This is a genomic window from Klebsiella sp. 141162 (genome assembly GCF_050600755.1).
GTDB lineage: Bacteria > Pseudomonadota > Gammaproteobacteria > Enterobacterales > Enterobacteriaceae > Klebsiella > Klebsiella aerogenes.
In genome coordinates, this window is the sequence record NZ_JAQIRI010000006.1 from 172,328 (window position 1) to 229,573 (window position 57,246).

Genomic DNA, 57,246 nt, shown 5'->3' on the forward strand with positions numbered 1-57,246 from the left:
GTGATGTAATAACTTTATCCTCAGAACGCTGTTCGCTTCCGGGAGTTGATGTCATGAAACCGATAACCATCATCAGGAGTATGGTCGTGAGCAGACCATGTAACCATTTAATAGCCGTTCTCAATCGCATATTTAATGCCCTCTCTTATCCAGTATTGATCAGTAGGATCATCACCATAAGGTGCATCTTTATACCATATTCCCCATTCAGGTCTGGAAGTTCCTGCGCGCTTTTGTGCCCATCCTGCACCAACCAAGAGGATTCTGGAAAGGATACCAGCTGCATACCCTGCTGCACCAAAGTTAAAATTGCCAAACTCTGCCCAATATGGGTCAAACTGTTTATAATCCCAAGGCCCTTTATTTCTAACTTTTTGATAGAACCAGTAATAAGTTTTAGGAAGTGCCATTCCTCTTGACTGCCCATAATTCCGTGCATCCTTCATATTATTTCTCACCACTCCAATTCCTGGCCCAGCCACAGGTATTGATGCCATGCAAGGGGTTCCTTATTTCAATTCACTAAAGAGATACGCACTTCATGTTCTCAATGAAGAAGATATCAAGCGCAGCCGTTATAAATTAATGATATTATTTAATAAACAATATAACAAAGAATAAATAAAACCCTCAGCATCAATGCTTACATTAGTAATATAAATCAAACCACTACACTGTTCATTTACTGAATCAACTAACATCTGTACTGTGAGTGTTTATAGTAGTGTTATTTTATCCTTATCACCAAAGGATTGATTTTTAATAATGGTAACCAACATATAGATGATGAACAATCCCTGCCCTCTAAATATTTTCCTAAAAAACCCAAAAGCGACTTAATAAACACGTTACATAAAGACTTAAAATATTCAGAATTACCTAAATTTAAATTTTATCAGGTGAGGTGAGTGGCTGCCTGACTAATGCTTATTGGCGGAAAACACGACGTAGCAAGTAGAATGCGACTGTTTTATGGACTATTTAAAATCAATAGGATTAAAATATCATTCGAGTTTATTGTAATTACTCGAATCACTAACGCTTTTAAGCAATACGCCATACTCCTTCTCTTTCCGCTAAGGATTATGGCGTTTGCGCTGATTAAAGAACCATATTCACCGGCGGTACCGCGCTTTTATCGATCTGTTTACCTAAGGCCTCCAGCGCGGACTGATACGGGCATAACGTGCCCACGCTGGTCTGCTGGCAATCAGGCTGACGCCACTCCTGTTGCAGCATCGGGTGCTGACGATCCGGCATCTGCAGGCGTCGCAGGTCGTCCAGGCTTTGCGCCTGGAAATAGACGCGCAGATAACGTTCGCCATTTTTGCTGTTGCGCCAGCGCTCTATCACCAGACTGCTACCCGGCGGAATATTGCCCCGGCTGTAACCGGGCAGTTGCCAGCTAAAATTCATCAGCGTGCGCACCATCGCGATATTGGTGTCATGAGCCACCAGCAGCAGCCAGCGTACGTTCGGCGTGGCGTCCGCTTTTACGCCGTCCAGCATCGCGTTGAGCAGCACCGAGCCGCGCTTTTGCGCGGTGTACAGCACGTCATTACTGAGATCGTAGTTTTCCGTTAACAGCGGCAGAATGGCTGTGATCTGGCTGGCGCGGGTAATCTTCCCCCACGCCAACTGGCTTAAGGGCAGGTTTTCACTCCAGCCCAGACGCAGCGTTTCAACCATATTGGCCATCACGCTCAGCCCGCTAATGGTGGTTTTACCGCTTTGGTTTTGCTCCACCTGCCAGGGCTTATCAAAAATGGGGCACGGTTTATCCTGTTGGCAAACCGCGGCTTTTAATAACTGGATCGTCGGCGCCAGCGCCTGCCGACGCTTCGCCAGATCGCCGGCTTTCGCCTTCACTTCCGCCAGCTGGTGGGCGGGATCGGTTTGCGTAGCCGTAAATTTATCGGTCTGGAACAGTGGATCGGCATCGCCGCTAACATAATGAATCGCCACGCCGCAGCCGGGGAATGCCCCATCTACCAGCGCCTGTGCGGTTGCCCGGGTACGCTGTAGCGGGCTGGCGCGAACATAAATATCCTCCGCGCTCGGACACTGCCCTTGCAGCAGGCCAAGCTGGCGATAATGCTGCCCTTCCGCGCGCCCTTTATTGGCGACCGCCGCATAGCCATGTCCGGTCAGTTCCCCATCGTGGGTGGTCCATTCGGTCCATGGACGCTGGGTCGCGGCTTCAATAGCTTCACGATTGCCGGGCGTTGGCGGACGAATGCCGTGGCGGCTTAACTCCACCACTTTTTCCAGTTGCCAGTTCGCCGCGACGGCGGATTGCATCGCCAACAGCGGCAGCGCACAGGCGATAAACAGGCGTAAAAAGCCCTGATGTCTTGCAGGCATCATAAAATCTTCCTTATCGATTAATAGGTTATGAGGAGAATGAAGTCTGCCGTTCGACGGCATGGCGTCGGGCGACGATGGCGGCGGTGGTAAAACAGAGTAACGCGGAACCCAATCCGGTGCCTATCCAGAACAACGCCAGCGTGCTGAAATCATAAATCGTTTTCCCGTTTTCGAGGATCGCGGTTTTATCGATAATCATCCCGGTCAGAAATTCACCCAACCCCGCCCCGGCATAGCTGGCGATGCCAATGGTTCCCAGCGCCGCCCCCGCCGCTTTGCGTGAAGAGATATCGACGGCGATCAACCCTCCGAGGAAACAGGTTAACGCGCCGATGGTCGCGCCGAAGACGATCATCGCCAGGATGTCGGTGTAGTAATTATGCGGCGACCAGAGCATTAAGGCGAAACCCGCGGTGTTGAGCAGGCTGATAAATCCGGCCATGACGCTGCGATTGCGCGGGAAAAAGCGGTCAGAGAGCATGCCGGCGATGATGGTCCCGGCGATACCGGCGATCGCGTTAACGCCGATGATGCCTGAGGCCTCAAGGGTGGAATAAGCTTTATCCTGCTCCAGAAAGAAGATCCCCCAAGAGTTCACCGCATAACGGTCGATATACATAAATGCCGATGCCAGCGCCAGCGTCCACAGCGCCGGGTTACGCAACGCCAACAGTTGGTTTTTGAACACCGATCCCCGCGCTTCAGTCTCTTCCTGCGGTTCATCACGAATCACGTTAATGGAGGGAAAGCCGCAGCTCTGTGGCGAATCGCGCATAAACAGCAGCAACAGCACCACGCCAGCGGCGCCGAGCGCAGCCGTGGAGAGGTAGCCCATTTGCCAGCCAAAACCCGCGATCACCGCGGCGATCACCATGTAGGTCATGGCCTCGCCGATGTTATGCGCCGTCGACCAGATGGCGTAAAACGTTCCCCGCTCTTTAAAGCCGTACCAGCGCGCCAGCGAAACCGCACAAGGGCCAACGCCCATCGACTGCGCCCAGCCGTTGATCCCCCAAAAGATAGCCAGCAGCATGGCGTTGGTGGTCATGCCCATCAGCAGGTTCATCCCGGCGCTGAGCAATAGCCCAAGGCTCATGTAGCGCACCACGTTGGCATGATCGGCGATAAAACCGTTGACCAGTTTGCCGATGGCGTAGCTAAAGAATAGCGTCGAGCCAATCATCCCCAACTCCGTTGGGGTAATGCCTAATTCCACCAGCGCGCTTTTCGCCACGGTGAATGATAAGCGGCAGACGTAGAACGTCACGTAGGCCAGGGTCATGGCAATAAACGTTTGCCAACGTACCCGGCGAAAACGTTTTTCATCAAACGCGGCGCCCGCTTGCGGCGGCGACGCCCGGAAAAAATGAATAATTCCAGACATATAGTTTCTCCGACGGTCGGAGGCTTGACTGATTGATGTGCTTCGTCCGTGAGGGTCGTTATCGTTACTGTGTAGGGTACATAATCAGAAACAGCCCGAACCTGTAAGGGTTAATGTAATGGTTGAAGGATCATCTTTTGTAGTTGGGGATACAGCGTTTGGCTGGCCAGCAGCAGAGGGTTGCCGTGACGAATCCCCTCTTGCGCCAGAAAGTCGTTGGCAACGCCTCCGGCTTCGCGCATCAAAACCAGACCGGGTAAGGCATCCCACGGATTCATGTGCGGTTCATAGTAGCCAATCAGTCGCCCGGCGGCCGCCCATGCGCTCATCAACGCGCCGGAGCCATTGCGGATGAACATGCCGCCATCGCTGAGCAGCGCGTCAAGAAAAGGCAGGAATTCCGCCGGCGTCACCCGATGCGACGTTCCGACGCCCATCACCCCTTCTTTGACCGTTGCTGCGGGATGTGGGCGAATTGGCGTCTCATTGAGCCAGGCGCCATGGCCCCGTAGCGCGTGGAACAGTTCTCGATGATTGGGATCGTAGACGACGCCAACTACCGGCTCGCCGTCAACAACGATCGCCAGCGACAAGCACCAGGTATGCAGCCCATTCAAAAAACAGCTGGTGCCATCAATGGGATCAACCACCCATAGCACCCTGGCGTCCGGCATCTGCGTACCGCTCTCTTCGCCGAGAAAACCATCCTCCGCAAACGCGTCAGTAATGCGCTGCTTAACAAAGGCTTCTACGCGTTTATCGGCCACGCTCACCACGTCCTGTAGGTCATTGCCCTTATGCTCTACCGCCAGCGCCTCGCGCTGCTGATAGTATTCGAAAGCCAGCTCGGCACCCGCTTTCGCCAGCTCACAGGCCAGGCGATAGCGGGCCTGTAGCGCAGAGGAATCCAGTGATGTCATCATTTACTCCTTTTGCACACGTGTGCAATTTTATTTAAAAAAGCCCCGAAGAGCGCAATGAGTGTGGATGGATTTTAGCGATAATTCTGTGATCGATTCATCATAAAATGAATTTTTCATTTAGCGCTATTACGAATTATTAATTTCACAGCAACTTCACGGTGACGTGAAGGTTGATTGAATTTGGCGATCCGGCTGACCAGCATCTCCACCGCGTGATAAGCCAACTGCGTGGTATCCTGCTGGATAGTGGTAAGTTGATAAGGCTGCCACTCCGCCTGGGGAATATCGTCGAAGCCAATAATTGCCGGCAGGACGGCTGCTGGATTATCCGCTCGTAGCCCATCCATCGCCCCAATCGCCAGCATATCCGTGGCGCAAAACAGCGCCTGCAATCCTGGCCTTTCCGCGGCGAGCCGGCGAGCGGCCGCAAAACCGGACTGATAACCGCCCGTTTCGCAGAAATGCGGCGTAACAGCCAGCCCGCTGGCATGGCGGATAAATCCCTCGTAGCGCTGCCGGGTGCTGAAATTGTCACGATTTTCGCCAATAAAACCGACGTCCCGGCACTGGCCTGCGTGCAACAGCTCAGCGGCCAGTTTCCCGCCGAGCGCGTTATCGCTGCTGACGCGATCGCAGCCGGGAAGTTCAGCGTGACGGTTGATAAGCGTAACGGGGATTTTTCGCGCAAGATACTCCTCAGCCAGCTCCAGCGGCGGCGCGCCGGAGGTGATAATGACGCCAGCGACGTGATAGCTGAGAAGATGTTTTAGCGAAGGAGCTAACTGCTGCGGATCATCGGCGTTCATCAACAATGGCATAAATCCATGCAGCGCCAGCTGGTGGATGAGCGGCGCCAGCAGCTTACTGCGAAAAGGGTTATCGAACCCTGAAGTGATGATGCCGATAAAGTTGCTGCTGCCGGTGTTCATCGTACGGGCGATGATATTGACCTGGTAGCCCAGAGCTTCCGCGGCGGCCTGCACTTTGGCGCGGGTTTTCGGCGACACCGAGGCCCCGGGCGTGAAAGCGCGGGAGACGGCTGAACGGGAAACGCCGGCAAGCTTCGCCACGTCTTCTGCTTTAATCCATTTTTTATCGTTCATCACTTTGATTTTTCAGTGAAATCCATCAGGCATAGATGTATCGCTCAACACATTACCCTCGTCACGCTGAAGGCTATGTGTCCCGAGAACACTTTGGCTTTCACTATACCCTGAATCGGGTCGGTGATGCCGGTCAACCGGCGCAGATAATGACATTTTTTATTATCACGTTAACTGAACAGAAGTATAAACTTTTCGTGATATTGTTTCTTTCGTTCGCGCACCAATTATAATAATTATCATGATTCTTCATAAACAAATAAAAGCGCGGTTAAAGAAAAAACGTAACCAACTAAATTATAATAATTTTATTATAAAATTTATATTCATAAACAATATGTTATTAGCACTTAAATATAATAACGTTAACGGTTAGAAATTAATAACAACCCTATATCTTCACGATATTAAACGTGTTTCGCGCGATATATTGCGCGTGACGTGAAATAAAACTTAACGATGGAAACGTCTATGTCAAAACTGGATTTCCGATCCAAAAATACCTGGCTCGCGCTGGCGTCCATCGCGGTCATCGTCGGGGCAACGGCGGCGGCATTCGCCTGGACCTCAGGCTGGCTGGGCTCGCGAACCACCAGCCAGTCATTAGTCCCCGATCCAGACAAGCCGTTTCCTGCCGGGTTCCGCCGGGCGCACGGTAAAGGGATTTGTTTTACCGGGACGTTCGAGCCAGCCGCTCCAGCCGTTGCTTATTCCACCGCGCGGCTCTTTTCACAGTCGGAGACCCTCGTTGTCGGGCGATTCTCCATTGGCGCAGGTAATCCGCACGCGGCTGATAATTCAACGAAAACCCTGAGCATGGCGCTGCTACTGAAAACGGACGATCAACAGCAATGGCGCATGGCAATGAACAACGAGCCCTACTTCGCCACGCGAAACCCGGAGGGCTTTCTTGCCATGAAAAAGGCCACCGCCGTCGACCCGACCACCGGTAAGCCCGATCCGCAGCGCCTCGCCGCATTTTTACACGACTACCCGGAAGCCGGTAAATATTTGCAGTGGGCGGCGCAAAAGCCAGCGCCAGGCGGCTTTGCCGGGGCGACATTTTATAGTATTAACGCTTTCTATCTCGTGAACGCCGACCGCCAGCGCCAGCCCGTACGCTGGATGATGCGGCCGCACGATCCATTTGTCTCTATCCCTGATGAACAACGACAGAGAGCCGACCATAACTTCCTGTTCGAACAATTACAGCAGCGGCTTTCTCAGCATCCCATTTACTGGGATTTGGTATTGCAACTCGCCCAACCTGGCGACGCGGTGGATGACCCTTCTCAGCCATGGCCAAACGATCGTCAGCAGGTCGTCGCCGGTACGCTCAAAGTCACCCAACTCGTCGCCCAAGCCGAAGGGGCCTGCCGTGACGTTAACTTTGATCCCTCCATCGTGCCTGCTGGAGTAGAGGTCTCTAACGACCCCGTCTTAAATGCGCGCTCTGGCGCCTATTCGCATTCCTGGAGCCGTCGCGAACGGGAAATTGGCTACGGCAAAGCAACCGAAGCCGTGCAAAAACAGGAGGTTAAATGATTTCGAATAAACCTGACCAAGAGCGCGCGCCGCAGCATTTCAACCCTCTGGCGAGATATCTACATTGGCTGATGGCAATCATGATCCTGGCCATGCTGTTCATCGGCGCCGCCATGATGACTTCATTACACCACCGCATTTGGTTGGTGGATGTACATCGGCCATTGGGGATCGCTATTTTGCTGCTGGCGCTCATCCGCCTGGCCAACCGGTTTTATAGCGGGCAGCCACCTCTTCCTGCGGAGCTCTCACGCTGGCAGGTACTGGCGGCAAAAGCGTCACACTGGGCGCTGTACGCGCTGATGCTGGCAATGCCTTTGCTTGGCTGGGCGCAACTGTCGGCTGCGGGCGTTCCGATTGTTATGTTTGAAGGACTTAACCTTCCGGCCATTACCCCGACCAGCCCGGTGCTTTTTGCCTGGTTTCACGACGCCCATCGCCTGTTAGCTAAACTGCTCTTTGCGGTGGTGTTGCTACATCTCTCGGCGGCATTAGTGCACGCATGGATATTCCGCGACGGCGTGTTTGCCAGCATGGCAAAAAGTACCAGCCGGTCCAGTAAACCACCTGCTGAGCGGTGAAACTTAATAACAAGATGCGTTGAAATAAAGATAAAGGGGCTTCTGCCCCTTATTTTTTGCATTCGAAAACACTGCAGCCACTCACTATAGCGCTCACCTATAAAAATTAGCCCGTCCGTTATTTATTGCGCAATCACCAATAGCGTTGATGATTAAATAAAAAAGGGGACGGAGTGAATTACCCAATCACTGTTTAAAAAATACACAGAAATTAATATATATTCGCGCATATCATTTTCAAAAAATGATGTAGATCATATTCCCGCACCTGCCCTGTGAAAAAATGCGCTTAATAACCAAGTAAGCATTTACTTAATACAGAGGGGATATATATGGGAAGCGTCAGCGCGGGTACTGCGCAAAAAATGGGGTTAACGGCACTAACCCTTGTGACCGCATCAAATATGATGGGTTCCGGTGTTTTTATGTTGCCGACCAATCTCGCCGGAGTGGGATATATTTCACTATGGGGATGGTTGTTTACTATTATTGGCGTAATTGCGCTGGCGTTGGTTTTCGCTAAAACCAGTCTTATTACCCCTCGCGCGGGAGGGATCGTGGCCTATGCCAGCGATGCGTTTGGCCCTTTTATCGGTTTTCAGACGACGGTTTGCTACTGGATCAGCGCCTGGATTGGCAACGTCGCGCTCCTCGTCGCCGGGGTAGGCTATCTGAGTTACTTCTTCCCGGCGCTGCATAATCCGGTTTACGGTTGTATCACCGCTATCGCTATTCTGTGGGCATTTATTGCCTTAGGCAGCCTGGGGGCTAAAACGGCCGGGCGCGCGCAGTCCTTCACCGCCAGCTGCATGCTGGTCGTGGTGCTGGGTGTGGGCATTGTCGGCTGGTTCTGGTTTGACCCGAAAATGTTCTCTGAAGTCTACAACGGGACGGGCAACAGCGACAGCTCAGCCATCGTCTCCGCGGCCTCCATTGCGCTGTGGGGTTTCTTAGGGGTGGAATCCGCCGTGGTCTCCAGCGGACAGGTGGAAAATCCTGAACGCACGGTGCCTCGCGCAACCGTATATGGTCTGCTGATTGCCTCCGTATGTTACGTCGGTAGCTGTACCGTTATCATGGGCCTGGTTCCCCACGCTGAACTGGTCAAATCTGCCGCCCCATTCGCCGATGCGGCACGCTATATGTTTGGCGATATGGCCGGCAACATCGCCTCCGCGCTAAGTATTATCGCCTGCTTTGGCTCCATTTCCGGCTGGTTGATCCTGCAGTCAGAAGGCCCGCGCGCAGGGGCCAAACAGGGGTTATTTCCGCAGATTTTCGCCGAGACCAATAAAAATGATGTCCCGATGAAAGGTCTGATTATTTCTGGCGTGCTGATGAGCCTGGTGCTGTTACTGACGGCTTCCCCCGATCTCGCCAAACAGTTCCAGGTGGTGATTCTGATGTCGGTATTTGCCTCCCTGCTGCCTTATATGTATGCCATTATCGCGCTACCTATCATCATGGTTTCTAAAAAGCTCAACCGTGGACGTGGCTTTATGTTTTATTGCGTCCTGACTGTCATCGGTATGATTTACAGTATATTTGCCCTACTCGGTTCGGGTACTGATTCCATTTTCTGGGGCACAATTATGATGATGGTAACTATTCCTCTGTTTTCTTTTGTCGCGGCCGGACGTAATAAAAAAGGCCAGGATATTCTTTACCTTCAAAAATAATATTTTATTCACCAACATAAATATGGAGATTCATATGTCTTTATCTATTGCCGATCAAAATAAACTTGATGCATTTTGGTCATACTGTGTAAAAAATCGCTACTTTAATATTGGCTACCCTGAATCTGCTGATTTTGATTACACCATGCTGGAGCGTTTTCTGCGTTTCTCAATTAATAACTGTGGTGACTGGGGGGAGTACTGTAACTATTTACTCAACTCTTTCGACTTTGAAAAAGAAGTCATGGAGTATTTCTCCGGCATATTCAAAATTCCCTTTGCGGAAAGCTGGGGTTATGTCACCAATGGCGGCACAGAAAGTAATATGTTTGGTTGCTATCTGGGAAGAGAGCTGTTCCCGGAAGGCACGCTCTACTATTCAAAAGATACCCACTATTCCGTGGCCAAAATCGTCAAACTGCTGCGTATCAAATCGCAACTGGTGGAATCCCAACCAGACGGAGAAATGGATTATGACGATTTAATCAATAAAATCAGGACCTCAGGCGAACGCCATCCCATCATTTTCGCCAATATTGGCACAACGGTACGCGGGGCTGTTGATAATATCGCTGAGATACAGAAGCGTATCGCTGCGCTGGGGATCCCACGTGAAGATTATTATCTGCACGCGGATGCCGCGCTAAGCGGCATGATCTTGCCCTTCGTGGAGGACCCACAGCCGTTTACCTTCGCCGATGGTATCGATTCGATTGGCGTTTCCGGACACAAAATGATCGGTTCCCCGATTCCATGCGGCATTGTGGTAGCCAAGAAAGCCAACGTCGACCGTATCAGCGTAGAGATCGACTACATCTCCGCCCACGATAAAACGATTTCAGGGTCACGCAACGGTCATACCCCTTTGATGATGTGGGCCGCCGTTCGCAGCCATACCGATGCCGAATGGCATCGCCGCATTGGTCACAGCCTCAACATGGCGAAATATGCCGTGGATCGCTTTAAAGCAGCAGGTATTGACGCGCTGTGCCACAAAAACTCCATCACGGTGGTCTTTCCGAAGCCTTCTGAATGGGTATGGAAGAAACACTGCCTGGCAACGTCCGGCAACGTGGCCCATCTGATCACCACCGCTCATCACCTGGACAGTTCCCGGATTGATGCGCTGATCGATGACGTAATTGCCGACCTGGCACAACGGGCGGCATAAGAGTGAGCAGCGGCAACCTGCCGCTGCCCGCTGGACAATCTGGTGGGTTGCAGCGCCAACCGGAACCCGCCAGACCTGCACAGTATATGGGAATTTCGCATCAGGAGTCATAAACGATGAGTGCAAAGTTAAAAGCCATACGTGGTATGCGCGACGTACTGCCCGCCGAAACGCCAATCTGGCAATGGCTTGAAAATAAATTCCGCCGTCTGACCTACCGTTATGGCTACCAGGAGATCCGCTTACCCCTGCTGGAACCGGTCGCCTTATTCGAACGTGCTGTTGGCGAAGCCACAGATATCGTTGCCAAAGAAATGTACAACTTTACGGATAAAAGCGGTGAACAGATTACGCTGCGTCCCGAGGGGACCAGCGGCTGTATGCGTGCGGTGCTGGAAAATAATCTGTGTTACAACAAAACCCAGCGCCTGTGGTATCAGGGCCCGATGTTTCGCTATGAACGCCCGCAGAAGGGACGGCTGCGTCAGTTCACGCAGTTCGGTGCTGAAGCCTTCGGCATGGCCGGGCCGGACGTCGATGCTGAAATGATTTTTATGGTCCGGGATTTGTTCCAGGAGCTGGGCCTGACCCCGCATGTCAGGCTGGAAATTAACTCCCTGGGCACGCCGGATGAGCGGCGGGCCCATAAGGCCGCCCTTGTTGACTGGTTTAATGCTCACCGTGAGCAACTGGATGAAGATAGCCTGAAACGGCTGGAAACCAATCCATTACGTATTCTCGACAGCAAAAACCCGACCATGCAGCCCATGCTGGAACAGGCGCCGCGATTGCTGGATTACCTGTTCGAAGACTCCCGTCACCATTTTTCGCTGCTCTGCGAACTGCTCGATAAGGCCGACATCCCCTATACCATCAATCCGCGTCTGGTGCGTGGGCTGGATTACTACACCCGCACCGTGTTTGAGTGGGTGACTGATGAACTGGGCTCGCAGGGTACCGTCTGCGGCGGCGGCCGCTACGACGGCCTGGCGGAGTTATTCAATCCGAAGGCGTTGCCAGCTTGCGGTTTTGCCATCGGTATCGAACGCCTGCTGTTACTGATTCAGACCGTCAGCCAGAAAGATAATCCGTTGTGGCATTTTCACCCTGACGTGGTCATTACCAGTGAATGTCAGGATGATGGCCTGCGGGCCCAGATGCTGGCGGAGCTTCTGCGCCAGCGTATTGAAAAGTTAAGCGTGATGGTGGATTGCAGCGGCAACAAACTTAAACGCCAGCATCAGACCGCCCTGCAAAGTCAGTGTCGCGCGATTATCACGCTGAATACCGACAATGAGATACGGCTGTGGGACCTCGCCAGCTCCCGTCAAATGTCGCTCGAAGAGAAAGCGCTCATTGACTGGCTGCAACAGCACTGCCAGTAAACACGTCCAGATTGGGTACCGTGCGGCAGGACGGTACTCGTCGCGGCGCTTATCCCGCCTTCAGCATTTCACCCTGACAAACAGATAGAGCCTTAACCAGAGAATCGTGGACATGCCGAGAAAAAACAGATTATTTATTCCGGGGATGCCGCATCTGGCGCAGCTTCGCGGGCATAATGGCGAAGCGTTATTCCGCCACGAGGAGGATTACTCTGCCTTCGAACGATGTATGCAAGACGCGGCTCAACGTTACGCCGTGTCTATTCATAGTTGGTCACTTGCCGTCCCACGTATCCTGCTGCTGGTCAGCGCGCCGGATAAACAGGCGCTAAGCCGTTTTATTCAGCATATCGGACGCAGCTATGTGCCTTATTACAATCGTCGTTACCAACGGCATGGCGCATTGTGGGACAGCCGCTACTTATGCAGCCCCCTGGAACCAGAAACCTATTTCCTGGCCGTGAAACGCTTTATTGAATGTGACGAGGACGGGAGCCCGGGATGCCATAGTCACGGTAATCTGCCTTCAGGTTTGATAGTCCCCCATCCTGCCTGGCTCAAGCTCGGTGAGAATGAGCCACAGCGACAGGCCCACTTCCAGGAGTTCTGCCGGCAACCGGTAAATCGGGCGCTGGTGACCAGGATCCGCCATGCACTGACGCAAAATTGCCTGCTCGCCTCGCAAGCGTTGAGCCAGCAACTTGAAGCCCAGATGGAAAGGCCGCTACGGGCACGACATTGCGGCCGCCCGCGCAAATATGAATCCTCCCCGTCAGAACAGTGGACCTGGCTGGAACTTCAGGCTGAACAGTTTCTGCGCCAGCATGGCTATCAACAAATCAGGTTACCCTTACTTGAACATACATCGCTATTTGCGCCAGGCGGCCCGGTGATGGCCGACAAGGGAAAATTACGTGGCGATGGGACAACCGGATGTCTACGCCTGATGGCAGACAATCCTCATACCACGGTAATGAGCCGGATTTGGTATTCAGGCGCCATGTTCCGTCAACGCTCCCTGGATGGAGATATCCGGCAAAATCATCAGATTGGCGTCGAAGCATTCGGCATGCCCGGCGTTGATATCGAACTTGAGCATCTGGTCATGCAGGCGGTTTTCTTCAGGCGTATTGGCCTCGGTGAAATGGCGGAACTGCATATTAATATGCTGGGTGACGAGGCCTCGCTGGCGGCTTTTCGCCGGGCATTGCGCGATTACTATCAGCCCATCGCGCGTTTGCTGAACCCGGAGCAGCAGCAGTGGCTGGAGAAACATCCGGAGTGGTTGATCCATCATGAGGATATCCTTCTTCAGCGTCTTGCTCCTGCGGCGCCCTGTCTGGCGGATTTTATTACCGTCGACTCCCGTCATCGGTTCCAGCGCCTTCAGCATGCCCTGACCCAAGCCGGTATTGCCTGGCAGTACGATCCTGCGCTGTTTCCCGCCAATGACTATTGTCAGTTGGTCTTTGAATGGCGCAGCATCGCCATGGAGCGCGAGTTAATCATCAGCCGCGGCGGCCGATACGACGCCTGCGCCAGCCGTATTGCTGAAAAACCGGTTTCCGCCTGCGGTTTTGCATTCATGATGGAGCCGATTGTCACTCTGCTCGGTTATCGTCCCCAACCCGCCAGAGCACATCCGCCGACCGACATTGTGATTATTGCAGGCCAGCCCCGTGTGGCTGCTAAGGCAATGCTGCTCGGACGTAGCCTGCGTCAGCAATTTCCCTATTTAAGCATCATCAACGACTGCTCCCCCCAACGAATCAGCACTCGCTATAAAAATTCCAGACGTCTGGGGGCAAGATTTATCCTTGAAATCGAAGGCGACGGAGAAACGATCATCCTCTCTGATTCACGGGACCATCGTTTTAAGATTTGCACGCTTGATAACATCACCGATCGGCTCGCGCAGGTCGTTCTGTCTCAGTGATGGGCGCTGGTCGATAAGAGGATTTGCTTATCTCACTCCATTATTTGATTAAAAGGACGTCGTGCATCCTGCAGCCATGGAATACGCCTATCGTTCGGGTATAACAGACAAAAGCGCGTCGCCAGACGATGCGCCTCGGCCAGGTCCCTCTGCTGCAACGCCAGCAAGATCTGCGTGAAGGAGACATTCGGGTCCGGTTGAACACGCACATAGCCAGGCGCCCAGCGGCGAACGGCTGCCAGCCAACGCTCATCGCGGGTATGTTGATATCGTTGTAGATACCCCATCTGGACATCAAACCGGTAGCGGGTGGCAAGCAGCCAGCCTCCCACAGGGAGAGATTCGGCCAGACGCCACTGCGTCGATTGTCGCTCCGCCAGCGTCAGTTGCTGTTGTGTCTGCAGCGTGAGAAACAACAATGGAGTGATGACAGCAACCGCGATCGATGCCACGGCACGCAACAGCGACGCCAGGGTGAACGGCAGCCGGGCCCCTTTTCGCCGGCAGTCTGCGCAACGAAGCAACAAAATCAGCAGTAACCAGTGTGGCGTTGACTGCCTGACGGGGTATTCCGTCAACATATGGATAACCACGGGTAGCGCCGCCACCAGGCAGGCGCGGTGCCAGCGATTGCCGTATAGCCAGAGCCATAAACCACTTGCCATAAAACAAAGCGCTCCTACCAGCCCAACCAGCCCTCCCTCCACCAGCCACAGCGCCAGTTCGTTATGCGGATGCGAGATGCTGCTCAGCCCCAACGGCCCCGCGCGTTCAAGAAACACGGCGGCGAAACTGCCCACGCCCCATCCTGTCCACGGACGTTCGGCAAATAATGCCAGCGATGCTTTCAACACCGTCCAGCGCACCTGAGAGGTCGTCAGGTGATTAACCGTCACCACCGACAAGAAATGGCGGGCAAGCGCGCCCGCAATCATGCCTATCGCCAGCGGCAGCAGGAGTAACAGCAGCGTACGGCGCTGCGCAGGAAAAACAGCCAGCAGCAAGGCCTCGCCTACCGCCACAGACAGGTAACCGGTTTGCGACTGAGACTCATGCAGAACAAATCCCATTATCACCAGAGCAATCGCGATGATAATTCGATATCCGCCACGTAGCCGTAAATAGAGCAATGCTGACAGCAGCACGCCACACGCCGTGAAGCTGGCCATCAGATTAACCTGCTGAAAAATACCGTAGGGGCGCGTACCGCGCCGCCAGGCAAACTCCCAGTAATTCACTCCCGGCCAATGCCAGTATTGATAGGTAAACGCCAGACATTCGAGGACGCACGCGCCCCAGAGCAGAGCCAACAGTAGTGTCAGCGTGTTTGTCGTAAGCGGAATTTGCAACGTCGCCAAATAGACGAGCACGCCTCCTGACAACGCCCCCGCCACCAGCAGCGCCTCGGACCGCCAAATCTCAGGCGTCAATAGACAAAGTAGCGTCAGAATGAGCGCGCCCATCGTAAACCCCGCGGCGGGTATAGTTATCCGCCAGCGTTGACGGGGTACCAGCATTGATGCGCTAGCTGCCAGCACAACGGCATAAATCCAGGCCGTAATATTTAGCGGCAACGACAAACCGCTGCCGCCGTTATTCGGCCAGTAGAGATGCATTGCCCCGCCCCAGAACAGCAGACTGACAACGAGCAATACTCTCTGCGCCGGCAGCGGCGCAATACGATGCAATACGTTCATCATGCTACTGGTAGTTCAGCGTCCAGGTCCCGCTGGCGCTGAAGGGGCCGTATTCGAGAGTCTGATTTTTTATCGCCGACGGTTCCGCCGCGACCCATGCCAAAAAGTTCAGCGTCATCGAGCCTTCAGTAATCTCTTTGACTGACGTGCTTTCATCAAGGCGGATTGCCGTACCATCCTCTTCGCTCATTCCAATGCCGATTCCGGAGGCGCCTTGTTCACTGCTATCCAGCGCCAGATGATCCGCCAGCTCCGCATCTTCACTGCCGCTAAAAGTGACCGAGATCCCGCGAAAAACCTCCGGGTTGCAGTCGCGTAACTCAATGCTGAATTTTTTAGGCTTACTGCGCCCCGAGAGATAGAGATCCTGCGTCGCGATTTGCCCGAAATCGACCTCGATTTTATCGCCTCCTGGCGCAAGACTGCAGGCCAGCGCTCGAATGGTGCCGTGAAAGTACATATCGCCGCCGACCAGCTTAGTATCGGCCTGCGCAATGCCGCCAAGCAGTAGCGCGCTGGTCGCGATTAACGCCGTAAATCTCATGGCTTCCCCCTACTGAAACTGCGCGACAACGGTGGCAGAGGCTTCAAACTCACCTTCTTTCACGCTACCCACACCCGGTTTTGCCACCGGCGCGGCGGTAAGATTCCAGTCGCCCTGGTTCTGGTAAAACCCCTTCACGTTGTAGAATTGATTGGGCACGACGGTGCCGCCGCTCGCGTCTTTAATCACGATGCCAAGGTCGTCGCGCTTTTGTCCGCCGCTCAGCGTGCCGAGGAGATGATCGTTAAACCCCGCCGTGCCTGACGCCGTGGTAGTTTGTACGCCAAGATTAATGTTCAACGCGCCCTGATCGAAGCTTCCCCCCTCGCAGACCACATGAATGGGGATCGACTTGCTGTAGTTGGTGCCGTTGAGCCGGGCGGCGGAGCCTGGCAAATCGCCAAATTCAATGCTGATTTTGTCCCCGCGATTGAAGGTGCATTTATCCGGCACGGTAATGAGCCCGGATTTAATGACCACACGGGAAATTGGCGTTGTCGGCGTAGGGCCAGCGCTGCCCAGACGTCCAGCAACCTCCACCAGCGACTGAGAAGTGATATTGATGCCGTTAATAATGGGTTTAGTGACAATAAACGTCACTTTTCCTTTAGAGCCACTTTCAATGTTAGTGGCTCGCTCGTAGCCCTTGCGCTTTTTGCAGCTGTGGTCGTTGTAGCGATTCGAAAAGTTGGTGAACGGCGCCTGAACATAGTTGTTATACCGCCCGGCGACCCATACCTGGACTTCCACATCCAGGTACTCATTCAGACGAAAACGGTTCGCTCCCTGATTAGAAGGCGGCATGGTGGTCGTGGTGGTGTAGTAAATCGGCTGTCGCGAGATGTCGGCCTGCTCACAATGAAAATCCACGACATACCAACTGCCCAAATTCCAGGTGAACGGATCCGTTCTGCCACCCTCGTGGTTTTTGCTGACATCCAGCGAGCTCAGTTCAATATCGTACTGATGCGGCGAACCGCCCTGTGGTTCTCCCTCACCGAGGGTAAATGCCTGCCCGGCCAGCGGACAGCCCGCCAGGGCGACCCACAGCAGTGCTTTGTGCAATACGCTCATAGATACTCCAGCTTAAGTCTGACCAGACCGTTAAATTCGCCAGCGGTCACCTCCTGCCCAAAAGATTCCAGCGCGGCAAGAAAGTGAATCGCGTTATCGCCCGGTTTGAGGATCCACATGCGTTGCGGTTGATTCAGGTGGATCAACTGGTTGCGTTCGGTCAGTAGCCGAATGCCCGCGCCGCGCACATCGCCGCGAATCCGCCCAAGATCGCTGTTTTCCGGCGCGCCTTCGGCCATCAGCGTCATTGAAACGCCACGCTCCACCGTACTGTGCGACAGCTCAGGGAGCTCGCTGGTCTGCCCAGGGAAGTCCTTTAACGTGTGCCCGGAGCCTTTTAAGCAGCCATTCAGGTGCAGCGTCACCAATACCGGATCGCTGCGATCGCCGCTCTGGCGAAAGCGGCTGGCGGAAATATCGCCGAGATCGATGGTCTGATCGCGTGAAGCCATATCCAGCACGCACGGCGAAACGAAAACCCGGCCATGAAAGCGGACGTTGCCATACTCGCCGGAAACGTTGCTCATATCATGGCGGCCGCTTGTGGCCTGAACCGTGCAGGCCATGCCTGCCATCAGCAGAGCGCAAAGCATCTTTTTCATTTACGAGTCCTTTACCGGGGCTGTTGCTCCATCGGCAATGCTTTACACACATTGCCTGTGCAGCTGAATTTCAATTCAGGGTGACCGCCAAAATCGTTCACGTACATCATGCTGAACTGGCTGACGCTGGCGTCCGAAACCTTGAAATCGAGAGAGGATTTCGGCGAGATCATAATCCCCGGGAAATCAGTCAGTCTGCCGCCGCCCTGGGCTTCAGGTTTGCGGCTTAAGCCGATTAAGGTCACGAAGTATGGCGTTGGGTTATTCACGGTCCAGCGCTGACCCTGCTTGTGAAAGATCAGTTGGTTTTGCCACACGGCCCCCGGCGTTTCCGGCACGATAGCTGTCGGCCGATAGAACAATTTGATTCGCGACTGCATCGCCAGCTGCAGCACGTTCGGCTTATCCGGTTTTGGCGGAATTTCACGCACGTTCAGATAGAAGAGACTCTCGCGATCCTGCGGCAACGCGTTAATTCCGCTGGTTTTCGTCACGCGGGCGATTCCCTTCTGCCCACCGTTAATCCGTTGCAGCGGCGGTAAGACCATTAATGGCGAGGTAATTTTTGTGCCGTGGGCGTCTTCTACCCACGACTGAGCCAGAAAGGGAATGCTCGGGCTGGTGTTGGTTAAGTTCGCACTTACCGAGCGCGCATCGCCGGTGATGATCATGCGGGTACGGTCGAGCGCAATACCCGCCCATGAAGCATTGATCTGGGCAATAAAAAACAGGCCACAGGCCACGGGTTTAAGCCAACGCTGGGCGAAATTAAAAGCTTGATTATTCATGACAAAATTCATTCAGGTTATTGAAATTATTCACAAGGCAACAGTACGTTGCCTTCCGGGTTGATTTGTTGCGGCACCTGCAGATGACACTGCGCGCGGCCAGCCCAGGCAACGGAAAGACGCTCGGAAGGATTCACCCCAGCAATCCAGGCCATGCCGTTTTCCATCACCATGGCGACGCTGACGCCGTTGGCGTTAAACACTTCGGCGCCAAACGGCGGCATCGAGCCATCCTTCAGGCGCAGCAGCGCCATCATTTTTTGCCCCTGCGCGACGGCAAAGCGCTGGTAGCCAATGGCGCCTTCCGTCAGGGTGTTAGTCACGATCGCTTTGGTCGCGGAAATGTCCTCGTCCATGGCGTCCACATCGATACGCGTATCAAAGCTGTGATAGCTGACGACATCCGGTACGACGGCAATACCGAAGCGATTTGAGTGCGCCTGTTCGCCGTTAAGCGGCACATTGGCAACGCCATCGGTATCAACCATCACTCTGGCGGTATTCATTGACGCCTGGCTGTTATGTAGCGCCGCGCCGTGACGCGTCGCCGTAAAACCGCCGCGTACCGTGCCGCCAACGGAGAAATAGCGTGATTGCTGCCAGCTGACGTTGGATTCCAGTTCCGCCATCATGCTGCGGTGCTGGTAATAGCCATCAAATGCCGTATGACCTTCCCCGGAAACCCCTGCGCGCAAGCGCCACGGATTGTTACGATCGCGGTTATCGGAATACGAAACCATTTGGCTGGTCTGGTTACCGCTGTTCTGTAATTCATAATCCATAGAGCGGCCATCGCCCCATGGCACTGAAATTGAAAGCGAGAGACTGTCGTCCCGTTTGCCCTGATACTCAGAGCGATAAGCCGCAAGGTTGGCGCTGATCCCCTGGATACCCGCGAAGGAAAAACTGTGTCCCATCGATAACCCGTAACGATCCTGGGAACCGCGATCCCAATAGTTCTGGTGGGTATAGGTGAGGTAGAGCGTGGTCGCTAAATGTGGATCGTCAGCAAAAAAGGTTTTGTTGCCGGTAACGGTGTACATCTCTTTTTCGTTGCCGGCGCTGTTGTTACTTTCATACTGCTCGTCGAGAAACTGCGAGAAGGTGCGGAAGTTACGCTGTGAAAAGCGGTATCCGGCAAAGGTAATCGCGCTGTTGTACTCATCAAAGGTTTTGGCATAGCTGAGCTTAAAGGACATGCCTTTTTGTTCAGCCTGATGCTTCACCCGACTCACGGATTGCGTCGCATCGGCCGACAGCGCTCCCAGCCAGCTTAAATCCCGTCCAATCCCCATCGACCAGGCGTTGTAGCGCTCGCCGGTGAGCAACGCGCCGCCGTAAAGTGACCATGCATTGCTCACCCCCCAGGAAAAATCGCCGCTATAAAACGCAGGGCCCTGAACGTCGTGGTTATAACGCGATGGCTTGCCGACCGCGGCGTTGTAGCGAACATAGCCCGGGCGCGTCAGGTAAGGAATATCAGCCGTATTGACCTGAAAAGTTTGTACGCTGCCATCCTGCTCTTCGACCCGCACATCCAACGTACCGCGTACCGAGCCGTGCAGATCCTGAATATTAAACGGCCCCGCAGGAACGGTGGTTTGATAGATAACACGGCCCTGCTGACTGACGGTAACCTTCGCATTACTACGGGCGATGCCGTGCACTTCAGGCGCGTAGCCCTGCAAATTTGGCGGCAGCATACGCTCGTCGCTGGCAAGGTTGACCCCGGTGAAGCGCACCGAATCAAAAACCTGAGAATTCAGATAGATTTCGCCGACCGTCAGTTTTGCAGCCTGCATCGGTAACGGGCGATAAGCGTAGATCTGATCCCAGTCGATACGCCCATGATTACCATCTGAAGCGTAATTGGCCTGATACTGGCCACGAAAACGCCATGCGCCGAGGTTAAAACCTGTCTGCCCATAGCCGGACAGCGAGCGATAATGATCGCCGCCCTGTTCGTAATGCGTGGCCTGCCCTGAGATGCTGTAGTCAAAAATCAGCCCGGCGACGCCGTTATCCCAGCGCTCCGGCGGCGTCCAGTCTGGGTCGGTATATTTCATCCATGCCTGAGGCACGGTAATGTCCAGTACGCCTGCGCTATTATTCAGCGCCACACCCGGCAGGCGGGAAATGTCATAGCAGTTTGCGTTAAGCGGATGAATATGAGTCAGCGCCTCTTCTTTAAGCGCCAGTAATTCGAGTTGCTGCGGCGTCAGACACGCCATAGATTTATGTGAATTGGCCGGATCTGCGATATAACGGATTGACTGTTGAGGAATCTCCTGGCTGTTAATACGAACATCCAGCAGATATTCTCCGGGAGCCACAAAGTTGCCTTCGGAAAAACGCTGTAAATCGACATTGTGCCTGTCGCTGGCATCCAGTACGTCGGTATTAAATTCAATGGCCTCATCCGCTTCAGCCCATGAAGCGGCGCAGACCAGAGCAATAAAAAGCGCCAGACGTTTTTTATCTGTTTTCAGCGTGATCATTTTCGTTCGCAACCTTCAGATACCCGAATTGCAGTGCAGCTCAGAGATAATTCACAACAAAATGCGTGACCGCAGTAAATTCGCCAGATGTCATTCTTCCATCGCGGGAGATCAAATAAGCCGTAAATTTGAGCGTATTTTTTCCTGGGTTAAGTACATAGTCCGGTGATGGTTCGCCCAGGTGAATTTGCTGTCCTTTGCTGTCGTATATTTCTATCGCTAAATTTTCAGTTTCCGATTGCACGCTCAGATAATCTGGATTGTCGCTATCGGCTGCGCCGGAAAAGGTAATATTGGCGCGTTGAAACACATTACCGGGATGTTGAGAATCCCCTAATGAGCATCCCAGCAAATGAATGCTGAAATCATGCGCAGATACTTTTTCAGGTTTTCCGGAAATATCTCTGGCTGAGAGGTCATCAAATTCAACCAGTAGCGACCGGTCGCGCGGATCGACATAACAAGCAGCTTCAATAATATTTCCCCGCATACGCATTTTTCCGGGCGTACTGACAAGACGGTTGGTGTCAGCCAAAACCCATGCAGGCGATATAAAGATAAAAAGCAGTAAAATACGCCATCCAGGCATAACCGCATTTCCTTTCAGTTATTCGCAGGAAGGGTTAAGCAGGCGCGTTAATGCGCCCGCTGCAGATCGTTACTGATAATCGATCTGGAAATTAACGGTAGATTCAAAATCACCCGGAGTTACCGCTGCAGATGCGTTGTTTGCCTGCAGGTAAGCGACGAAATCAATGTCGGTTTCGCCATCGGTAATGTTGACCTGAGAGGCAGCTTTACCCCACTCAACATCCTGGTTGCCGCTGTCAACCATACCGATGCCTGCGCCCTTGGCGGTACCAGAGGTGAAGGCGGCTAGCGCGTTGTTGTCGGCATCAATCGTTGCCGGGGTATAAGTCACAGTAGCGGTTTTTGCGACAGTCGTATCGCAACCCTGCAGAACAATTTTGGCATGTTTAACGCCAGCACGTTGGTTGTCTTTTAACTGAGAAGTTGGGATCTCGCCAAAATTCACCTGCACCGGGCTGGATTCTGGCGCCAGACCACATGCGGAATTAACGAGAGAGCCGGTGAAGTGGATTTTACCGTTAGTCGGTTCAACATTTTTTGCAGCGAAAGCAGAAGATGCAGTAAAAGTCATTCCCGCCATCAGCGCACAGGCCACAGCCACGTTTTTCATTTTCATATTACTACTTAACCTTATATCTGTTTTTTGGTTATTCCGACGATCTATTTCCGCAGACAATTCCTGCCCGGGAAAACCCGATCTCGCGGTAGCGGCAGTGCATATCCTTGCAAACAATCCATCTTAAACCGCACCGTATTTTGAAGTTCATTGGTATTCCATCAGAAATACCGTCCACAGTCGTTTACGCTGTTTCGGGGCTTATATTAAGTCGACGAAAAATTGACACAATGCCAAAATACGGAATCAATCAAACTCAGGAAATCGTGTTGCTTTCCCGTCTGCAGATCGATCTTTTACCTAAAAATCAGCCAAAAAACACGCACTCAACAGTTTTAATATCTATTATTTATAGTTTTTATAGAGTTTTTAACTATCAACTATTTTTTAATTTAGAACAGATAACTGGCAAAATATATTTATAAAATATTTTTAAAAATTGAAAGGGATACCAAAAGTGAGTGCTGACAATAAGATAGTGAAAGAAAGGAAGGAGAATGAATGATTACATAAAGAATATTAAAATATTGTTATGTAAATGATAATAAAGCGATCTATGGCACAACCTCTTTTTATAAATGAATTATGTTATGCTGTTGCTTCCCCCACTCGAATGCGAGATATCCTGCTTTAAAGGAGACATCAGTGATTTCTCATATACCAATAAACAAAATTAAATCCGTAATTATTGGTGATGGTTTAGTTTTCAGACCACTTAAAAATACCCTAAAAGACGTGGCATCTGGTGAAATAGCCACATTGAATAATGTGGCCACACAATTACTGCTCTATTTGTTGCAAAATGGTAAAGAGATATCTTCGCGCGATGAAATTCTGCTGAATGTTTTTCAGCAGAATGGCGCCAGAGCGACGGATGCGAATCTTAACCAGCACATTTCATTTTTGCGCAAAGCCATTACGTCAACAGGTCATCCTGCAGAACTCATCGTTACCATTCCTCGTATTGGATTTCGGATGGGCGACGTCAATATCAATATTCAGCAAATGGAAGAAGCGCAAACGGCCGCCAGAGTTGCCTATGTTGCATCGACGCCGAGGAGAAAGAAACCAAACCGGTGGCCTGTCGCTATCACAGCGTTAATTACCAGCATCGCCGTGCTGGCAACAGCGTGGTTAACATGGATACCCAATCATATAGCCATGACGGACGCGGCTATCTTGCGAACCATCGACTACGAGCAATGCCGTGTACATATATTAGGAAATGCCCTCACAGACACGATAACCGAAAAGAAGGCGCTGGATATTTTCAAGTCCGTGGGGATTAGCCCCAACTGCTCGCACCCTAAAGACCTGTATCTTAATACCTGGGCGAGCAACCATAACCTGGTTGATTGGTCGTTTGCCGCTGAATGCGGCCTCAACCTCGGCTATTACCATTGCATCAGCCAGTATCGCCATCATGAGGAATGATATGAAGCAGGAAAGCGATCACTCTTTTTTACTCTGGTCAGTCGTAATTGTCATTATTGGGCTGGCCGCTATCGCTTATTTGATTATCACTGGGAATGCTAAAAAACAAGAAATCAGTTTTTCCTGCTCCTCGGAATTCACGTCGATACTCGACATCCAGAATACCAAAAAGGAACTCCACGGAATCATGCTGATTACCAGCTACAACTCCGGGCACCTTTCATTATCAGTGCAAGGAAAGCTCAAAAGCGATGACGGCGAGTTTGCTGTAAACCGAAAATTGTTCTTTCGGTATGCTCGTCCGCTTGGACATACTGCCGGCGTTTTCATGCTAACTCCCGAGGGACGCGAAAAATCCCCCGATGATGAAGCAACGGACGCTGTCGATTATCTCTTCTTCGACGCTTACGAACGTGCCGACAAGCTGTATATGTTAAAGCGGCTAAATGAGGAAACGGTTCTTATTGGCGATAACTTTTCACCCCGCTTTGCCTGCGTAATGAATCACTTCGCGGATTAATCACCTTCTGGATATGCGTCGGGTTAAGGATGACCTGATGTATCTCTCTGAATCGCCACGGATGATCGGTCATAGAGCCAGCACCAAGCTTTAGCAGATTCTTCGTGTTGAAATTGTCATTAACAGACTTAGGCTCCCCGCACCACAACTGGCGAAATTCCGGGCTGTCACCCAGTCTGGCAAAGCCAGCATGGCGCATCGCTTCCAGTTGGCCCATGCCCCGGCAGATTCTTTTCAGGGTGGAATCATCACAAATCAGGAACTCGCGGCAGGTGTGGGTCTTACGGCCAATTCCGTTCGCCTCTTTCCCTTCACGGAACGACATAACAGAATCGTCAGCGTTAAAGTAAAACTCTTCGGTCTGCGTATTAAACGCAGCCTGTACTAGCTTCCGCTTGATGGGACATTGCTTATTACGCTGGGACGCGCTCGCAGTCCTGCCCGTACTCCAGGACGTTTGAAACGTCGGACAATGAAAAATAGAGAATTACCATGTGGAGTCTCCGAGTTTGATTATGTGTTCGTTCCGCTAAAATCAGACGTTGGGAAAGCATTTCCTGTTGTCTTCGACCTTACTGCACGTAATATGACCAGACACATTTTGGGAAGGAGTCTTTAATGGATATTGCGCTGCTTAACAGGGGCTGGAACAGAACATGGTCAGATACCATGGTGAATCTTGAAGCCCGGAAACTCGTCGAAACAGCAAACCGACTGTCAGCATTCTATTTGCAAGATGGTCTTACACGAATCAAGTTTGTCGAAGAGATAAAACAGGTTATAGATAAAGAATTTGAAACAGCACGACGAGCTAAAACCGATGAAGAATGTATTGTATGCATCAAAAATCTTCGTGCTGAAACAGATAATTTGCAAGAACAAGAACGCCTGTTAAGAACCAGAGCCGCCCAACTTTATGCAAAGGTCGAGTTTGTCAGGGAAAACAATAAAATCGTCGGATACGTGATTTCAGCAATCCATATAGTGGTATCTGGAGCAGCATTATTTGGTGGGATGGTTATGATGTCCACTATGACCCCTATTGGAGTACTTGCAGGAGCAGTTTTATTTGTTGATGGTATTAACGGTATAACAAAAGAAGCAAGCCATCTTCGCTATGGTGAACAATCAAAATCGGAAGGAATTTTTGCTGATGGCGCAATGGAGACCGCACAATTTATGGGGTTTAGCCCAAAAAGTGGATTAGCTCTTTATAATACGGTGACTCTAGGGGCGAGTGTCTATAGTATCTTCGGCTTAGCAAGGAAACCCGGAGCTTGGCGATTATTCCGTTGGCTGCCGCGTGATTACTACCGAAAAGTTGACACAATGAGCAAGCCTAAGCTAACGATGAAAATCGCTGGATATGGTGTCAAAGCGAAAGTCATTTTTGATCTTCTGGCTACTGATAACAGTACTAATTAAGATTGTTCACTCTACAGAATCGCCAAGATTTATAAGCAAGTACAGGCGGTTGTATAAAAATTGCAACCGCTGCGCCACAAGAAAGGCCAATAGCACCAGAGAAAACACTCTGCTCAGATGCGAACATCACAAGAAAAATGAATACAGCAAGGCAACCGGATACAACCCACACGGCAAGAATAAATCGCCTGGCCAGGTCCCTGATTGCATTCCCCAACGTTCCACCATAGCTTTCAACGTTGTTCTTTATCTTCTTCAAATCCGATGGTGTAAAGCCAGAACTCAACAAAGCCTCATCAGTAACATCCATATTGTCCTCTCCGCATTTCTTAACTGGCAATGGCACACATAATCATAGTGATGAACTTTACAGCAATCCACATGATGTTTATGCAATGTATCAGATTTCAGACAATAGAAGCCATAACGCCCCGTTAGTGGTACAAGCAACAAGCGTAGCGACTTCATCAGGCCAACCTGGTTGGTTTAGCTTAGCGAAAGTCATCAGTGACTAAATCAGATTGTCAGAAGGATCACACCTTATCAGGGTGCTCGTGTACCTTTCGGAGCGTGAGCGAAGCGCTGGCAGAACCTGCATATGGTGTGCAGGTACGTTTACCACTATTCACCTGTTTACGCAGCCACAAGGCCACACATCAGGCTTAAATGCGTGTGATCAATCTGTTCGGGAGTTATGCCTGATATGCGGCTTTTTGTTCGTTGTTGTACTGTCGCGGTATGAACGATGGAACGACTGCCAGTGTGAAGATATGCTCCCCTGTACCACAGACCAATCATGCGGGCGTAGTACAATGGGTAGTTTAAGTTGTACCTGTAAAGCAGGGCAACGTAACTGACTGAATAATCTAACTTATTGATTATTAAGAGGGTTTGGAGCGGGCGAAGGGAATCGAACCCTCGTATAGAGCTTGGGAAGCTCTCGTTCTACCATTGAACTACGCCCGCGAAGAGGTGCGAAAAGCATTATAGACCTTACGCACCCTGTGGCAAGCCCGGATTGGGCTAACTGCTGATAAAATAACCTTTTAGCACTTAGGCTTACTGCCTTGCGGCGGCAGATAACGCAGCGGGTCGATGGCCGTGGCGCGATAGCGAATCTGGAAATGCAGCCGTACGGAATCGGCGTCCGTACTACCCATGGTCGCAATCTGCTGGCCAATCTTCACGCTCTGGCCGTTGTTAACCATCATCTTATCGTTATGCGCATATGCGGTGATGTAATCCTCGTTATGCTTAATCATGATCAGGTTGCCGTAACCGCGCAGCTGGTTGCCGACGTAAACCACCTTACCGGCGCCGGCGGCGTAAACCGGCTGGCCGCGGGTACCGGCGATATCAATACCTTTATTGCCGCCATCGCGGGTGGAGTACGGCATCACCACCTTACCGCTGGTCGGCCAGCGCCAGCAGCGCTGCCCCACCGGCGGCCATGAGGACTGCGGCACCGCCGATGATGGCGTTACTGCGGCTGTGCGGGTACTGGAGGATTTTTTCCCAGCGGTGCTGCTTTTTGCTTTCGAACCGCCGTTAAGTTTCAGTTTCTGCCCGACTTCAATAGTGTATGGCGGAGAGATGTTATTCAGGCGCGCCAGATCGCGTACGCTGGTGCCGGTGCTACGGGAGATCGCATACAGCGTATCGCCGCGCTTCACGGTATAGGTGGAACCAGAATCCGATGTGCTGGAACAGCCGGCTAACACCAGGCTACCAAGCAGCATCATCGCGATATAAAAGCGTGTTTTCATCAGGCGTCCTGCACTCAACGGTTTCTCATCTCGGCGTCATGGGCGAATATCATACCAGCCCGATGGACGATCCCCAATGTCCTGGGCTTTTTCTACTATTGTTCTCGCCCGACGAATACCTGCAGGGCTTGTTTTGGTAATGCCTTTCTCCCATTTATGGGCTACCCTAGTGGCCTGAGTACATGACCCGGCGGGTTTGTGCCGGGTCATTTATTTTTTTCAGGAGTCGTCATGGCCGGGGAACACGTCATTTTGCTGGATGAGCAAGATAAACCCACAGGTATGCTGGAGAAGTATGCCGCCCACACGCTCGATACCCCTTTGCATCTCGCGTTTTCCTGCTGGTTGTTCAATGAGCAAGGCCAGTTCCTGGTCACGCGCCGTTCGCTTAGCAAAAAAGCCTGGCCCGGCGTGTGGACTAACTCGGTGTGCGGACATCCGCAACAGGGCGAGACCTTCGAACAGGCCGTCACCCGGCGCTGCCGCTTCGAACTGGGCGTCGAGATCGCTGATATTGCCCCCGTCCACCCGGCTTTCCGCTATCGGGCGGTTGCCCCGAATGGCATCGTCGAAAACGAAGTGTGCCCGGTTTTTGCCGCACGCGTGGTCAGCGAACTGCAACCGAATGATGATGAAGTCATGGATTATCAGTGGGTTGAGCTGCCGGAAATGTTAAGCGCGCTGGCTGCTACCCCGTGGGCCTTTAGCCCGTGGATGGTGCTGGAAGCCAAAAACAAAAACGCGCGTCAGGCGTTGATAGACTTTGTCGCGCGTGTACGTGCGTAACCGCGAGTAACGAGCATTAAAGATGCCGGGCTACGCCAGAGACGAAGCTTGACATCAGACATAAAAAAACCCGGCAAGCCGGGTTTTTTGCTTTTCGCGAAAAGCGATTATTTCTGCGGACGCATCGCCGGGAACAGAATAACGTCGCGGATGGTGTGGCTGTTAGTGAACAGCATCACCATACGGTCGATACCGATGCCCAGACCGGCGGTCGGCGGCAGGCCGTGTTCCAGCGCGGTGACGTAGTCTTCGTCGTAGAACATCGCTTCGTCGTCGCCGGCGGCTTTCGCATCAACCTGATCCTGGAAGCGCTGCGCCTGGTCTTCCGCATCGTTCAGCTCGCTAAAGCCGTTACCGATTTCGCGGCCGCCGATGAAGAATTCAAAGCGGTCGGTGATTTCCGGGTTCACGTCGTTACGACGGGCCAGCGGAGAAACTTCTGCCGGGTATTCGGTGATGAAGGTCGGCTGGATCAGATGCGCTTCCGCCACTTCTTCGAAGATCTCGGTCACGATACGGCCCAGACCCCAGCTCTTCTCAACTTTGATGCCGATAGACTCAGCGATCGCTTTCGCGGAATCGAAGTTATCCAGATCCGCCATTTCGGTTTCCGGACGGTATTTCTTAATCGCTTCACGCATGGTCAGTTTTTCGAACGGCTTGCCGAAATCGAAAGTCTGATCGCCATAAGGCACCGCGGTATTACCGAGGATGTCCTGCGCCAGGGTGCGGAACAGGGATTCGGTCAGCTCAATCAGGTCTTTATAATCCGCATACGCCATATAGAGTTCCATCATGGTGAACTCTGGGTTGTGGCGAACGGAGATCCCTTCGTTACGGAAGTTACGGTTGATTTCGAAGACGCGTTCGAAGCCGCCAACCACCAGACGTTTCAGATACAGTTCCGGCGCGATACGCAGGTACATGTCCAGATCCAGCGCATTATGATGGGTGATGAACGGACGCGCGGAAGCGCCGCCTGGGATCACCTGCATCATCGGGGTTTCCACTTCCATAAAGCCGCGGCCAACCATGAACTGACGGATGCCAGCCAGGATCTGCGAACGTACTTTGAAGGTGTTACGGGATTCGTCGTTAGAGATCAAATCGAGGTAACGCTGACGGTAACGCGCTTCCTGATCCTGCAGGCCGTGGAATTTGTCCGGCAGCGGGCGCAGGGCTTTAGTCAGCAGACGCAGCTCAGTGCAGTGGATGGACAGCTCGCCGGTTTTGGTTTTGAACAGCTTACCGCGGGCGGCGATGATGTCGCCGAGATCCCATTTTTTGAACTGATCGTTGTAGACGCCTTCTGCCAGGTCATCGCGCGCGACGTACAGCTGAATGCGGCCGCCGACATCCTGCAGGGTAACGAAAGACGCTTTACCCATGATACGACGGGTCATCATGCGGCCAGCAACGGCCACTTCGACATTCAGCGCTTCCAGCTCTTCGTTTTCTTTGGCATCGAAGTCAGCGTGCAGTTGGTCAGAGGTATGGTCACGACGGAAATCGTTCGGGAATGCGACGCCCTGCTCACGCAGCGCAGCCAGCTTCTCACGACGGGTTTTCAGTTCATTATTAAGGTCAATTGCCGCGTCAGCGCCCTGTGCTTGTTGTTCAGACATGTTGGTTCCTCATAACCCTGCTTTCAAACTTGCTTCGATAAATTGGTCCAGGCTGCCATCGAGCACCGCCTGAGTGTTGCGGGTTTCCACCCCGGTGCGCAGATCTTTAATACGCGAGTCGTCCAGCACGTAAGAGCGGATCTGGCTGCCCCAGCCGATGTCGGATTTGTTATCTTCCATCACCTGCTTCTCGGCATTTTTCTTCTGCATTTCCAGCTCATAAAGCTTCGCTTTCATCTGCTTCATGGCCTGGTCTTTGTTCTTGTGCTGCGAACGGTCGTTCTGACACTGCGTCACCAACCCGGTCGGGATGTGGGTAATACGCACCGCGGATTCCGTACGGTTAACGTGCTGACCACCGGCGCCGGACGCGCGGTATACGTCGATACGCAGGTCGGCTGGGTTAATTTCGATATCGATATCGTCATCAACTTCCGGGTAAACGAACGCCGAGCTAAAGGAGGTATGACGGCGGCCGCCGGAGTCGAACGGGCTCTTACGTACCAGACGGTGAACGCCGGTTTCAGTACGCAGCCAGCCGTAGGCGTAATCGCCCATGATTTTGATGGTCACGGATTTAATGCCCGCGACTTCACCTTCGGATTCTTCGATGATTTCGGTCTTAAAGCCGCGCGCTTCCGCCCAACGCAGGTACATGCGCATCAGCATGCTGGCCCAGTCCTGGGCTTCGGTGCCGCCGGAACCGGCCTGAATATCAAGATAGCAATCGGCGCTGTCATACTCGCCGGAGAACATGCGGCGGAACTCAAGCTGCGCCAGCTTCTCTTCCAGCCCGTCCAGCTCGGCAACCGCTTCGTTGAAGGTCTCTTCGTCTTCGGCTTCTACCGCCAGCTCCAGCAGTCCGGCGACATCTTCCAGACCCTGGGTCATCTGATCCAGCGTTTCGACGATAGCTTCCAGAGAAGAACGTTCTTTACCCAGCGCCTGTGCGCGCTCAGGTTCGTTCCAGACGTCCGGCTGTTCCAGCTCGGCGTTTACTTCTTCGAGACGCTCTTTCTTCGCATCGTAGTCAAAGATACCCCCTAAGAACGTCGGAGCGCTCCGTGAGGTCCTGAATGCGGTTTTTTACCGGATTTATTTCAAACATGGTCGGTTTCTTTTAATGGATTTGTCAAAATGCGGTGATAAGAGCGGAATTCTACCGGATTCGCGCCCTTATTAATACACTGTTGTCAATTTGGCCAGAGGTGATCGATGATCAGCTGCAGGCTACGGTTGCCGCGGAACTCGTTGATGTCGAGCTTGTAGGCTAACTGTACTTCACGCACGCCGTTATCCGGCCAAATGGAAGTATCGATGTTGAAGGCAATACCGTCCAGCAGCGGCCCGCCGTCAACCGGTTCGACCATCACCTTCAGGTGACGCTCGCCCACCAGCCGCTGCTGCAGCAGGCGGAAACGGCCATCAAACAGCGGTTCCGGGAACATCTGCCCCCATGGCCCGGCATCGCGCAGCATCTGCGCCACTTCCATGCTCATCTCCGCCGCCGCCAGCGGGCCGTCGGAAACCACCTCGCCCTGCAATAATGCGGGATCCAGCCACTCGGTCACCAGCTCGCCGAAGCGCTGTTGAAACTCCTCAAAACGCGCCTCTTCCAGCGATAAGCCCGCCGCCATCGCGTGGCCGCCGAACTTCAGGATTAGCCCAGGATAAAGCGTATCAAGGCGCTCCAGCGCATCGCGCATATGCAGCCCCTGAATAGAGCGGCCAGAACCTTTGAGCGTGCCGTCGCCGGTAGGCGCAAAAGCGATAACCGGGCGATGGAAGCGCTCTTTAATCCGGGATGCCAGAATGCCGACCACCCCCTGATGCCATTGCGGATGGTACATCGCCAGCCCGCCGGGCAGGGTTTCGCTACTGCGTTCCAGTTGCTGACACAGGGTCAGCGCTTCGGCCTGCATCCCCTGTTCGATCTCTTTGCGCGTCTGGTTAAGCGCATCGAGCTCACTGGCCAGCACCCGCGCTTCGCCGATGTTATCGCACAGCAGCAGCGCGACGCCGACGGACATATCATCCAGCCGCCCCGCAGCGTTCAGGCGCGGCCCGAGGGCGAAACCGAGGTCGCTGGCGGCAAGCTTTTGCGGATCGCGGTTAGAAATTTCCAGCAGCGCTTTAATGCCTGGCCGACATTTTCCGGCGCGAATGCGGCTTAACCCCTGCCAGGTCAGGATGCGGTTGTTGGCATCCAGCGGCACGACGTCCGCAACGGTGCCCAGCGCCACTAAATCCAGCAGCTCGGCAAGGTTTGGCGCGGCGATACCGCGGGCCTCGAACCAGCCGTTATCTCGCAGGAAAGTGCGCAGCGCCAGCATCAGATAAAACGCCACCCCAACCCCGGCCAGTGATTTCGACGGGAAGTCGCAATCGCGCAGGTTAGGGTTAACGATGGCCTCCGCCGCCGGCAACGTCTCGCCCGGCAGGTGGTGATCGGTCACCAGCACCGGGATACCCAGCGCATGGGCATGATCGACGCCGCTATGCGATGAAATACCGTTATCGACGGTCATGATCATCTGCGCGCCGCGCGCGTGCGCCTGCTCGACCACTTCCGGGCTTAAACCATAGCCGTCTTCAAAACGGTTCGGCACCAGATAAGAGACGTTGCCGTAGCCCAGCGCGCGCAGCGCCAGCACGCTAAGGGCGGTACTGGTGGCGCCATCGGCGTCAAAATCGCCGACCACCACAATATGTAACCCTTTCTGGAAAGCGTCATGCAGCATTTCAACGGCTTTTTCAACGCCGGTGAGTTGCGTCCATGGCAACATACCTTTGACGCCGCGCTCCAGCTCCTGCGCGCTGCGCACGCCGCGGCTGGCATACAGCCGCTGCAGCAGCGGCGGCAGGTCGGCGGGAAGGTCGACGCCATCAACCGCCTCGCGGCGGCGTAATTGTATCTGTTGTTTCACGCGAATCAGTTACCGCTTGTCTGTTTTTGATGCTCGTCGAGGAAAGCTTTAAGCTCTTTCGGCCCCTGATAGCCTGGCAGCACCATACCATTGCTAAGGACCATCGCCGGGGTACCGTTGACGCCCATCTGTACGCCAAGCGTGTAATGTTTAGCGATATCCACATTGCAGCTCGCCGGCTGTACGCCCTTACCGTTCATGGCGTCATCCAGCGCTTTGTTGCGATCTTTCGCACACCAGATCGCTTTCATGTCCTGCTCGGCCTGGCTTTGCAGCCCCTGACGCGGGAAGGCCAGATAGCGCACGGTGATCCCCAGCGCGTTATAGTCGCTCATCTGCTCGTGCAGCTTGTGGCAGTAGCCGCAGGTGATGTCGGTAAAGACGGTAATGACATGCTGCTCCTTCGGCGCTTTATAGACAATCATCTCTTTGGATAAGGCGTTCAGCTTGCCGACCAGCAACTGGTTGGTGACGTTAACCGGCTGCGCGCCGCTGACGTCGTACATCGGTCCCTGAATAATGTGTTTACCATCGTCAGTGACGTACAGCACGCCGCTGTCGGTAAGCACCGTGCTCATCCCGGAAACCGGCGACGGTTGGATATCGGTGCTCTGCACACCCAGTTTCGCCAGCGACTGTTTGATCGCCGCGCTATCGGCATGCGCCGCGCCGGAGAGCGAGGCCGCCAGCAGGGTGAACATCAATAAACCTTTTTTCATACTCAGTCCTTTTATTCAGCACTCACGCCCGCGGGTGATGCTGTTGATGAAGTTGTCGTAAACGTTCGGTCGCCACGTGGGTGTAGATCTGCGTGGTGGAAAGATCGCTGTGTCCTAACAGCATCTGTACCACGCGTAAATCGGCGCCGTGATTGAGCAAATGCGTGGCGAACGCATGACGCAACACGTGCGGGGAGAGCTTCGCGCTGTCGATCCCCGCCAGTACGGCATAGTGTTTAATGCGGTGCCAGAAGGTCTGTCGCGTCATCTGCTGCGCGCGCTGGCTGGGGAAAAGCACGTCCGAAGCCACGCCGTTCAGCAGCCACGGGCGGCCGTATTCAAGGTAATTTTCAACCCATGACACCGCCTCTTCGCCCAGCGGCACCAGCCGCTCTTTGTTGCCTTTACCAATAACCCGCAGTACGCCCTGTCGCAGGCTGATATCGCTCATCGTCAGGCCAACCAGTTCGGATACGCGTAGGCCGGTGGCATACAGCACTTCCAGCATCGCCTTATCGCGCAACTCCAGCGGCTGTTCCACCAGCGGCGCCTGCAGCAGACGCTCAACCTGCGCCTCGCTGAGATCTTTCGGCAGCCGCTGCGGCAGCTTCGGCGAAGCCAGCAGCGCGCTGGGATCGTCCGGGCGGACTTTCTCCCGGTACAAATGCTGGAAGAAGCGGCGCACGGCGCTAAGCAGCCGTGCGGTACTGGTCGCTTTGTAGCCGCCGGTTTGCCGCTCGGCCAGCAGCGCCTGTAAATCGTCGCTGCCGACGCTTGCCAGAGTCAGCCCGCGATGATGCAGCCACTCCACTAGCATCGTCAAATCGCGACGATAGGCGCTGAGCGTGTTCTCCGCCAGATTACGCTCCAGCCAAAGGGCATCGAGAAACTGTTCAATTTGTGCCAGATCCTGTTTCACATCGGCCTCTTTGTTCGTTATACGCCCTCATTATGCCTTAAGAGGCCGCCTTTCTGGTACACTGGGCGCAATTCACGGCAAGAATTGAGACGTTTACGCGATGAATATAGGTCTTTTTTACGGCTCCAGTACCTGCTACACCGAAATGGCCGCGGAAAAAATCCGCGATATCATCGGCCCCGAGCTGGTGACGCTGCATAATCTGAAAGATGACTCCCCCGCGCTGATGAGCCAGTACGACGTGCTGATCCTCGGCATCCCGACCTGGGATTTCGGCGAAATTCAGGAAGACTGGGAAGCGGTCTGGGAACAGCTCGACGCCTTAGATCTGAATGGCAAAATCGTCGCGCTGTACGGCATGGGCGATCAGCTTGGTTACGGCGAATGGTTCCTTGACGCGCTGGGGATGCTGCACGATAAGCTGGCGACCAAAGGCGTGAAGTTTGTCGGCTACTGGCCAACCGAGGGCTATGAGTTCACCAGCCCGAAACCGGTTATCGCCGATGGCCAATTGTTCGTCGGCCTGGCGCTGGATGAAACCAATCAATACGACCTGAGCGATGAGCGCATCCAGAACTGGTGCGAGCAGATCCTCGGCGAAATGGCGGAGCACTTCGCCTGATCCTGAGTTAGTCGTGCGCCGGCTTTTGCAGCACCAGCCGGCGCAAATCCCGCCATTCCCCCGCATCCATGCTATCCGCCGCCACCCACAAATGCTGGCTACGGCCGGTTTCCGCATGCTTCAGGCGCAGCAGCATCCCGCTGCTGATAACCCATGGCGTCCCGACGATATCCCATTCCGTTTTTTGCCACCGTAAACGGGAGTCGATTAACAGCTTAATTTCTCCCTGGCAGGCGTGGATCCGCCGCTGGCTGCGCACGCAGTCAAACACCACCAGCGATAGCAACAGGAGCCAAATCGGGGTGTAGCTTAACGGCCAGGGCATGAGCAGCACTATCGCCGCCACCACCCCGTGCAGCAGCAGCGAGAACCACTGCGAACGCCAGGAAATACGTAAATCAGATTGCCACAGGACCACGTTCCCGATTCCGAGTCTGGATTAAATTTATCATCCGTTGAAGTTGCGCATCAGCCGGCTTGCCGTGATTCATCAGCCAGTTAAACAGATCCGGATCATCGTTCTCCAGCAAACGGATGAACAGGCGCTTGTCGTCATCGCTGAGCGTGTCGTACTCATACTCGAAAAACGGCATGATGGAGATATCGAGTTCGCGCATACCGCGGCGGCATGCCCAGTGGATGCGAGCTTTGTTGTTAATGTCCATGTTGTCCTTCCAGCATCAAGATATAGCTTAGTTTAACCCTTTTTAGGCACTTACTTTACAGTAATATCGCCTTGTGCGAGCAGCATTCCATAAAAGCCCAAAATCCGGTTGGCTATTCACCGCATCCTGAGGGCACAAATGGCTTGCTGAAAGCGCTTGCATTGCACCATAGCTCTTTTACCATTAGTCATTCACTCTGCGTTAAGCTATTCAGGATATGACTATGGCTTTTACACCTTTTCCTCCGCGTCAGCCCTCTTCTTCCGCTCGTCTGCCGTTAACGCTGATGACGCTGGATGATTGGGCGCTGGCGACGATTACCGGTCCGGATGGCGAGAAGTATCTGCAGGGGCAGATCACCGCCGATGTCAGCCATTTAACCGCCGATCAGCATCTGCTTGCCGCGCACTGTGATGCCAAAGGCAAAATGTGGAGCAACCTGCGCGTCTTCCACCGCGACGGCGGTTTCGCGTGGATTGAGCGCCGCAGCCTGCGCGAAGCGCAGCTGACCGAACTGAAAAAATATGCCGTCTTCTCCAAAGTCACCATCGCCGCAAACGACGATCTGGTCCTGCTGGGCGTGGCCGGTTTCCAGGCGCGCGCTGCGCTGGCGCCGCTATTCGCCGCACTGCCGGACGCTGGTAAACCGGTGGTCACCGAAGGCGTGACCAGCCTGCTGTGGTTTGAACATCCTGCCGAACGCTTCCTACTGGTGACCGATGCCGACACCGCCAACCGGGTGACAGACGCGCTGCGCGGCGAAGCGCAGCTTAACAACAGCCAGCAGTGGCTGGCGCTGAACATCGAGGCCGGTCTGCCGGTTATCGACAGCGTAAACAGCGCGCAGTTCATTCCGCAGGCGACCAACCTGCAGGCGCTGGGCGGAATCAGCTTTAAGAAAGGCTGCTACACCGGCCAGGAAATGGTCGCCCGGGCGAAATTCCGCGGCGCCAATAAACGCGCGCTGTGGACGCTGGCGGGTACTGCCAGCCGGGTGCCGGAAGCAGGGGAAGATCTGGAGCTGAAAATGGGCGACAACTGGCGCCGCACCGGTACGGTGCTGGCAGCCGTACAGTTGGATGACGGAAGCCTGATGGTCCAGGTGGTGATGAATAACGATATGGAACCGGACAGCGTGTTCCGCGTACGTGACGATGCCGGCAGCCTGAGCATCAAACCATTGCCGTATTCGCTGGAAGAAGATTAAGAACAGTTCCCGGCTTGCGGCGCTTGCGCCTTAGCCGGGCTACCAGCCTGCAGAATATCGTGACCACGGTAAGCGCAGCGCCACCGTGGAATTTCCAGCCTGCAGAATATCGTGGCCACGGTAAGCGCAGCGCCACCGTGGAATTTCCAGACCGCAGAATATCGTCGCCACGGTAAGCGCAGCGCCACCGTGGAATTTCCAGGCCGTAGAATATCGTGACCGCGGCAAGCGCAGCGCCACCGTGGAATTTCCAGGCCGTAGAATATCGTGACCGCGGCAAGCGCAGCGCCACCGTGGAAGTTAAATCAGGACTGGCCGACGTAAAGATAAATCGCCAGGAAGTGACACACGCTGCCGCCGAGCACGAAGCCGTGCCAGATAGCATGGTTATAAGGAATACGTTTGCAGACGTAGAAGATGACCCCCAGCGAGTACACCACCCCACCAACCGCCAGCAGCGTTACCCCGCCCACCGCCAGCTTCACCGCCAGTTGATAGACCACGATAAGCGACAGCCAGCCCATCGTCAGATAGGTCACCAGCGACAAAATTTTAAAGCGGTGCGCGATTGTCAGTTTAAACAGGATCCCCAGTAGGGCCAGGCTCCAGATGACAATCATCAGCCCCTTTGCCAGCGGCGAATTCAATCCCACCAGCAAAAATGGCGTGTAGGTTCCGGCAATCAGCAAGTAGATGGCGCAGTGGTCAAATTTCTTCAGCCACTGTTTCGCCCGCTGATGCGGGATAGCGTGATAGAGCGTGGAAGCGAGGAACAGCATAATCATGCTACCGCCGTACAGGCTGTAGCTGGTGATCGCCGTCGCGCTGGCGTTCGTGTCTACCGCCTGCACCAGCAGCAACACGAGGCCGACAATACCGAACACCAGCCCGATCCCGTGACTGATGCTGTTGGCAACTTCCTCTGCCAGAGAATATCCCTGAGTGATTAATGGTTTGCGAACCATATTTTGACTCCGTGAAAACAAGAACGCTTTCATTGCCCACTTAGGTTAACTGAGAATGATTCCAGTGAACACCTGTTAGCTAAAATAAAACGATGTATATTTGTAAATACATTAAAATCATAATGTTACAAGAATATTTCAACTAACAGCTGTGCTGGTTTTATTTAAAGGCGTTTGAATTCAATAACATAAAACCGATCTTCCGCAGGATAGATTTCCCTGATGACCTGCCGCAGCTGTTCGAGGGTCATATTCTCTTGTTGAGCATGCTGTTCAGTTAGCGTGTCGAGCGTCACCGTCGAGGTCGCGGTAACGGCGATAGTGCAAAAGTAGCCGTCATCTTCATAACGTCCGACGCGCAGCACATCACCGGGCTTAAAGTGCGACTCAGCCGCATCGCGAATGGTGATCGTTTTGCGCCCGGCGAGGATGTCGTCCTGAAAACGCTGAAAAAAGGTAATGTCATTAGCCTGCATGATATAATTCCGTCCTGGTCTTTATGAATTGTGAGTTCGCCACTGTGAGTATGTTCTCCCACGCCGCTGTCGCCAGTCTCAATAATCTTGAGATGATGGTCTACCACTACGTCATTAAGAATCGTGACAAAGTGATGTACATGACTATTCGCGAACTGGCCGAGGCCGCCGGGGTCTCCACCACTACCGTGTTGCGCTTCTGCCGCAAACTGCAGTGCGAGGGCTACTCTGAATTTCGCGTACGCTTTAAATTATATCTTGAGCAGAATGAGCCTCAACAGGCAAATATCGGCGCCAGCGAAATAATGAGCTTTTTTAAAAGCGTCAATAATGACGAGTTTGATGAATTGCTCGAACAGGCCGTCGATATTATTCTCTCCTCCGAACGTATTATTTTCGTCGGCGCCGGTACTTCCGGCGCGCTAGCGAAATATGGCGCACGTTTCTTTTCCAACGTCGGCAAATTCAGCAACCATATTGACGATCCTTATTTCCCGGTCACCAATGATATGGCCCGCAACGCGCTGGCGATTGTGCTTTCCGTCTCCGGCGAAACCGAAGAGATCCTGCGCTTTGCCAGCCAGTTCAGCCTGCATCACTGCAAGGTGATGTCGATTACCAGCCATGAGCATTCGCGGCTGGCGAAACTGGCTGATTTCAATCTCTCCTGGCACGTGCCGCAAACGCGCATCGGCGGCGTTTACGATATTACAACGCAGATCCCGGTGATATATATACTCGAATCACTGGGGCGTAAATTAGCGCGCAAAATCGGCTAAAAGTAACAGCCTGTTTTTTTGATGTAACATATTACCTTTAGCGGGATTTGTTATATCGTGACATTCAATTTCGCTTTGCTAGACTCAATCGCAATAGTGATTCATAGAGATTAGCAAAGATGAAAAAATTGACTCTTCCCAAAGACTTTTTGTGGGGCGGCGCGGTCGCCGCGCATCAGGTTGAAGGCGGCTGGAATAAAGGCGGCAAAGGCCCCAGCATCTGCGATGTGTTGACCGGCGGGGCGCACGGCGTGCCGCGCGAAATCACCCAACAGGTCGAGGCGGGTAAATACTACCCTAACCATGAAGCGGTTGATTTTTACGGCCACTACAAAGAAGACATCAAGCTGTTCGCCGAGATGGGTTTCAAATGCTTCCGCACCTCTATTGCCTGGACCCGCATCTTCCCGCAAGGCGACGAAACTCAGCCGAATGAAGAAGGGCTGAAATTCTACGATGACATGTTCGATGAACTGCTGAAGTACAACATCGAGCCGGTAATCACCCTTTCCCACTTTGAAATGCCGCTGCATCTGGTCCAGCAGTACGGCGGTTGGACCAACCGCAAAGTGGTCGATTTCTTTGTGCGCTTCGCCGAAGTGGTCTTTGAGCGCTATAAGCACAAAGTGAAATACTGGATGACCTTTAACGAGATCAATAACCAGCGTAACTGGCGCGCGCCGCTGTTCGGCTACTGTTGCTCCGGCGTGGTCTATACCGAGCATGAAAACCCGGAAGAGACCATGTACCAGGTGCTGCATCACCAGTTCGTCGCCAGCGCACTGGCGGTGAAAGCGGCGCGTCGTATCAACCCGGAAATGCAGGTCGGCTGCATGCTGGCGATGGTCGCCCTCTACCCTTACTCCTGCAAACCGGAAGATGTCATGTTCGCCCAGGAGTCGATGCGCGAACGCTATGTCTTTACCGATGTCCAGCTACGCGGTTACTACCCGAGCTATGTGTTGAATGAATGGGAGCGCCGCGGCTTCAACATCAAGATGGAAGACGGCGACGCGCAGATCCTGCGTGAAGGCACCTGCGCCTATCTCGGCTTCAGCTACTACATGACCAACGCGGTGAAAGCCGAAGGCGGCACCGGCGATGCCATTTCCGGCTTCGAAGGCAGCGTGCCGAACCCGCACGTGAAAGCCTCCGACTGGGGCTGGCAGATTGACCCGGTTGGCCTGCGTTACGCCCTGTGCGAACTGTATGAGCGCTACCAGAAGCCGCTGTTTATCGTGGAAAACGGCTTTGGCGCCTACGATAAAGTAGAAGCCGACGGCAGCATCAACGATGACTACCGCATCGATTATCTCCGCGCCCACGTCGAAGAGATGATTAAAGCGGTGACTTATGACGGCGTCGATCTGATGGGCTATACCCCCTGGGGCTGCATCGACTGCGTCTCCTTCACTACCGGCCAGTACAGCAAACGCTACGGCTTCATCTACGTCAATAAACACGATGACGGCACCGGCGATATGTCCCGCTCGCGCAAGAAAAGCTTTAACTGGTACAAAGAAGTCATCGCCAGCAACGGCGAGAATCTGTAATTGACCGCCCTCTCCCGCCCGGGAGGGGGCAAATCACTTATCCGCCAGACACTTCTTTACAGCTTTACCATTGCTAAAACGCGTTCGCCCGATAAGATAGGCCTCGTGAATATTTGAGGCGACCATGATTAAGCGACAACGCAAAGCCATTCTTCTTGTACTCCTTGCCTGCCTGGTGGTGCTGATCTGCACCGCCCAGAGAATGGCGGGGATGCATGCGTTGGTGATGAACGTCACGGCCGCCAGCCAATCCGCCCAACCTGGCCCGGATAATGCCGAGGCGCCGGTCTCCCCCTGCGAACTCAGCGCCAAGTCGCTGATGGCCGTTCCGCCGATGCTGTTTGAAGGGGCGCTACTCGCTATCGCCCTGCTGCTGGCGGTGCTGGCGGCCATCCCGCCGCGTATCGAGCGTATCTGGCCTCCCCGCGTCATTTCTCCCCCCCGATTGCGGGTGCATCTACGATTATGCGTCTTCCGTGAGTGATTAATTCTCCTGACAGCTCAGGTTAATTTATTACTTACGGAGAAAATTTATGTTTATGGTATTCAGGCGACTGCTGGTCTGCCTGCTTTGGCTATGGCTGCCCGTCAGCCAGGCCGCCGATAGCGGCTGGCTCCGCGTCGCCGACAATCAACACGCCAGCGTGCGCCTGCGGGCGCAAAGCGAAAGCAATGGCGACACCCGCCTGCTTTTAGACGTAGCGCTGGAAAAGGGCTGGAAAACCTACTGGCGTTCGCCGGGCGAAGGCGGCATCGCGCCGGCTATCGCCTGGCACACGCCGCTGGAGGTTAACTGGCGTTGGCCGACGCCACAACGCTTCGACGTCGCGGGTATTTCCACTCAGGGGTATCACGGCGACGTCAGCTTCCCGATGACCCTGCGCGGCAAAATACCGCCGACGCTTAGCGGCGTACTGACGCTCTCTACCTGCAGCAATGTCTGCATTCTCACTGACTACCCCTTTTCGCTGGATATGACGGCTCCGGCGGGGGAGCGTTTTAATTACGATTTCACCCGCGCGATGGGCACGCTGCCCCTGCGCGACGGTCTCACCTCGGCGCTTAGCGCCAGCTACGTCAGCGGTAAGCTGACGGTAACCGCTCGCCGCGATGCCGGCTGGCAGCAGCCAGCGCTGTTTATCGACAGCATGGAGGATGTCGATTTCGGCAAGCCGAGTTTTACCAGCCGCGGCGATACGTTGACCGCCACCGTACCGGTCACCGATAGCTGGGGCGAAACGGCGCCGGACCTGAGCGGCAAAACGCTGTCGCTGGTGCTGGCCGATAGCGGCCAGGCGCAGGAAAGCCATATCGCCATCGCCGCCGGCAGCGCCGCGCCGGGGCTGGCGTTAGGCTGGGTGCTGCTGATGGCGCTGGCCGGCGGGCTAATCCTCAACGTCATGCCGTGCGTGCTGCCGGTGCTGGCCATGAAACTCGGCTCGCTGGTGCAAACCGAACGTCGCGAACGCGGCGCGGTGCGGCGGCAGTTCCTCGCCTCGGTATGCGGGATCGTCGTCTCCTTCCTGGCGCTGGCGCTGATGATGACCGCGCTACGCTTAGGTAATCAGGCGCTCGGCTGGGGGATCCAGTTCCAGAACCCGTGGTTTATCGGCGCGATGGCGCTGGTGATGGTGCTGTTCAGCGCCAGTTTATTAGGGCTGTTCGAAATCCGTCTCTCCTCCAGCGCCAGTACCTTCCTCGCCACCCGGGGCGGCAACGGCTTAATGGGCCATTTCTGGCAGGGCGCCTTCGCCACTCTGCTGGCGACGCCCTGTACCGCGCCGTTCCTCGGTACCGCCGTTTCAGTGGCGCTGGTGGCGCCGCTGCCGCTGCTGTGGGGTATTTTCTTCGCCATGGGGATCGGCATGAGCCTGCCGTGGCTGCTTATCGTCGCCTGGCCGGGTCTGGCGCAACGTCTACCTCGCCCGGGTCGCTGGATGAATCATCTGCGGGTGGTGCTGGGGTTGATGATGCTTGGCTCAGCGCTATGGCTGGTCAGCCTGCTGACGATCCACATCGGCCGTACGCCGGTGCTTACCCTGCTGGTGATTCTGGCCATCGTCCTGCTCCTGGCCACCGCCTGGCGCTACCGCTGGCGTACGGCGCTGCGCGCGGGCGCCCTGGCCATCGTAGCGGCGGGCGCCGTCGTCTTTGTCGCCCAACAGGACGGCCAGGGCCCGCGCCGCGACCGGGTTAACTGGCAGCCGCTCAGTGAGCAGGCTATCGCCAGCGCCCTTGCAAAGCATAAGCGGGTGTTTATTGATGTCACCGCCGACTGGTGCGTGACCTGTAAAGCCAATAAATACAACGTGCTGCTGCGCGATGACGTCCAGCAGGCGCTATCAGCGCCAGATGTGGTCGCCTTACGCGGCGACTGGAGCCGCCCCTCCGCCGACATTAGTCAGTTTTTAACCGCTCGCGGCAGCGCCGCGGTGCCGTTTAACCAGATTTACGGACCGGGATTGCCGCAGGGACAAATTCTGCCTGCGCTGTTAGACCGCGAACAACTTCTCGCTACCCTGTCCGCCGCTAAAGGAAAATAACATGAGAGCTATCACCGCCTTATTACTGCTGTGCGTATCGGCCTTCAGCTTCGCCGCCCCGGAGCAAGAACCACAATCAAATGGTAATGACCAGTTAGCCCAACTGCTGTTTAACGATCCGAACAGCCCGCGCACCGGCGCGAAAGCGCCGAAGCTCACGATCGTCTCGTTTACCGATTACAACTGCCCTTACTGCAAACAGTTTGATCCGATGCTGGAAAATATCGTCCACGATAATCCTGACATCCAGCTCATCGTTAAGCTGCTGCCGTTTAAAGGGCAAAGTTCGGTGAATGCCGCTAAAGCCGCGCTCTCCACCTGGCGTCAACAGCCCGATAAGTTCTGGGCGCTGCATCAGCGGCTGATGGCGAAAAAAGGCTATCACGATGACGCCAGCATCGCCGCCGCGCAGAAGAAAATCGCCACCGATAGCGTGAATATTGATGACAAGACCATGGATTCGCTGAAAATGAACCTGATTTTGTCGCAGGTGCTGAATATTCAGGGCACCCCGGCGACCATCATCGGCGATCAGATGGTGGCCGGCGCAATCCCTGCTGATGAGCTGGAGGGGCTGGTGAAAGAACAGCTGGCGAAAGCCCGTGGCCAGTAAAATCAGGCGCTGGCTGCGCGAGCTGGCGGTGTGGCTGCTGATTGGCGCGGCGGTGAGCCTGGCGGTGGATTATTTTCGCCAGCCCGCGCTACCGCAAAACTTCAGCGCCACATCGCTGCAGACACTCGACGGCAGGACGCTGGATCTGAACGCTATGAGCCAGCAAAAGCCGCTGCTGCTGTACGTCTGGGCGACCTGGTGCGGAGTTTGTCGCTATACCACGCCGTCGGTGGCCTCGCTTGCCGCCGACGGCGGCAATGTGCTGACGGTAGCCCTGCGTTCCGGCGATAACGCCACGCTGGAGAAGTGGCTGACCAGGAAGAAAATGGCGCTGCCGACGGTGAATGATCCGAGCGGCCAGCTGGCGCGGCAGTGGGGCGTGCAGGTGACGCCAACGCTGGTGTTCATTTCTCAAGGCGAGGTGAAGTCGGTCACCACCGGCTGGACCAGCAGTTGGGGAATGCGCCTGAGGCTGTGGCTGGCCTCCTGGTAGACCGTCGGGCTACGGGTACGCATCGTTAGGTAGCCCGGATAAGGCGTAGCTGCTATCCGGGAAGGTTTCCCCGGCTCGCGCTGCGCTCAGCCGGGCTACGGGTACGCATCGTTGGGTAGCCCGGATAAGGCGTAGCCGCCATCCGGGAAGGTTTCCCAGGCAAGCGCAGCGCTCAGTCGGGCTACGGGTACGCATCGTTGGGTAGCCCGGATAAGGCGTAGCCGCTATCCGGGAAGGTTACCCCCGGCTCGCGCTGCGCTCAGCCGGGCTACGGGTACGCATCGTTGGGTAGCCCGGATAAGGCGTAGCCGCCATCCGGGAAGGTTTCCCCGGCTCGCGCTGCGCTCAGCCGGGCTACGGGTACGCATCGTTAGGTAGCCCGGATAAGGCGTAGCCGCCATCCGGGAAGGTTTCCCAGGCAAGCGCAGCGCTCAGCCGGGCTACAGGTACGCATCGTTGGGTAACCCGGATAAGGTGTAGCCGCCATCCGGAAAGGTTTCCCCGGCAAGCGAAGCGCCGCCGGGCAATAGACATCTACGGGTTATTTACCGCCCGCCAGTTCGAGGAAACTGCCCGTCACATACGACGCTTTGTCGCTCAGCAGCCAGGCAATGGCCTGAGCGACCTCTTCCGGCTGGCCGCCGCGCTGCATCGGTAGCGAACTTTTCACCCGGTCCACGCGTCCCGGTTCGCCGCCGGAGGCGTGCATCTCGGTATAAATCAGCCCCGGACGCACGCCGTTTACCCGAATCCCCTGCGCCGCCACCTCCAGCGCCAGCCCGGTGGTCAGGGTATCTACCGCCCCTTTCGACGCGGCATAGTCAACGTACTCTCCCGGCGCGCCAAGGCGCGACGCCGCCGACGAAACGTTAACTATCGCCCCGCCCTTGCCGCCATGCCGATGCGACATGCGCTTTACCGCCTCGCGACAGCAAAGAAAGTATCCGGTGACGTTGGTGGCCAGCACGCGGTTAATACGCTCGGCGCTCAGGCTCTCTACCGTACATTGGGTAAACAGGATCCCGGCGTTGTTGACCAACGCCGCCAGCGGTTCGCCCATGCGGTCAACCGCCTCAAACATCGCCATCACCTGCGCTTCATCGCTGATATCGGCCCGCAGCGCCGTGGCTTTGCCGCCAGATTCAACAATGGTATTGACCACTTCGGTGGCGGCTTTAATGTTGTGATGATAATTAACCGCGACGGTATACCCTTCCTGCGCCAGCAGCAGCGCCGTCGCCCGGCCTATGCCGCGGCTCGCGCCGCTAATCAGAGCTATCGCCATGCCTTCCCTCCAAAAAATAAAGGCGCCGCAGCGCCTTTAAAAGTTTAGCTAATTCACCACTTACTGGTATTCGCTCATCGGGACGCAGGAGCAGAACAGGTTACGGTCGCCGTACACGTCATCCAGGCGTTTCACCGTTGGCCAGTACTTGTTGTGCAACCCAGCCGGGAATACCGCCAGCTCGCGGCTGTACGGATGGTTCCACTCGCTTACCAGCTCGCCCTGGGTGTGCGGCGCGTTCACCAGCGGGTTATCTTCCAGCGGCCATTCACCGGCTTTAACGCGATCGATTTCCCCGCGAATCGCCAGCATGGCGTCAATAAAGCGGTCCAGCTCTACCTTGCTTTCCGATTCCGTCGGCTCAACCATCAGCGTCCCGGCGACCGGGAAGGACATGGTCGGCGCATGGAAACCAAAGTCGATCAGACGCTTAGCAATATCCAGCTCGCTAATGCCGGTCTCTTCTTTCAGCGGACGAATATCGAGAATACATTCGTGCGCCACGCGACCGTCGCGGCCGGTATACAGCACCGGATAAGCATCTTTCAGACGAGTAGCGATATAGTTGGCGTTGAGAATCGCGTTCTGGCTCGCCTGCTTCAGCCCTTCCGCGCCCATCATGCGGATATACATCCAGCTGATCGGTAGGATAGAGGCGCTGCCGAACGGCGCGGCGGAAACCGCGCCCTGACGGGTCAGCATGCCTTCAATCTGTACCACGCTGTGGCCCGGTACAAACGGCGCCAGGTGCGCTTTCACGCCGATAGGGCCCATACCCGGACCGCCGCCGCCGTGCGGAATGCAGAAGGTTTTATGCAGGTTGAGGTGCGAAACGTCAGCGCCGATAAAGCCCGGAGAAGTGATCCCGACCTGGGCGTTCATGTTGGCGCCGTCGAGGTAAACCTGGCCGCCGAACTGGTGCACTATCTCGCATACTTCACGGATGGTCTCTTCATACACGCCGTGGGTCGACGGATAGGTGACCATGATGCAGGAGAGATTCGCCCCTGCCTGCTCTGCTTTTTCACGCAGATCGGCAAGATCGATGTTGCCGTTTTTATCGCAGGCAACCACCACTACCTGCATACCCGCCATCTGCGCGGAAGCCGGGTTGGTGCCGTGCGCGGAGCTTGGGATCAGGCAGATATCGCGATGGCCTTCGTTGCGGCTCTCGTGATAGTGGCGAATCGCCAGCAGGCCAGCATACTCGCCCTGCGCGCCGGAGTTCGGCTGCATACAGACGGCGTCATAGCCGGTCAGTTTCACCAGCCAGTCAGAAAGCTGGGCGATCATCTGATGATAACCTTCCGCCTGCTCGACCGGGCAGAACGGGTGCAGCTCGGCAAATTCCGGCCAGGTGATCGGGATCATTTCCGCCGCGGCGTTCAGTTTCATGGTGCAGGATCCCAGAGGAATCATCGCCTGGTTCAGCGCCAGATCTTTACGCTCCAGCGCGTGCATGTAGCGCATCATCTCGGTTTCGCTATGGTAGCGGTTGAACACCGGATGGGTGAGGATCGCATCGTCGCGCAGCATCGCCGCCGGGATCGAACGGCTATCCAGCGCCACGTCTTTATCCAGGGTATCGATATCCAGACCGTGATCGTCGCCAACGATGGCGCGGAACAGATTCAGCACATCTTCGCGGGTGGTCGCTTCATCGAGCGTAATGCCAACCGCGCCGTGAATATCGCTACGCAGGTTAATCTGCAGCGCTTCGGCACGCGCCAGCACCGCGGCTTTATCCGCCACTTCGACGCAAAGGGTGTCGAAGTAGTGCGCATGGCGCAGCTTCAGCCCTTTCTTCTGCAGGCCGTCGGCCAGAATGTCGGTCAGGCGATGAATGCGGCCAGCGATACGTTTCAGGCCCGCCGGGCCGTGGAAAACCGCGTACAGGCTGGCGATGTTGGCCAGCAGGACCTGCGAGGTACAAATGTTGGAGTTCGCTTTCTCGCGGCGGATGTGCTGCTCGCGAGTCTGCATCGCCATGCGCAGCGCGGTATTACCCGCCGCATCTTTCGATACGCCGATAATACGGCCCGGCATGGAGCGTTTGAATTCATCTTTCGCCGCGAAGAAGGCCGCGTGCGGGCCGCCATAGCCCATCGGCACGCCGAAACGTTGCGCGGAACCGAAGACAATATCGGCGCCCTGCTTGCCCGGCGCCGTCAGCAGCACCAGCGCCATAAAGTCAGCGGCGACGCTGACAATCACTTTGCGCGCTTTCAGCTCGGCGATAAGTTTACTGTAATCGTGGATTTCACCGGTGGTGCCAACCTGCTGCAGCAGCACGCCAAAGACATCCTGGTGATCGAGCACTTTGTCGGCGTCATCGACAATCACGTCGAAGCCGAAAGTTTCCGCGCGGGTGCGAACCACGTCCAGGGTTTGCGGATGGACGTCGGCGGCAACGAAGAAGCGGTTGGCGTTCTTCAGTTTGCTCACGCGTTTGGCCATCGCCATTGCTTCGGCGGCGGCGGTGGCTTCATCAAGCAGCGAAGCGGAAGCGATATCCAACCCGGTCAGATCCAGAGTGACCTGCTGGAAGTTGAGCAGCGATTCCAGACGGCCCTGGGATACTTCCGGCTGGTAAGGGGTGTAGGCGGTATACCAACCCGGGTTTTCCAGCATGTTGCGCTGAATGACCGGCGGCAGCTGCACGGCGGTGTAGCCCATGCCGATGTAAGACTTGAAGCGCTTGTTGCGACCGGCGATCGCCTTCAGCTCCGCCAGCGCGGCGAATTCGGTAGTCGCGTCGCCCACCTGCGGTGGGGTCGCCAGCTGGATATCCTGCGGCACAATCTGGCCAATCAGGGCGTTAAGCGAATCCGCGCCGACGGTCTTCAGCATCTCTTGCTGCTGCTGAGCGTCCGAGCCAATGTGACGTTCAATAAAGGCGTCGCGGTTTTCAAGCTGACTTAAAGTCTGAGTCATGAGCGATGGTTCCTGAAACGTGCGGTGAATGTGTTTTCTCCCTCTCCTTTTGGGAGAGGGCTGGGGTGAGGGTATTATCGGTTCCCCTCACCCTTCCCTCTCCCCACAGGGGAGAGGGTAAAGGCTTACTCGTCTTCTAACAGAGCTTCATAGGCGGTCGCATCCAGCAGCGCGGCAATCTGCGCTTCGTCGCTGGCTTTGATTTTGAAGATCCAGCCGTCGGTATACGGGTCGCTGTTGACCAGTTCCGGAGAGTCGTTCAGCTCTTCGTTGACGGCAACGATTTCACCGCTAATCGGCGCGTAGATATCGGAAGCCGCTTTCACGGATTCGGCAACGGCGCAATCGGCGCCCGCTTCAACGGTGGCGCCCACTTCCGGCAGGTCAACGAAAACCATGTCGCCAAGCAGCTCCTGCGCGTGCTCGGTGATCCCAACGGTATAGGTGCCGTCCGCTTCTTTACGCAGCCACTCGTGTTCTTTGCTGTATTTCAGTTCTGCTGGTACGTTGCTCATCAATTCATCTCCAAAAAAGGGAAATCACACAATGGCTTTGCCATTGCGTACAAAACCAGGTTTAGTCACTTTTACCGGCATTTCACGGTTACGAATTTGCACCACCGCGGTGTCGCCAATCCCGGCCGGCACGCGAGCCAGCGCGATGCTGTAGCCCAGCGTCGGCGAGAAGGTGCCGCTGGTGATAATGCCTTCTTTTTGATTACCGTCGCTATCGGTAAAACGTACCGGCAGGCCGCCGCGCAGGACGCCTTTCTCGGTCATCACCAGGCCAACCAACTGCTCGGTGCCTTTTTCGCGCTGCATTTCCAGCGCTTCGCGGCCGATGAAGTTACGATCGGCGGGCTCCCAGGCGATAGTCCAGCCCATGTTAGCCGCCAGCGGCGAGACGCCTTCGTCCATCTCCTGGCCGTACAGGTTCATCCCGGCTTCCAGGCGCAGGGTGTCGCGCGCGCCAAGACCACACGGCTTAACGCCGGCGTCCAGCAAACCGCGCCAGAAATCCGCCGCCTGCTCGTTCGGCATAGCGATTTCATAACCCGCTTCGCCGGTATAACCGGTGGTGGCGATAAACAGGTCGCCGGCCTGTACGCCGAAGAACGGCTTCATGCCTTCCACGGCCTGGCGCTGAGCGTCGGTGAACAGCGTCGCCGCCTTCGCTTTCGCCTGCGGACCCTGCACCGCGATCAGCGACAGATCGTCGCGAACGGTAATTTCAAGACCGTAAGGTTCGGCTTGTTCGGAAATCCAGGCGAGGTCTTTTTCACGAGTGGCGGAGTTAACAACGAGGCGGAAATAATCTTCAGAAAGGAAATAAACAATCAGGTCATCGATGACGCCAGCGGAAGCGGTTAGCATGCCGGTGTAGAGCGCTTTGCCTGGGGTGGTAAGCTTCGCCACATCGTTTGCCAGCAAATAGCGCAAGAACTCTCTGATCCGGCTGCCGTGGAAATCGACGATGGTCATATGCGACACATCGAACATCCCTGCATCGCCGCGCACCGCGTGGTGCTCATCAATCTGGGACCCGTAATGCAGCGGCATCATCCAGCCATGGAAATCCACCATGCGAGCGCCGCACAGCGTGTGTTGTTCATACAACGGAGTCTGTTGAGCCATCTTTTCCTCATCGAATAAAACGGAACCAGCCACGATATTGTCGGCGATTTTGCGCCACGAAATCCGGCGACGGCACCGCTTACGGACGCCGACGCAAACGTTCTCTTTTGCCTGAACTTACCACCGAACCCGGTGCTAAACCATAAGGTAAATCAGGACATCACATTAGCTTATGACCAAAGCGCGCCGAAAAGCCTACAGAGTTATTGACTGGAAAAAAGCGATTTATGCCACATAAAATTAACACAATGAGCAAACCAGTCAGGTGATGATGGTGTTTTATGCGATTTTATGGGCCTAATTTCTTTAACAAAAAAAAGAGCGCATTAATAAAACTAATGCGAAAAAAGAGGTGAAATTAGAATATTTCAAATGAGGGAGAAAACCCGGCGCGCAGGCCGGGTAAAAGAAGTGTGACGGGGTTAACGTAACCAGGCGGGGAGATCGTTGAGGCCCATCGCCTGACGAATCAGCTGCGGTTTTACGCCAGGCAGCGAATCGGCCAGTTTGAGCCCCATGTCGCGGAGGAATTTCTTCGCCGGATGGCTGCCGGAGAACATTTCGCGGAATCCCTGCATACCCGCCAGCATCAGCGCGGCGCTATGCTTGCGGCTGCGCTCATAGCGGCGCAGGTACAAATGCTGACCGATATCTTTACCCTGCGCGTGCAGGCGCTTCAGCTCGTCGATAAGCTCGGCGGCGTCCATAAAGCCAAGGTTCACCCCCTGCCCGGCCAGCGGATGAATAGTGTGGGCGGCATCGCCAACCAGCGCCAGACGATGGGCGGCGAACTGACGCGCGTAGCGTCCGGTCAGCGGGAAAACCTGCCGTTCGCTTTCAAGCTGGCAAAGGCCAAGGCGATTATCAAAAGCGATGTTCAGCGCCTGATTAAACGCGGCTGCATCGGCCTGCTGCATCCGCTGCGCCTCTTCCGGCGACAGCGACCAGACGATCGAGCACAGATGCGGATCGCTAAGCGGCAGGAAGGCCAGAATGCCTTCGCCGTGGAACGCCTGACGCGCTACCGCCTGATGCGGCTCGGAGGTACGTATCGTCGCCACCAGCGCATGATGGCGATAATCCCAGAAGGTCAGCGGAATATCGGCTTTATTGCGCAGCCACGAATTGGCGCCATCGGCGCCGACCACCAGCCGCGCGGTCAACATGCTGCCGTCCTGCAGGCCCAGGAAGGCTTCGTTTTCGCCCCACGCTACCTGCTGCAGGTGCGCGGGCGCCAGCAGGGTGACGTCAGCGCAGCGCTGCGCTTTTTGCCACAGCGCGTGATGCACCACGGCATTTTCAATAATATGGCCCAGATGGCTAAAGCCCATGCTCTGGTCATCGAAGCTAATGCGGCCAAAGCTATCTTTGTCCCACACTTCCATGCCGTGATAGCAACTGGCGCGCTGGGAGATGATCTCACTCCAGACATCCAGTTTAGTCAGCAGCTTTTCGCTGGCGGCATTGATTGCCGAAACGCGCAGCGCCGGCGGCGCATCGGCGTCAAGAGGCTGCGGCGCCGCTTGTTCCAGCACCGCGACGCGCAGGCCGCAGCCCTGTAAACCACAGGCCACCGCCAGTCCCACCATTCCGCCGCCAACAATGGCAACATCAACACTTTGCACGTTCTACTCCTTAACGGGGAACCCAACCGAGGGTACGCTGCGCCAGCGCATCGCGCGCCGGGGTAAATAATTCCATCGCCATCAGCCCGACGTTGCGCCCCGCCACCAGCGGCGCCCAACGGTTGGCAAAGAGATGCACCAGCCCATCGGTCACGCCGATGGTGGCGGCTTTATCATCCGCTCGCCGCGCCTGGTAGCGACACAGCAGAGAATAATTGCCCACATCCTCGCCGACCGCGTGGGCGTCGGCAAGCAGTTCAGCCAGGCTCATCACGTCGCGCAGGCCGAGATTAAAGCCCTGCCCGGCGATCGGGTGCAATGTCTGCGCCGCATTGCCGACCAGCGCCAGACGGTGCGACACCGAACGGATAGCGGTAGTTAACGCCAGCGGATAGACGCTACGCTTACCGGCATGGGTAATGCGCCCCAGCCGCCAGCCGAACGCCTGCTGTAATTGCTGGCAAAAACGTTCGTCAGACCAGCTCAGCACCTCGTCGCGCCGCGACTGCGGATGGCACCACACCAGCGAACAGCGCCCTTGCGACATCGGCAGCATCGCCAGCGGACCATGCTCGGTAAAGCGCTCGAAGGCGCGGCCTTCGTGCGGCAACGCGGTGCTAACGTTGGCGATAATCGCCAGTTGCTCATAGGGCTGCTGCTGCCAGCTAATGCCGCAGCGCGCGCCCAGCGACGAACGCGAACCATCTGCCGCCACCAGCAGCTTACCGTTGATGGTTTCGCCGCTATCAAGGGTGAGGCTGACGCTGTCCTGGCTGCGGTTGACCGCTTCCACTTTCGCCGGACAGTGCAGGGTGACGCCCGGCGCCTCGCGCAGCAGGCTAAACAGCCGCTGGCCGACATCGTGGAGTTCAACCACCTGCCCCAGCGCCGACAGGCCGTAATCGGCCGCCGCCAGGTTTACAAAACCGGCATGGCCGCGGTCGCTGACGTGTACCCGCTGGATAGGCGTCGCTCGTTTAGCAAGGTTCTGCCAGATACCGATGCGCGCCAGCTGCTGGCAGGTGCCAGCAGCCAGGGCAATCGCCCGATCGTCAAAACCTGGGTGGCGTGACGACGCCGGATCCTGCGCTTCAATCAGATGAACCGGCAGCGCACCGCCGGTCAAACGGGAGATGGCCAGCGCGAGCGTCGCACCGGTCATCCCGCCGCCGACAATCAGCACGCTCATGACTGGCGCGCCGCCGCCATCAGCGCCTCGATCTCATCCGCCTTCTTCACCACGCTGGCGGTGAGATTTTCGTTGCCATCTTCGGTAATCACGATGTCATCTTCAATACGAATGCCGATGCCGCGATACTGCGCCGGTACGTCGGCGTCGGCGGCGATATACAGCCCCGGCTCGACGGTCAGCACCATTCCCGGTTCCAGCACGCGCGAACGGTCGGTGTCGTAATTACCGACATCGTGCACATCCAGACCCAACCAGTGGCTCAGGCCATGCATAAAGTACGGGCGGTGGGCGTTGTTGGCGATGAGCTCGTCAATCTCGCCTTTCAGGATCCCCAGCCGCACCAGGCCGGTAATCATAATGCGCACCACTTCCTGATTAACCTCATAAATGGAGGTACCCGGACGATACAGCTCCAGCGCGGTTTCCAGCGATTCCAGCACAATGTCGTAGATTTCACGCTGCGGTTTGCTGAATTTACCGTTAACCGGGAAGGTACGGGTGATATCGCCCGCATAGCCGCGGTATTCACAGCCGGCGTCAATCAGCACTAAATCGCCATCACGCAGTTCGGATTCGTTTTCGGTGTAGTGCAGGATGCAGGCGTTTTCGCCGCCGCCAACGATGGTGTTATAAGACGGGAAACGCGCGCCGTGGCGGTTGAATTCGTGGAGAATTTCGCCTTCCAGCTGATATTCGAACATCCCCGGGCGGCATTTTTCCATCGCCCGGGTATGGGCAAGGGCGGAAATTTCGCCGGCCCGGCGCATTACTTCCAGCTCTTCCGCGGATTTAAACAGGCGCATTTCATGCACCACAGGCCGCCAGTCGATGACGGAGTTCGGTGCCTGCAGGTTCTGACGTGAACCTTTACGCAGTTTTTCGAGGGCGTTAAACACAATTTCATCGGCATAGGCATATTCGCCCTGGGCAAAATAGATAGCGTCCAGGCCATTGAGCAGTTGATACAGCTGCTGGTTGATTTCGCTAAACGCCAGCGCGCGATCGACGCCGAGTTTGCCCGGCGCGGCATCCTGCCCCAGACGGCGGCCAAACCAGATTTCCGCCGTCAGATCGCGAACGCGGTTAAACAGCACGCTATGGTTGTGCGTTTCATCGCTTTTGATCAGCACCAGCAGCGCTTCCGGTTCGTTGAAGCCGGTGAAGTACCAAAAATCGCTGTTCTGCCGGTAGGGATATTCCGAATCTGCGCTGCGTACCGCTTCCGGCGCGGCAAAAATCAGCGCCGCGCTGCCCGGCTGCATCTGCGCCAATAATGCCTGGCGACGAGAAAGAAACTCCTGCTGTGTCATGACGCCCCCTGAATGTCGTTTTTATTTAGTGTAACGTTGGCTTGCGTACTTCCGGTGCGGTTGGCTGTTGGCGCGCGAAGGTATCGTGGCACAGTAACGCGGCGACGCGTACGTACTCGATAATCTCTTCGAGAGACATCTCCAGCTCTTCCTGGTCTTCATCTTCGTCGTAGCCGAGTTGCGCAATATTACGCAGATCATCGATGGCTTCGCCGGTCTCATCCTTCACTTTATCCAGCTTCGGCTGGGTCACGCCAAGGCCGAGCAGGAAATGGTTAACCCAGCCCGCCAGCGCGTCGGCGCGGTCGAAAACGCTGACGTTGTCGCCTTCCGGCATATACAGCTGGAACAGAAAACCGTCATCTTCCAGCGAGTCGCTGGTGGCGGAATGCATGCTACGCAGCGCCTGGGCCAGTTCATGACCAAAGGCAAGGCCTTCGTTGGTCAGGTCATGCACCAGCGGCTGCCAGCTGCTGTCGGTGTTGCCGCCGCAGAGGATGCCGCTTATCAAACCGTGCATTTCGGCCGGGGTTAATCCCACCCCTTGTTGGTTCAGTAACTGGTCTACATCGTTGTAACCAGGCATTTCGTTCTGTATAGACATGCGCATTCGTCATCGTTGGGAGGAATATTCATGATATGCTACCACTTTGGACCCTGGTGAACCAGAAAAGGGCTTGTGTCCCCGCACCAGGGTAGCTATAGTGTCGCCCCTTCGCAGAACCGGGCTCGGATGTGAAGGCAGCGCAGTCAATCAGCAGGAAGGTGGCATGTCTGCACAACCCGTAGATCTCCAAATTTTTGGCCGTTCACTGCGAGTGAATTGCCCGCCTGAACAAAGGGATGCCCTGAATCAGGCAGCTGAAGACCTTAATCAGCGGTTGCAAGATTTAAAAGAACGCACTAGAGTCACAAATACTGAGCAGCTGGTCTTCATCGCCGCGTTGAACATCAGCTATGAGTTGACTCAGGAAAAAGCGAAGACCCGCGACTACGCCTCCAGTATGGAACAGCGCATTCGCATGCTTCAGCAGACCATCGAACAGGCATTGCTTGAGCAAGGTCGCATAAGCGAAAGACCGGGGTCGAAGTTTGAATAACACTTTGTCGTTAACTGTGTTAGAGTAATCGCAAGAACAAAATTTCTCTGAGATGTTTGCAAGCGGGCCAGTCCCCTGAGCCGATATTTCATACCACAAGAATGTGGCGCTCCACGGTTGGTGAGCATGCTCGGTTCGCCCGAGAAGCCTTAAAACTGTGACGACGCATTCACCTTGAACCAAGGGTTCAAGGGTTACAGCCTGCGGCGGCATCTCGGAGATTCCCTTCTTAAGTTCGCATTATCCCCTCAACGTTGTTTTCGGCCTGTGCCGCCCTGTATTACACTTTCCCGTATCGTTTCGCCTGCTCGTAATGAGACCAGCATGACTATACAGCCCGATATCCCGCTCTCCAGACAGCAAATTCGCCAACAGATCCGCGAGCGTAGACGCGCGCTTAGCGCTGAACAGCAGCAGCGCTTCGCCCTGCAGGCCGCTGAGCGAATGATGGCGTATCCGCCCGTCGTACTCGCTCATACCGTGGCGCTGTTCCTCTCCTTCGACGGCGAGCTGGATACCCAACCGCTGATCGAGCAATTGTGGCGGGCGGGCAAGCGGGTTTATCTGCCGGTACTGCATCCGTTTAGCCCCGGTAATCTGCTGTTTTTGCATTATCATCCGCAAAGCCAGCTGATTTTCAATCGCCTGAAGATTTATGAACCAAAGCTCGACGTGCGCGACGTCCTGCCGCTTGCCGAGCTCGATGTGCTGATTACCCCGCTGGTCGCCTTCGATGCCAGCGGTCAACGTCTGGGGATGGGCGGCGGCTTCTACGATCGTACCTTACAGAACTGGCGGCAGTATCGCCTGCAGCCGGTAGGCTACGCCCACGACTGCCAGCAGGTGGATACCCTGCCGAGCGAACAGTGGGATGTCCCGCTGCCGGCGGTGATTACGCCAGGCAAAACCTGGCGCTGGTAGAGTGTTGTGCGGGTTCGAGAATTACGCCAGGAAGGCGTTAAAAAAATACGGGCAGGTATGCGACCTGCCCGTGAGGCAACAACAAATTAGTACAGCAGACGGGCGCGGATGGTGCCCGGGATCGCTTTCATCGCCAGCAGCGCCTGCTGCGCGACGTCGCCGTCGGCTTCGATATCAATCACCACGTAACCCATCTGCGGGGTGGTCTGCAGATACTGGGCGGCGATGTTGATGTTCTGCGCGGCGAAAATCTGGTTAAGCGCCGTCAGGATGCCTGGGCGGTTTTCATGAATATGCAACAGACGGCGTCCGCCGTGCAGCGGCAGAGAAACCTCAGGGAAGTTCACCGCCGACAGCGTAGAACCGTTGTCGGAATACTTCGCCAGCTTGCCAGCCACTTCCAGACCAATGTTTTCCTGCGCTTCCTGAGTTGAGCCGCCGATATGCGGCGTCAGGATCACGTTATCGAATTCGCATAGCGGAGAGTTAAACGGATCGCTGTTGGTCGCCGGCTCCGTCGGGAAGACGTCAATGGCCGCGCCGGCCAGGTGCTTACGCGACAGCGCATCGCACAGCGCCGGGATATCCACCACCGTGCCGCGAGAGGCGTTGATCAGCAGCGCGCCCGGCTTCATCAGCGCCAGCTCTTCCGGCCCCATCATGTTTTTGGTGGAGGCGTTTTCCGGCACGTGCAGGCTAACGACATCGCTCATGTTCAGCAGGT

55 protein-coding genes, 1 tRNA gene and 1 other RNA gene (2 of these 57 only partly in view) are annotated in these 57,246 nt (G+C 55.1%); 21 read left to right on the forward strand and 36 right to left on the reverse strand.

What is annotated here, in order from left to right; all coding sequences use genetic code 11:
• The 6 genes from PGR23_RS17410 to PGR23_RS17435 all read right to left on the reverse strand — a co-directional run.
• A protein-coding gene (locus tag PGR23_RS17410) for a hypothetical protein (protein WP_380376908.1) crosses the window boundary here: on the reverse strand, window positions 1-130 show its 5' end (the start). Its footprint begins 296 nt before the window's first position; the window shows 130 of its 426 coding nt (coding positions 1-130); it begins with the start codon at window positions 128-130; its stop codon lies off the left edge, out of view.
• Window positions 108-497 (reverse strand): polymorphic toxin type 44 domain-containing protein, encoded by a 390-nt coding sequence (locus tag PGR23_RS17415; protein ID WP_396279434.1) that lies wholly within the window; start codon window positions 495-497, stop codon window positions 108-110. The genes PGR23_RS17410 and PGR23_RS17415 overlap by 23 nt, the downstream gene beginning before the upstream one ends.
• Before the next feature lie 604 nt (window positions 498-1,101).
• Window positions 1,102-2,367: a histidine phosphatase family protein gene (locus tag PGR23_RS17420; protein ID WP_396279433.1), complete on the reverse strand. Its 1,266-nt coding sequence runs from the start codon at window positions 2,365-2,367 to the stop codon at window positions 1,102-1,104.
• 25 nt (window positions 2,368-2,392) lie between these two features.
• The gene (locus PGR23_RS17425; RefSeq protein ID WP_396279432.1) at window positions 2,393-3,751 is read right to left on the reverse strand and encodes an MFS transporter; all 1,359 of its coding nucleotides are present in this window, start codon (window positions 3,749-3,751) and stop codon (window positions 2,393-2,395) included.
• Between the two features lie 110 nt (window positions 3,752-3,861).
• Window positions 3,862-4,671 carry an inositol monophosphatase family protein gene (locus PGR23_RS17430; protein ID WP_047078939.1) on the reverse strand — a complete coding sequence of 270 codons (810 nt, stop codon included), beginning with the start codon at window positions 4,669-4,671 and terminating at the stop codon, window positions 3,862-3,864.
• Window positions 4,672-4,787: 116 nt separating this feature from the next.
• Window positions 4,788-5,744: a LacI family DNA-binding transcriptional regulator gene (locus PGR23_RS17435; protein ID WP_161801926.1), complete on the reverse strand. Its 957-nt coding sequence runs from the start codon at window positions 5,742-5,744 to the stop codon at window positions 4,788-4,790.
• 504 nt (window positions 5,745-6,248) lie between these two features.
• Here PGR23_RS17435 and PGR23_RS17440 point away from each other — a divergent pair.
• The 6 genes from PGR23_RS17440 (at window position 6,249) to PGR23_RS17465 (ending at window position 14,074) form a co-directional block, all read left to right on the forward strand.
• The gene (locus tag PGR23_RS17440; protein WP_396279431.1) at window positions 6,249-7,322 is read left to right on the forward strand and encodes a catalase family peroxidase; all 1,074 of its coding nucleotides are present in this window, start codon (window positions 6,249-6,251) and stop codon (window positions 7,320-7,322) included.
• Window positions 7,319-7,903 carry a cytochrome b gene (locus PGR23_RS17445; RefSeq protein WP_396279430.1) on the forward strand — a complete coding sequence of 195 codons (585 nt, stop codon included), beginning with the start codon at window positions 7,319-7,321 and terminating at the stop codon, window positions 7,901-7,903. Before PGR23_RS17440 ends, PGR23_RS17445 begins: the two co-directional genes overlap by 4 nt.
• A 332-nt stretch (window positions 7,904-8,235) precedes the next feature.
• The gene (hdcC, locus tag PGR23_RS17450; protein ID WP_045373958.1) at window positions 8,236-9,582 is read left to right on the forward strand and encodes a histidine-histamine antiporter; all 1,347 of its coding nucleotides are present in this window, start codon (window positions 8,236-8,238) and stop codon (window positions 9,580-9,582) included.
• A gap of 34 nt (window positions 9,583-9,616) precedes the next feature.
• On the forward strand, window positions 9,617-10,753 hold the full coding sequence (locus PGR23_RS17455; RefSeq protein ID WP_015369839.1) for a histidine decarboxylase: 1,137 nt from the start codon (window positions 9,617-9,619) through the stop codon (window positions 10,751-10,753).
• A gap of 116 nt (window positions 10,754-10,869) precedes the next feature.
• A complete protein-coding gene (hisS, locus tag PGR23_RS17460) occupies window positions 10,870-12,138 on the forward strand; it encodes a histidine--tRNA ligase (RefSeq protein WP_045373961.1) in 1,269 nt (422 codons plus the stop codon).
• 145 nt (window positions 12,139-12,283) lie between these two features.
• Window positions 12,284-14,074, forward strand: a complete 1,791-nt coding sequence (locus PGR23_RS17465; protein ID WP_223683769.1) for an ATP phosphoribosyltransferase regulatory subunit — start codon at window positions 12,284-12,286, stop codon at window positions 14,072-14,074.
• Between the two features lie 32 nt (window positions 14,075-14,106).
• Here the strand turns inward: PGR23_RS17465 and PGR23_RS17470 are convergent, their stop codons facing one another.
• The 8 genes from PGR23_RS17470 to PGR23_RS17505 all read right to left on the reverse strand — a co-directional run bounded on the left by PGR23_RS17470 (window position 14,107) and on the right by PGR23_RS17505 (window position 22,484).
• Complete coding sequence (locus PGR23_RS17470; protein WP_396279429.1) at window positions 14,107-15,774, reverse strand: O-antigen ligase family protein; 1,668 nt, start codon at window positions 15,772-15,774, stop codon at window positions 14,107-14,109.
• Between the two features lies 1 nt (window position 15,775).
• On the reverse strand, window positions 15,776-16,315 hold the full coding sequence (locus PGR23_RS17475; RefSeq protein ID WP_047065341.1) for a fimbrial protein: 540 nt from the start codon (window positions 16,313-16,315) through the stop codon (window positions 15,776-15,778).
• A gap of 9 nt (window positions 16,316-16,324) precedes the next feature.
• Window positions 16,325-17,389 (reverse strand): fimbrial protein, encoded by a 1,065-nt coding sequence (locus PGR23_RS17480; RefSeq protein WP_045391956.1) that lies wholly within the window; start codon window positions 17,387-17,389, stop codon window positions 16,325-16,327.
• Window positions 17,386-17,991 (reverse strand): fimbrial protein, encoded by a 606-nt coding sequence (locus tag PGR23_RS17485; protein WP_045391958.1) that lies wholly within the window; start codon window positions 17,989-17,991, stop codon window positions 17,386-17,388. Before PGR23_RS17485 ends, PGR23_RS17480 begins: the two co-directional genes overlap by 4 nt.
• A gap of 11 nt (window positions 17,992-18,002) precedes the next feature.
• Window positions 18,003-18,779: a molecular chaperone gene (locus PGR23_RS17490; RefSeq protein WP_396279428.1), complete on the reverse strand. Its 777-nt coding sequence runs from the start codon at window positions 18,777-18,779 to the stop codon at window positions 18,003-18,005.
• A gap of 26 nt (window positions 18,780-18,805) precedes the next feature.
• A complete protein-coding gene (locus PGR23_RS17495; protein ID WP_049061316.1) occupies window positions 18,806-21,277 on the reverse strand; it encodes a fimbria/pilus outer membrane usher protein in 2,472 nt (823 codons plus the stop codon).
• Between the two features lie 40 nt (window positions 21,278-21,317).
• A complete protein-coding gene (locus PGR23_RS17500; RefSeq protein WP_045391965.1) occupies window positions 21,318-21,866 on the reverse strand; it encodes a fimbrial protein in 549 nt (182 codons plus the stop codon).
• A gap of 69 nt (window positions 21,867-21,935) precedes the next feature.
• Window positions 21,936-22,484 (reverse strand): fimbrial protein, encoded by a 549-nt coding sequence (locus PGR23_RS17505; protein WP_015369827.1) that lies wholly within the window; start codon window positions 22,482-22,484, stop codon window positions 21,936-21,938.
• Window positions 22,485-23,129: 645 nt separating this feature from the next.
• Between PGR23_RS17505 and PGR23_RS17510 the strand changes: the two genes are divergently transcribed.
• Both PGR23_RS17510 and PGR23_RS17515 read left to right on the forward strand, forming a co-directional pair.
• Entirely contained in the window at window positions 23,130-23,918 is a 789-nt protein-coding gene (locus tag PGR23_RS17510; protein ID WP_045391968.1) for a winged helix-turn-helix domain-containing protein, read from the forward strand.
• Window position 23,919: 1 nt separating this feature from the next.
• The gene (locus PGR23_RS17515) at window positions 23,920-24,438 is read left to right on the forward strand and encodes a hypothetical protein (protein ID WP_045391971.1); all 519 of its coding nucleotides are present in this window, start codon (window positions 23,920-23,922) and stop codon (window positions 24,436-24,438) included.
• Here PGR23_RS17515 and PGR23_RS17520 read toward each other — a convergent pair.
• Entirely contained in the window at window positions 24,380-24,763 is a 384-nt protein-coding gene (locus tag PGR23_RS17520) for a hypothetical protein (protein WP_396279427.1), read from the reverse strand. The two genes, PGR23_RS17515 and PGR23_RS17520, sit on opposite strands and share 59 nt — an antisense overlap.
• A 293-nt stretch (window positions 24,764-25,056) precedes the next feature.
• Here PGR23_RS17520 and PGR23_RS17525 point away from each other — a divergent pair, with 293 nt between their 5' ends.
• On the forward strand, window positions 25,057-25,863 hold the full coding sequence (locus PGR23_RS17525) for a DUF4225 domain-containing protein (protein ID WP_396279426.1): 807 nt from the start codon (window positions 25,057-25,059) through the stop codon (window positions 25,861-25,863).
• Here PGR23_RS17525 and PGR23_RS17530 read toward each other — a convergent pair.
• From PGR23_RS17530 to actS, 3 genes are all read right to left on the reverse strand, one after another.
• Complete coding sequence (locus PGR23_RS17530; protein WP_396279425.1) at window positions 25,856-26,173, reverse strand: hypothetical protein; 318 nt, start codon at window positions 26,171-26,173, stop codon at window positions 25,856-25,858. The genes PGR23_RS17525 and PGR23_RS17530 overlap by 8 nt on opposite strands.
• 582 nt (window positions 26,174-26,755) lie before the next feature.
• Window positions 26,756-26,829: transfer RNA gene (locus tag PGR23_RS17535), tRNA-Gly, on the reverse strand.
• Between the two features lie 80 nt (window positions 26,830-26,909).
• The gene (gene actS / locus PGR23_RS17540; protein ID WP_045391979.1) at window positions 26,910-27,629 is read right to left on the reverse strand and encodes an amidase activator ActS; all 720 of its coding nucleotides are present in this window, start codon (window positions 27,627-27,629) and stop codon (window positions 26,910-26,912) included.
• A gap of 231 nt (window positions 27,630-27,860) precedes the next feature.
• On the opposite strand from actS, the gene idi reads away from it, so the two are divergent.
• Window positions 27,861-28,415 carry an isopentenyl-diphosphate Delta-isomerase gene (idi, locus tag PGR23_RS17545; RefSeq protein WP_047044019.1) on the forward strand — a complete coding sequence of 185 codons (555 nt, stop codon included), beginning with the start codon at window positions 27,861-27,863 and terminating at the stop codon, window positions 28,413-28,415.
• A gap of 107 nt (window positions 28,416-28,522) precedes the next feature.
• On the opposite strand, the gene lysS is transcribed toward idi, so the two are convergent.
• The 5 genes from lysS to xerD all read right to left on the reverse strand — a co-directional run bounded on the left by lysS (window position 28,523) and on the right by xerD (window position 34,605).
• Window positions 28,523-30,040, reverse strand: coding sequence for a lysine--tRNA ligase (lysS, locus tag PGR23_RS17550; RefSeq protein ID WP_015369798.1), 1,518 nt, complete (start codon window positions 30,038-30,040; stop codon window positions 28,523-28,525).
• 9 nt (window positions 30,041-30,049) lie between these two features.
• Window positions 30,050-31,148 (reverse strand): peptide chain release factor 2 gene (gene prfB / locus PGR23_RS17555; RefSeq protein ID WP_108418699.1). Its coding sequence is split into 2 segments (ribosomal slippage): window positions 30,050-31,072 and window positions 31,074-31,148, totalling 1,098 coding nucleotides; the frame shifts between segments, so codons are not numbered across the junction.
• Between the two features lie 85 nt (window positions 31,149-31,233).
• Complete coding sequence (gene recJ / locus PGR23_RS17560) at window positions 31,234-32,967, reverse strand: single-stranded-DNA-specific exonuclease RecJ (protein ID WP_047044021.1); 1,734 nt, start codon at window positions 32,965-32,967, stop codon at window positions 31,234-31,236.
• Window positions 32,968-32,972: 5 nt separating this feature from the next.
• A complete protein-coding gene (gene dsbC / locus PGR23_RS17565; protein ID WP_045374003.1) occupies window positions 32,973-33,686 on the reverse strand; it encodes a bifunctional protein-disulfide isomerase/oxidoreductase DsbC in 714 nt (237 codons plus the stop codon).
• Between the two features lie 22 nt (window positions 33,687-33,708).
• Window positions 33,709-34,605 (reverse strand): site-specific tyrosine recombinase XerD, encoded by an 897-nt coding sequence (gene xerD / locus PGR23_RS17570; protein WP_032715787.1) that lies wholly within the window; start codon window positions 34,603-34,605, stop codon window positions 33,709-33,711.
• Window positions 34,606-34,705: 100 nt separating this feature from the next.
• Between xerD and fldB the strand changes: the two genes are divergently transcribed.
• Window positions 34,706-35,227, forward strand: coding sequence for a flavodoxin FldB (gene fldB, locus PGR23_RS17575; protein WP_015369793.1), 522 nt, complete (start codon window positions 34,706-34,708; stop codon window positions 35,225-35,227).
• 7 nt (window positions 35,228-35,234) lie between these two features.
• On the opposite strand, the gene PGR23_RS17580 is transcribed toward fldB, so the two are convergent.
• Entirely contained in the window at window positions 35,235-35,645 is a 411-nt protein-coding gene (locus PGR23_RS17580; protein ID WP_015369792.1) for a protein YgfX, read from the reverse strand.
• Window positions 35,626-35,892 carry an FAD assembly factor SdhE gene (gene sdhE, locus PGR23_RS17585; RefSeq protein ID WP_015369791.1) on the reverse strand — a complete coding sequence of 89 codons (267 nt, stop codon included), beginning with the start codon at window positions 35,890-35,892 and terminating at the stop codon, window positions 35,626-35,628. Before sdhE ends, PGR23_RS17580 begins: the two co-directional genes overlap by 20 nt.
• A gap of 223 nt (window positions 35,893-36,115) precedes the next feature.
• Here sdhE and ygfZ point away from each other — a divergent pair, with 223 nt between their 5' ends.
• On the forward strand, window positions 36,116-37,099 hold the full coding sequence (ygfZ, locus tag PGR23_RS17590; RefSeq protein WP_015369790.1) for a tRNA-modifying protein YgfZ: 984 nt from the start codon (window positions 36,116-36,118) through the stop codon (window positions 37,097-37,099).
• A gap of 305 nt (window positions 37,100-37,404) precedes the next feature.
• Here the strand turns inward: ygfZ and trhA are convergent, their stop codons facing one another.
• Window positions 37,405-38,064 (reverse strand): PAQR family membrane homeostasis protein TrhA, encoded by a 660-nt coding sequence (gene trhA / locus PGR23_RS17595; RefSeq protein WP_008806429.1) that lies wholly within the window; start codon window positions 38,062-38,064, stop codon window positions 37,405-37,407.
• Between the two features lie 164 nt (window positions 38,065-38,228).
• Window positions 38,229-38,540 carry a N(4)-acetylcytidine aminohydrolase gene (yqfB, locus tag PGR23_RS17600; protein ID WP_046881935.1) on the reverse strand — a complete coding sequence of 104 codons (312 nt, stop codon included), beginning with the start codon at window positions 38,538-38,540 and terminating at the stop codon, window positions 38,229-38,231.
• 50 nt (window positions 38,541-38,590) lie between these two features.
• On the opposite strand from yqfB, the gene PGR23_RS17605 reads away from it, so the two are divergent.
• From PGR23_RS17605 to PGR23_RS17630, 6 genes are all read left to right on the forward strand, one after another.
• Window positions 38,591-39,319, forward strand: a complete 729-nt coding sequence (locus PGR23_RS17605) for a MurR/RpiR family transcriptional regulator (RefSeq protein WP_045391997.1) — start codon at window positions 38,591-38,593, stop codon at window positions 39,317-39,319.
• 119 nt (window positions 39,320-39,438) lie between these two features.
• Window positions 39,439-40,872 carry a 6-phospho-beta-glucosidase BglA gene (gene bglA, locus PGR23_RS17610; protein ID WP_032712496.1) on the forward strand — a complete coding sequence of 478 codons (1,434 nt, stop codon included), beginning with the start codon at window positions 39,439-39,441 and terminating at the stop codon, window positions 40,870-40,872.
• A gap of 124 nt (window positions 40,873-40,996) precedes the next feature.
• On the forward strand, window positions 40,997-41,356 hold the full coding sequence (locus tag PGR23_RS17615; RefSeq protein WP_015369786.1) for a copper resistance protein: 360 nt from the start codon (window positions 40,997-40,999) through the stop codon (window positions 41,354-41,356).
• Between the two features lie 49 nt (window positions 41,357-41,405).
• Window positions 41,406-43,415 carry a protein-disulfide reductase DsbD family protein gene (locus tag PGR23_RS17620; RefSeq protein ID WP_396279424.1) on the forward strand — a complete coding sequence of 670 codons (2,010 nt, stop codon included), beginning with the start codon at window positions 41,406-41,408 and terminating at the stop codon, window positions 43,413-43,415.
• Between the two features lies 1 nt (window position 43,416).
• Window positions 43,417-44,028: a DsbA family protein gene (locus PGR23_RS17625; RefSeq protein WP_396279423.1), complete on the forward strand. Its 612-nt coding sequence runs from the start codon at window positions 43,417-43,419 to the stop codon at window positions 44,026-44,028.
• The gene (locus PGR23_RS17630) at window positions 44,018-44,521 is read left to right on the forward strand and encodes a protein disulfide oxidoreductase (protein ID WP_396279422.1); all 504 of its coding nucleotides are present in this window, start codon (window positions 44,018-44,020) and stop codon (window positions 44,519-44,521) included. The genes PGR23_RS17625 and PGR23_RS17630 overlap by 11 nt, the downstream gene beginning before the upstream one ends.
• A gap of 541 nt (window positions 44,522-45,062) precedes the next feature.
• On the opposite strand, the gene PGR23_RS17635 is transcribed toward PGR23_RS17630, so the two are convergent.
• The 8 genes from PGR23_RS17635 to PGR23_RS17670 form a co-directional block, all read right to left on the reverse strand.
• Complete coding sequence (locus tag PGR23_RS17635) at window positions 45,063-45,806, reverse strand: SDR family oxidoreductase (protein ID WP_045392005.1); 744 nt, start codon at window positions 45,804-45,806, stop codon at window positions 45,063-45,065.
• A 60-nt stretch (window positions 45,807-45,866) separates the two neighbouring features.
• The gene (gene gcvP, locus PGR23_RS17640) at window positions 45,867-48,740 is read right to left on the reverse strand and encodes an aminomethyl-transferring glycine dehydrogenase (protein WP_045392007.1); all 2,874 of its coding nucleotides are present in this window, start codon (window positions 48,738-48,740) and stop codon (window positions 45,867-45,869) included.
• Between the two features lie 125 nt (window positions 48,741-48,865).
• A complete protein-coding gene (gene gcvH, locus PGR23_RS17645; protein ID WP_396279420.1) occupies window positions 48,866-49,255 on the reverse strand; it encodes a glycine cleavage system protein GcvH in 390 nt (129 codons plus the stop codon).
• Between the two features lie 24 nt (window positions 49,256-49,279).
• Window positions 49,280-50,374: a glycine cleavage system aminomethyltransferase GcvT gene (gene gcvT / locus PGR23_RS17650; protein ID WP_002916480.1), complete on the reverse strand. Its 1,095-nt coding sequence runs from the start codon at window positions 50,372-50,374 to the stop codon at window positions 49,280-49,282.
• A 422-nt stretch (window positions 50,375-50,796) separates the two neighbouring features.
• A complete protein-coding gene (gene ubiI / locus PGR23_RS17655) occupies window positions 50,797-51,999 on the reverse strand; it encodes an FAD-dependent 2-octaprenylphenol hydroxylase (RefSeq protein WP_396279419.1) in 1,203 nt (400 codons plus the stop codon).
• Between the two features lie 10 nt (window positions 52,000-52,009).
• Window positions 52,010-53,188: a 2-octaprenyl-6-methoxyphenyl hydroxylase gene (gene ubiH, locus PGR23_RS17660; protein WP_045392014.1), complete on the reverse strand. Its 1,179-nt coding sequence runs from the start codon at window positions 53,186-53,188 to the stop codon at window positions 52,010-52,012.
• Window positions 53,185-54,501 carry a Xaa-Pro aminopeptidase gene (gene pepP, locus PGR23_RS17665; protein WP_047065735.1) on the reverse strand — a complete coding sequence of 439 codons (1,317 nt, stop codon included), beginning with the start codon at window positions 54,499-54,501 and terminating at the stop codon, window positions 53,185-53,187. The genes ubiH and pepP overlap by 4 nt, the downstream gene beginning before the upstream one ends.
• A 25-nt stretch (window positions 54,502-54,526) precedes the next feature.
• Window positions 54,527-55,105, reverse strand: a complete 579-nt coding sequence (locus PGR23_RS17670) for a YecA family protein (RefSeq protein ID WP_015703432.1) — start codon at window positions 55,103-55,105, stop codon at window positions 54,527-54,529.
• 166 nt (window positions 55,106-55,271) lie between these two features.
• Between PGR23_RS17670 and zapA the strand changes: the two genes are divergently transcribed.
• From zapA to PGR23_RS17685, 3 genes are all read left to right on the forward strand, one after another.
• The gene (gene zapA / locus PGR23_RS17675) at window positions 55,272-55,601 is read left to right on the forward strand and encodes a cell division protein ZapA (RefSeq protein WP_004205298.1); all 330 of its coding nucleotides are present in this window, start codon (window positions 55,272-55,274) and stop codon (window positions 55,599-55,601) included.
• A 41-nt stretch (window positions 55,602-55,642) separates the two neighbouring features.
• A non-coding RNA gene (ssrS, locus tag PGR23_RS17680) (6S RNA) lies at window positions 55,643-55,826 on the forward strand.
• A gap of 99 nt (window positions 55,827-55,925) precedes the next feature.
• Window positions 55,926-56,522, forward strand: a complete 597-nt coding sequence (locus PGR23_RS17685; RefSeq protein WP_045392020.1) for a 5-formyltetrahydrofolate cyclo-ligase — start codon at window positions 55,926-55,928, stop codon at window positions 56,520-56,522.
• Between the two features lie 86 nt (window positions 56,523-56,608).
• Here the strand turns inward: PGR23_RS17685 and serA are convergent, their stop codons facing one another.
• Window positions 56,609-57,246, reverse strand: the 3' portion of a protein-coding gene (gene serA, locus PGR23_RS17690) for a phosphoglycerate dehydrogenase (RefSeq protein WP_015369774.1). It continues 595 nt past the right edge of the window; only the last 638 of its 1,233 coding nucleotides appear in the window; its start codon lies beyond the right edge, outside the window; it ends in the stop codon at window positions 56,609-56,611.

Excerpts from the sequence above, each read along its gene's own strand:
- PGR23_RS17670 (WP_015703432.1), bottom strand. The coding sequence starts at position 55,105 with ATGTCTATACAGAACGAAATGCCTGGTTACAACGATGTAGACCAGTTA.
- PGR23_RS17530 (WP_396279425.1), bottom strand. The coding sequence starts at position 26,173 with ATGGATGTTACTGATGAGGCTTTGTTGAGTTCTGGCTTTACACCATCG.
- PGR23_RS17625 (WP_396279423.1), top strand. The coding sequence starts at position 43,417 with ATGAGAGCTATCACCGCCTTATTACTGCTGTGCGTATCGGCCTTCAGC.
- PGR23_RS17620 (WP_396279424.1), top strand. The coding sequence starts at position 41,406 with ATGTTTATGGTATTCAGGCGACTGCTGGTCTGCCTGCTTTGGCTATGG.
- PGR23_RS17470 (WP_396279429.1), bottom strand. The coding sequence starts at position 15,774 with ATGATGAACGTATTGCATCGTATTGCGCCGCTGCCGGCGCAGAGAGTA.
- dsbC (WP_045374003.1), bottom strand. The coding sequence starts at position 33,686 with ATGAAAAAAGGTTTATTGATGTTCACCCTGCTGGCGGCCTCGCTCTCC.
- bglA (WP_032712496.1), top strand. The coding sequence starts at position 39,439 with ATGAAAAAATTGACTCTTCCCAAAGACTTTTTGTGGGGCGGCGCGGTC.
- idi (WP_047044019.1), top strand. The coding sequence starts at position 27,861 with ATGGCCGGGGAACACGTCATTTTGCTGGATGAGCAAGATAAACCCACA.
- PGR23_RS17465 (WP_223683769.1), top strand. The coding sequence starts at position 12,284 with ATGCCGCATCTGGCGCAGCTTCGCGGGCATAATGGCGAAGCGTTATTC.
- yqfB (WP_046881935.1), bottom strand. The coding sequence starts at position 38,540 with ATGCAGGCTAATGACATTACCTTTTTTCAGCGTTTTCAGGACGACATC.
- PGR23_RS17495 (WP_049061316.1), bottom strand. The coding sequence starts at position 21,277 with ATGATCACGCTGAAAACAGATAAAAAACGTCTGGCGCTTTTTATTGCT.
- PGR23_RS17515 (WP_045391971.1), top strand. The coding sequence starts at position 23,920 with ATGAAGCAGGAAAGCGATCACTCTTTTTTACTCTGGTCAGTCGTAATT.
- PGR23_RS17420 (WP_396279433.1), bottom strand. The coding sequence starts at position 2,367 with ATGATGCCTGCAAGACATCAGGGCTTTTTACGCCTGTTTATCGCCTGT.
- PGR23_RS17500 (WP_045391965.1), bottom strand. The coding sequence starts at position 21,866 with ATGCCTGGATGGCGTATTTTACTGCTTTTTATCTTTATATCGCCTGCA.
- actS (WP_045391979.1), bottom strand. The coding sequence starts at position 27,629 with ATGAAAACACGCTTTTATATCGCGATGATGCTGCTTGGTAGCCTGGTG.
- PGR23_RS17520 (WP_396279427.1), bottom strand. The coding sequence starts at position 24,763 with ATGTCGTTCCGTGAAGGGAAAGAGGCGAACGGAATTGGCCGTAAGACC.
- ygfZ (WP_015369790.1), top strand. The coding sequence starts at position 36,116 with ATGGCTTTTACACCTTTTCCTCCGCGTCAGCCCTCTTCTTCCGCTCGT.
- lysS (WP_015369798.1), bottom strand. The coding sequence starts at position 30,040 with ATGTCTGAACAACAAGCACAGGGCGCTGACGCGGCAATTGACCTTAAT.
- PGR23_RS17440 (WP_396279431.1), top strand. The coding sequence starts at position 6,249 with ATGTCAAAACTGGATTTCCGATCCAAAAATACCTGGCTCGCGCTGGCG.
- gcvP (WP_045392007.1), bottom strand. The coding sequence starts at position 48,740 with ATGACTCAGACTTTAAGTCAGCTTGAAAACCGCGACGCCTTTATTGAA.
- PGR23_RS17475 (WP_047065341.1), bottom strand. The coding sequence starts at position 16,315 with ATGAGATTTACGGCGTTAATCGCGACCAGCGCGCTACTGCTTGGCGGC.
- PGR23_RS17505 (WP_015369827.1), bottom strand. The coding sequence starts at position 22,484 with ATGAAAATGAAAAACGTGGCTGTGGCCTGTGCGCTGATGGCGGGAATG.
- hisS (WP_045373961.1), top strand. The coding sequence starts at position 10,870 with ATGAGTGCAAAGTTAAAAGCCATACGTGGTATGCGCGACGTACTGCCC.
- zapA (WP_004205298.1), top strand. The coding sequence starts at position 55,272 with ATGTCTGCACAACCCGTAGATCTCCAAATTTTTGGCCGTTCACTGCGA.
- trhA (WP_008806429.1), bottom strand. The coding sequence starts at position 38,064 with ATGGTTCGCAAACCATTAATCACTCAGGGATATTCTCTGGCAGAGGAA.
- hdcC (WP_045373958.1), top strand. The coding sequence starts at position 8,236 with ATGGGAAGCGTCAGCGCGGGTACTGCGCAAAAAATGGGGTTAACGGCA.
- PGR23_RS17525 (WP_396279426.1), top strand. The coding sequence starts at position 25,057 with ATGGATATTGCGCTGCTTAACAGGGGCTGGAACAGAACATGGTCAGAT.
- PGR23_RS17430 (WP_047078939.1), bottom strand. The coding sequence starts at position 4,671 with ATGACATCACTGGATTCCTCTGCGCTACAGGCCCGCTATCGCCTGGCC.
- PGR23_RS17635 (WP_045392005.1), bottom strand. The coding sequence starts at position 45,806 with ATGGCGATAGCTCTGATTAGCGGCGCGAGCCGCGGCATAGGCCGGGCG.
- PGR23_RS17605 (WP_045391997.1), top strand. The coding sequence starts at position 38,591 with ATGTTCTCCCACGCCGCTGTCGCCAGTCTCAATAATCTTGAGATGATG.
- PGR23_RS17445 (WP_396279430.1), top strand. The coding sequence starts at position 7,319 with ATGATTTCGAATAAACCTGACCAAGAGCGCGCGCCGCAGCATTTCAAC.
- gcvH (WP_396279420.1), bottom strand. The coding sequence starts at position 49,255 with ATGAGCAACGTACCAGCAGAACTGAAATACAGCAAAGAACACGAGTGG.
- PGR23_RS17415 (WP_396279434.1), bottom strand. The coding sequence starts at position 497 with ATGGCATCAATACCTGTGGCTGGGCCAGGAATTGGAGTGGTGAGAAAT.
- pepP (WP_047065735.1), bottom strand. The coding sequence starts at position 54,501 with ATGACACAGCAGGAGTTTCTTTCTCGTCGCCAGGCATTATTGGCGCAG.
- gcvT (WP_002916480.1), bottom strand. The coding sequence starts at position 50,374 with ATGGCTCAACAGACTCCGTTGTATGAACAACACACGCTGTGCGGCGCT.
- PGR23_RS17455 (WP_015369839.1), top strand. The coding sequence starts at position 9,617 with ATGTCTTTATCTATTGCCGATCAAAATAAACTTGATGCATTTTGGTCA.
- sdhE (WP_015369791.1), bottom strand. The coding sequence starts at position 35,892 with ATGGACATTAACAACAAAGCTCGCATCCACTGGGCATGCCGCCGCGGT.
- PGR23_RS17425 (WP_396279432.1), bottom strand. The coding sequence starts at position 3,751 with ATGTCTGGAATTATTCATTTTTTCCGGGCGTCGCCGCCGCAAGCGGGC.
- PGR23_RS17615 (WP_015369786.1), top strand. The coding sequence starts at position 40,997 with ATGATTAAGCGACAACGCAAAGCCATTCTTCTTGTACTCCTTGCCTGC.
- PGR23_RS17480 (WP_045391956.1), bottom strand. The coding sequence starts at position 17,389 with ATGAGCGTATTGCACAAAGCACTGCTGTGGGTCGCCCTGGCGGGCTGT.
- PGR23_RS17490 (WP_396279428.1), bottom strand. The coding sequence starts at position 18,779 with ATGAATAATCAAGCTTTTAATTTCGCCCAGCGTTGGCTTAAACCCGTG.
- PGR23_RS17685 (WP_045392020.1), top strand. The coding sequence starts at position 55,926 with ATGACTATACAGCCCGATATCCCGCTCTCCAGACAGCAAATTCGCCAA.
- PGR23_RS17485 (WP_045391958.1), bottom strand. The coding sequence starts at position 17,991 with ATGAAAAAGATGCTTTGCGCTCTGCTGATGGCAGGCATGGCCTGCACG.
- fldB (WP_015369793.1), top strand. The coding sequence starts at position 34,706 with ATGAATATAGGTCTTTTTTACGGCTCCAGTACCTGCTACACCGAAATG.
- ubiH (WP_045392014.1), bottom strand. The coding sequence starts at position 53,188 with ATGAGCGTGCTGATTGTCGGCGGCGGGATGACCGGTGCGACGCTCGCG.